The sequence below is a fragment of the Arthrobacter oryzae genome (assembly GCF_037911235.1).
Lineage (GTDB): Bacteria > Actinomycetota > Actinomycetes > Actinomycetales > Micrococcaceae > Arthrobacter > Arthrobacter oryzae_E.
This window is the reverse complement of the sequence record NZ_JBBLYW010000051.1, coordinates 1-55,122: the sequence shown is the minus strand read 5'-3', so window position 1 is coordinate 55,122 and position 55,122 is coordinate 1. Positions and strand designations below refer to the sequence as shown.

General features: G+C 66.1%; 57 protein-coding genes (1 of these 57 only partly in view). 24 read left to right on the top strand and 33 right to left on the bottom strand.

What is annotated here, in order from left to right; genetic code table 11:
* The 6 genes from WMN78_RS14080 to urtA all read right to left on the bottom strand — a co-directional run.
* Nucleotides 1–324 carry the 5' portion of a hypothetical protein gene (locus WMN78_RS14080; RefSeq protein WP_340534361.1) on the bottom strand. It extends 63 nt beyond the left edge of the window, so the window shows 324 of its 387 coding nt (coding positions 1–324); its start codon is at nt 322–324; its stop codon lies beyond the left edge, outside the window.
* 286 nt (nt 325–610) lie between these two features.
* Nucleotides 611–1,303, bottom strand: coding sequence for an urea ABC transporter ATP-binding subunit UrtE (gene urtE, locus WMN78_RS14075; RefSeq protein WP_340534360.1), 693 nt, complete (start codon nt 1,301–1,303; stop codon nt 611–613).
* Entirely contained in the window at nt 1,303–2,106 is an 804-nt protein-coding gene (urtD, locus tag WMN78_RS14070) for an urea ABC transporter ATP-binding protein UrtD (RefSeq protein WP_340534359.1), read from the bottom strand. Before urtD ends, urtE begins: the two co-directional genes overlap by 1 nt.
* The gene (urtC, locus tag WMN78_RS14065) at nt 2,103–3,227 is read right to left on the bottom strand and encodes an urea ABC transporter permease subunit UrtC (protein WP_340534358.1); all 1,125 of its coding nucleotides are present in this window, start codon (nt 3,225–3,227) and stop codon (nt 2,103–2,105) included. Before urtC ends, urtD begins: the two co-directional genes overlap by 4 nt.
* Nucleotides 3,224–4,108, bottom strand: a complete 885-nt coding sequence (urtB, locus tag WMN78_RS14060) for an urea ABC transporter permease subunit UrtB (RefSeq protein WP_340534357.1) — start codon at nt 4,106–4,108, stop codon at nt 3,224–3,226. Before urtB ends, urtC begins: the two co-directional genes overlap by 4 nt.
* A gap of 46 nt (nt 4,109–4,154) precedes the next feature.
* Nucleotides 4,155–5,420 (bottom strand): urea ABC transporter substrate-binding protein, encoded by a 1,266-nt coding sequence (urtA, locus tag WMN78_RS14055; RefSeq protein WP_340534356.1) that lies wholly within the window; start codon nt 5,418–5,420, stop codon nt 4,155–4,157.
* A 279-nt stretch (nt 5,421–5,699) separates the two neighbouring features.
* On the opposite strand from urtA, the gene WMN78_RS14050 reads away from it, so the two are divergent.
* Nucleotides 5,700–6,647, top strand: coding sequence for a ketopantoate reductase family protein (locus WMN78_RS14050; protein ID WP_340534355.1), 948 nt, complete (start codon nt 5,700–5,702; stop codon nt 6,645–6,647).
* Nucleotides 6,648–6,662: 15 nt separating this feature from the next.
* On the opposite strand, the gene WMN78_RS14045 is transcribed toward WMN78_RS14050, so the two are convergent.
* The 11 genes from WMN78_RS14045 to WMN78_RS13995 form a co-directional block, all read right to left on the bottom strand.
* The gene (locus WMN78_RS14045) at nt 6,663–7,496 is read right to left on the bottom strand and encodes an alpha/beta hydrolase (protein WP_340534354.1); all 834 of its coding nucleotides are present in this window, start codon (nt 7,494–7,496) and stop codon (nt 6,663–6,665) included.
* 118 nt (nt 7,497–7,614) lie between these two features.
* Complete coding sequence (locus WMN78_RS14040; RefSeq protein WP_340534352.1) at nt 7,615–8,037, bottom strand: heat shock protein transcriptional repressor HspR; 423 nt, start codon at nt 8,035–8,037, stop codon at nt 7,615–7,617.
* 49 nt (nt 8,038–8,086) lie between these two features.
* A complete protein-coding gene (locus WMN78_RS14035) occupies nt 8,087–9,070 on the bottom strand; it encodes a DnaJ C-terminal domain-containing protein (protein ID WP_340534351.1) in 984 nt (327 codons plus the stop codon).
* Between the two features lie 175 nt (nt 9,071–9,245).
* On the bottom strand, nt 9,246–9,938 hold the full coding sequence (locus tag WMN78_RS14030) for a nucleotide exchange factor GrpE (RefSeq protein ID WP_340534349.1): 693 nt from the start codon (nt 9,936–9,938) through the stop codon (nt 9,246–9,248).
* Between the two features lie 2 nt (nt 9,939–9,940).
* Nucleotides 9,941–11,809: a molecular chaperone DnaK gene (gene dnaK, locus WMN78_RS14025; protein WP_340534348.1), complete on the bottom strand. Its 1,869-nt coding sequence runs from the start codon at nt 11,807–11,809 to the stop codon at nt 9,941–9,943.
* Between the two features lie 300 nt (nt 11,810–12,109).
* Nucleotides 12,110–12,568, bottom strand: coding sequence for a hypothetical protein (locus tag WMN78_RS14020; RefSeq protein WP_340534347.1), 459 nt, complete (start codon nt 12,566–12,568; stop codon nt 12,110–12,112).
* An 84-nt stretch (nt 12,569–12,652) separates the two neighbouring features.
* Nucleotides 12,653–14,188, bottom strand: coding sequence for an alpha-N-arabinofuranosidase (locus WMN78_RS14015; protein WP_340534346.1), 1,536 nt, complete (start codon nt 14,186–14,188; stop codon nt 12,653–12,655).
* Nucleotides 14,189–14,254: 66 nt separating this feature from the next.
* Nucleotides 14,255–15,097, bottom strand: a complete 843-nt coding sequence (locus WMN78_RS14010; protein ID WP_425341155.1) for a carbohydrate ABC transporter permease — start codon at nt 15,095–15,097, stop codon at nt 14,255–14,257.
* 59 nt (nt 15,098–15,156) lie between these two features.
* Complete coding sequence (locus tag WMN78_RS14005) at nt 15,157–16,065, bottom strand: sugar ABC transporter permease (RefSeq protein ID WP_340534344.1); 909 nt, start codon at nt 16,063–16,065, stop codon at nt 15,157–15,159.
* A gap of 79 nt (nt 16,066–16,144) precedes the next feature.
* Nucleotides 16,145–17,476, bottom strand: a complete 1,332-nt coding sequence (locus WMN78_RS14000) for an extracellular solute-binding protein (RefSeq protein ID WP_425341153.1) — start codon at nt 17,474–17,476, stop codon at nt 16,145–16,147.
* A gap of 179 nt (nt 17,477–17,655) precedes the next feature.
* A complete protein-coding gene (locus WMN78_RS13995; RefSeq protein WP_340534343.1) occupies nt 17,656–18,396 on the bottom strand; it encodes a TetR/AcrR family transcriptional regulator in 741 nt (246 codons plus the stop codon).
* Between the two features lie 146 nt (nt 18,397–18,542).
* On the opposite strand from WMN78_RS13995, the gene WMN78_RS13990 reads away from it, so the two are divergent.
* Nucleotides 18,543–19,472, top strand: coding sequence for an NAD-dependent epimerase/dehydratase family protein (locus WMN78_RS13990; RefSeq protein WP_340534342.1), 930 nt, complete (start codon nt 18,543–18,545; stop codon nt 19,470–19,472).
* A 28-nt stretch (nt 19,473–19,500) separates the two neighbouring features.
* Here WMN78_RS13990 and WMN78_RS13985 read toward each other — a convergent pair whose 3' ends face one another.
* Nucleotides 19,501–21,729: an MMPL family transporter gene (locus tag WMN78_RS13985; protein WP_340534341.1), complete on the bottom strand. Its 2,229-nt coding sequence runs from the start codon at nt 21,727–21,729 to the stop codon at nt 19,501–19,503.
* A 216-nt stretch (nt 21,730–21,945) separates the two neighbouring features.
* On the opposite strand from WMN78_RS13985, the gene WMN78_RS13980 reads away from it, so the two are divergent.
* The 4 genes from WMN78_RS13980 (at nt 21,946) to WMN78_RS13965 (ending at nt 24,574) form a co-directional block, all read left to right on the top strand.
* Nucleotides 21,946–22,515: a MarR family winged helix-turn-helix transcriptional regulator gene (locus WMN78_RS13980; RefSeq protein WP_340534340.1), complete on the top strand. Its 570-nt coding sequence runs from the start codon at nt 21,946–21,948 to the stop codon at nt 22,513–22,515.
* 62 nt (nt 22,516–22,577) lie between these two features.
* On the top strand, nt 22,578–23,393 hold the full coding sequence (locus WMN78_RS13975) for a class I SAM-dependent methyltransferase (protein ID WP_340534338.1): 816 nt from the start codon (nt 22,578–22,580) through the stop codon (nt 23,391–23,393).
* 77 nt (nt 23,394–23,470) lie between these two features.
* Nucleotides 23,471–23,938, top strand: a complete 468-nt coding sequence (locus WMN78_RS13970; protein WP_340534337.1) for a hypothetical protein — start codon at nt 23,471–23,473, stop codon at nt 23,936–23,938.
* 84 nt (nt 23,939–24,022) lie between these two features.
* Nucleotides 24,023–24,574: a dihydrofolate reductase family protein gene (locus WMN78_RS13965; protein ID WP_340534336.1), complete on the top strand. Its 552-nt coding sequence runs from the start codon at nt 24,023–24,025 to the stop codon at nt 24,572–24,574.
* On the opposite strand, the gene WMN78_RS13960 is transcribed toward WMN78_RS13965, so the two are convergent.
* Nucleotides 24,571–24,867, bottom strand: coding sequence for a hypothetical protein (locus WMN78_RS13960; protein ID WP_340534335.1), 297 nt, complete (start codon nt 24,865–24,867; stop codon nt 24,571–24,573). The genes WMN78_RS13965 and WMN78_RS13960 overlap by 4 nt on opposite strands.
* A gap of 59 nt (nt 24,868–24,926) precedes the next feature.
* On the opposite strand from WMN78_RS13960, the gene WMN78_RS13955 reads away from it, so the two are divergent.
* Nucleotides 24,927–25,550 carry a LysE family transporter gene (locus WMN78_RS13955; RefSeq protein ID WP_340534334.1) on the top strand — a complete coding sequence of 208 codons (624 nt, stop codon included), beginning with the start codon at nt 24,927–24,929 and terminating at the stop codon, nt 25,548–25,550.
* A gap of 51 nt (nt 25,551–25,601) precedes the next feature.
* Here WMN78_RS13955 and WMN78_RS13950 read toward each other — a convergent pair whose 3' ends face one another.
* Nucleotides 25,602–26,531, bottom strand: coding sequence for a PaaX family transcriptional regulator (locus tag WMN78_RS13950; RefSeq protein WP_340534333.1), 930 nt, complete (start codon nt 26,529–26,531; stop codon nt 25,602–25,604).
* 182 nt (nt 26,532–26,713) lie between these two features.
* Here WMN78_RS13950 and WMN78_RS13945 point away from each other — a divergent pair, with 182 nt between their 5' ends.
* The 3 genes from WMN78_RS13945 to WMN78_RS13935 are packed head-to-tail and all read left to right on the top strand — an operon-like array spanning nt 26,714 to nt 30,317.
* Entirely contained in the window at nt 26,714–28,084 is a 1,371-nt protein-coding gene (locus tag WMN78_RS13945) for an MFS transporter (RefSeq protein ID WP_340534332.1), read from the top strand.
* Nucleotides 28,081–29,838: a CocE/NonD family hydrolase gene (locus WMN78_RS13940; RefSeq protein ID WP_340534330.1), complete on the top strand. Its 1,758-nt coding sequence runs from the start codon at nt 28,081–28,083 to the stop codon at nt 29,836–29,838. The genes WMN78_RS13945 and WMN78_RS13940 overlap by 4 nt, the downstream gene beginning before the upstream one ends.
* Nucleotides 29,835–30,317: a DUF3237 domain-containing protein gene (locus tag WMN78_RS13935; RefSeq protein WP_340534328.1), complete on the top strand. Its 483-nt coding sequence runs from the start codon at nt 29,835–29,837 to the stop codon at nt 30,315–30,317. Before WMN78_RS13940 ends, WMN78_RS13935 begins: the two co-directional genes overlap by 4 nt.
* A 95-nt stretch (nt 30,318–30,412) precedes the next feature.
* On the opposite strand, the gene WMN78_RS13930 is transcribed toward WMN78_RS13935, so the two are convergent.
* The 7 genes from WMN78_RS13930 to WMN78_RS13900 all read right to left on the bottom strand — a co-directional run bounded on the left by WMN78_RS13930 (nt 30,413) and on the right by WMN78_RS13900 (nt 40,015).
* Complete coding sequence (locus tag WMN78_RS13930; RefSeq protein WP_340534327.1) at nt 30,413–33,037, bottom strand: ATP-dependent Clp protease ATP-binding subunit; 2,625 nt, start codon at nt 33,035–33,037, stop codon at nt 30,413–30,415.
* A 162-nt stretch (nt 33,038–33,199) separates the two neighbouring features.
* Nucleotides 33,200–34,831, bottom strand: coding sequence for a long-chain fatty acid--CoA ligase (locus WMN78_RS13925; protein ID WP_340534326.1), 1,632 nt, complete (start codon nt 34,829–34,831; stop codon nt 33,200–33,202).
* Between the two features lie 42 nt (nt 34,832–34,873).
* Nucleotides 34,874–36,274, bottom strand: coding sequence for an MFS transporter (locus WMN78_RS13920; RefSeq protein WP_340534324.1), 1,401 nt, complete (start codon nt 36,272–36,274; stop codon nt 34,874–34,876).
* A 55-nt stretch (nt 36,275–36,329) separates the two neighbouring features.
* Nucleotides 36,330–36,785 (bottom strand): MaoC family dehydratase, encoded by a 456-nt coding sequence (locus tag WMN78_RS13915; RefSeq protein WP_028270914.1) that lies wholly within the window; start codon nt 36,783–36,785, stop codon nt 36,330–36,332.
* A 131-nt stretch (nt 36,786–36,916) separates the two neighbouring features.
* Nucleotides 36,917–38,155 carry an acyl-CoA dehydrogenase family protein gene (locus WMN78_RS13910; protein ID WP_340534323.1) on the bottom strand — a complete coding sequence of 413 codons (1,239 nt, stop codon included), beginning with the start codon at nt 38,153–38,155 and terminating at the stop codon, nt 36,917–36,919.
* 1 nt (nt 38,156) lies between these two features.
* Nucleotides 38,157–39,050, bottom strand: coding sequence for an amidohydrolase family protein (locus WMN78_RS13905; protein ID WP_340534322.1), 894 nt, complete (start codon nt 39,048–39,050; stop codon nt 38,157–38,159).
* Nucleotides 39,051–39,052: 2 nt separating this feature from the next.
* Nucleotides 39,053–40,015 (bottom strand): SDR family NAD(P)-dependent oxidoreductase, encoded by a 963-nt coding sequence (locus WMN78_RS13900; protein WP_340534321.1) that lies wholly within the window; start codon nt 40,013–40,015, stop codon nt 39,053–39,055.
* A gap of 125 nt (nt 40,016–40,140) precedes the next feature.
* Here WMN78_RS13900 and WMN78_RS13895 point away from each other — a divergent pair, with 125 nt between their 5' ends.
* A complete protein-coding gene (locus WMN78_RS13895) occupies nt 40,141–40,626 on the top strand; it encodes a MarR family winged helix-turn-helix transcriptional regulator (RefSeq protein ID WP_340534320.1) in 486 nt (161 codons plus the stop codon).
* Nucleotides 40,627–40,959: 333 nt separating this feature from the next.
* Here WMN78_RS13895 and WMN78_RS13890 read toward each other — a convergent pair whose 3' ends face one another.
* The 6 genes from WMN78_RS13890 to WMN78_RS13865 all read right to left on the bottom strand — a co-directional run bounded on the left by WMN78_RS13890 (nt 40,960) and on the right by WMN78_RS13865 (nt 45,508).
* On the bottom strand, nt 40,960–41,337 hold the full coding sequence (locus tag WMN78_RS13890) for a metalloregulator ArsR/SmtB family transcription factor (RefSeq protein WP_340534319.1): 378 nt from the start codon (nt 41,335–41,337) through the stop codon (nt 40,960–40,962).
* Nucleotides 41,297–42,580, bottom strand: a complete 1,284-nt coding sequence (locus tag WMN78_RS13885; protein ID WP_340534318.1) for an MFS transporter — start codon at nt 42,578–42,580, stop codon at nt 41,297–41,299. The genes WMN78_RS13890 and WMN78_RS13885 overlap by 41 nt, the downstream gene beginning before the upstream one ends.
* 72 nt (nt 42,581–42,652) lie before the next feature.
* A complete protein-coding gene (locus tag WMN78_RS13880; RefSeq protein WP_340534317.1) occupies nt 42,653–43,942 on the bottom strand; it encodes an MFS transporter in 1,290 nt (429 codons plus the stop codon).
* A 405-nt stretch (nt 43,943–44,347) separates the two neighbouring features.
* Complete coding sequence (locus WMN78_RS13875) at nt 44,348–44,620, bottom strand: hypothetical protein (protein ID WP_340534514.1); 273 nt, start codon at nt 44,618–44,620, stop codon at nt 44,348–44,350.
* Nucleotides 44,621–44,787: 167 nt separating this feature from the next.
* The gene (locus WMN78_RS13870; RefSeq protein ID WP_340534316.1) at nt 44,788–45,207 is read right to left on the bottom strand and encodes a DUF302 domain-containing protein; all 420 of its coding nucleotides are present in this window, start codon (nt 45,205–45,207) and stop codon (nt 44,788–44,790) included.
* 43 nt (nt 45,208–45,250) lie between these two features.
* Nucleotides 45,251–45,508: a metal-sensitive transcriptional regulator gene (locus WMN78_RS13865; RefSeq protein WP_340534315.1), complete on the bottom strand. Its 258-nt coding sequence runs from the start codon at nt 45,506–45,508 to the stop codon at nt 45,251–45,253.
* A gap of 131 nt (nt 45,509–45,639) precedes the next feature.
* Here WMN78_RS13865 and WMN78_RS13860 point away from each other — a divergent pair, with 131 nt between their 5' ends.
* From WMN78_RS13860 to WMN78_RS13800, 13 genes are all read left to right on the top strand, one after another.
* Nucleotides 45,640–46,299, top strand: a complete 660-nt coding sequence (locus WMN78_RS13860) for a rhodanese-like domain-containing protein (protein WP_340534314.1) — start codon at nt 45,640–45,642, stop codon at nt 46,297–46,299.
* The gene (locus WMN78_RS13855) at nt 46,296–47,213 is read left to right on the top strand and encodes a sulfite exporter TauE/SafE family protein (RefSeq protein WP_340534313.1); all 918 of its coding nucleotides are present in this window, start codon (nt 46,296–46,298) and stop codon (nt 47,211–47,213) included. Before WMN78_RS13860 ends, WMN78_RS13855 begins: the two co-directional genes overlap by 4 nt.
* 82 nt (nt 47,214–47,295) lie before the next feature.
* Complete coding sequence (locus WMN78_RS13850) at nt 47,296–47,637, top strand: rhodanese-like domain-containing protein (protein ID WP_340534312.1); 342 nt, start codon at nt 47,296–47,298, stop codon at nt 47,635–47,637.
* Nucleotides 47,638–47,671: 34 nt separating this feature from the next.
* A complete protein-coding gene (locus tag WMN78_RS13845; protein ID WP_340534311.1) occupies nt 47,672–47,968 on the top strand; it encodes a rhodanese-like domain-containing protein in 297 nt (98 codons plus the stop codon).
* A gap of 64 nt (nt 47,969–48,032) precedes the next feature.
* Entirely contained in the window at nt 48,033–48,395 is a 363-nt protein-coding gene (gene trxA, locus WMN78_RS13840; protein ID WP_340534310.1) for a thioredoxin, read from the top strand.
* Between the two features lie 11 nt (nt 48,396–48,406).
* Nucleotides 48,407–48,790 (top strand): rhodanese-like domain-containing protein, encoded by a 384-nt coding sequence (locus tag WMN78_RS13835; protein ID WP_340534309.1) that lies wholly within the window; start codon nt 48,407–48,409, stop codon nt 48,788–48,790.
* 117 nt (nt 48,791–48,907) lie between these two features.
* The gene (locus tag WMN78_RS13830) at nt 48,908–50,317 is read left to right on the top strand and encodes a rhodanese-like domain-containing protein (protein WP_340534308.1); all 1,410 of its coding nucleotides are present in this window, start codon (nt 48,908–48,910) and stop codon (nt 50,315–50,317) included.
* 109 nt (nt 50,318–50,426) lie between these two features.
* Entirely contained in the window at nt 50,427–51,023 is a 597-nt protein-coding gene (locus WMN78_RS13825; RefSeq protein ID WP_340534307.1) for a dihydrofolate reductase family protein, read from the top strand.
* 279 nt (nt 51,024–51,302) lie between these two features.
* Nucleotides 51,303–51,914 carry a sigma-70 family RNA polymerase sigma factor gene (locus WMN78_RS13820; protein ID WP_340534306.1) on the top strand — a complete coding sequence of 204 codons (612 nt, stop codon included), beginning with the start codon at nt 51,303–51,305 and terminating at the stop codon, nt 51,912–51,914.
* A complete protein-coding gene (locus WMN78_RS13815; protein ID WP_340534305.1) occupies nt 51,911–52,459 on the top strand; it encodes a hypothetical protein in 549 nt (182 codons plus the stop codon). The genes WMN78_RS13820 and WMN78_RS13815 overlap by 4 nt, the downstream gene beginning before the upstream one ends.
* A 135-nt stretch (nt 52,460–52,594) precedes the next feature.
* Nucleotides 52,595–53,026, top strand: coding sequence for a translesion error-prone DNA polymerase V autoproteolytic subunit (locus tag WMN78_RS13810; RefSeq protein ID WP_340534304.1), 432 nt, complete (start codon nt 52,595–52,597; stop codon nt 53,024–53,026).
* Nucleotides 53,019–54,326 (top strand): Y-family DNA polymerase, encoded by a 1,308-nt coding sequence (locus tag WMN78_RS13805; protein ID WP_340534303.1) that lies wholly within the window; start codon nt 53,019–53,021, stop codon nt 54,324–54,326. The genes WMN78_RS13810 and WMN78_RS13805 overlap by 8 nt, the downstream gene beginning before the upstream one ends.
* A 24-nt stretch (nt 54,327–54,350) precedes the next feature.
* Nucleotides 54,351–55,109: a prolipoprotein diacylglyceryl transferase gene (locus tag WMN78_RS13800; RefSeq protein WP_340534302.1), complete on the top strand. Its 759-nt coding sequence runs from the start codon at nt 54,351–54,353 to the stop codon at nt 55,107–55,109.
* Nucleotides 55,110–55,122 lie beyond the last annotated feature (13 nt).

Here is a 55,122-nt window from a genome sequence, read left to right as displayed (position 1 = left end):
TTTCTTGCCCTTGCCCTTCCACCAGTTGTCCTCCTCCTTGTCGTGGTGCAGACGGAAGATGATCATCACCATTACGAAGACGCCCATGGCCACGTCCAGCCAGGACGAGAAGACGGCGTCAACGAGGACACTGACGCCCATGACCACCACTGACGGGAGTGCGAGCGACCGGAAGACGGTGCTGGCAACGTAGCGCCGGTGGGACCTGGGCACGGACAGGGCACGGACCATGTCGAAACAAAGGCACGCCACCACCATCGCCTGCCCCAGGGACAGGATGACCAGGCCGGCCATCGAGCCGGCGAACAAGGCGACGGATTCCATTCCCGCGCTCATCGGACACTGCCCTCTATCGCAGCGGACAGAGCCGTCGCAGGGGACAGAGCCGTCGCAGGGCACGGGCAAGGCGCCGCAGGATTGCAGAACACACGCATAGGAAAACCCCCAGAGACCAGAGACCACAGCTGTGAGACCCAGCTGTGGTCCATTCAAGCCGCTGCCGCTCCGGTCCGTCACGAGTAGTGTGTACTCTATTTCTCCGGCCAGGGTCCCCGGGCGTGTTCCTGAGTACTCAGTCCCGGATGCACGGTCGGGGCCCTGCGGAACGGGGTCAGATCAGCATCGCTTCACGTACCTGCCCGGCGGATTCTGCTCCCCCGCTGCCCCGCGAACTGACCCGTCCGGCAGCCAGCACGTAGTAGCTGTCGGCGGCGTTTAGCGCAAAGCCGATGTGCTGTTCCACCAGCAGGACGCGCATGCCGCTGCGCTGGGACAGCTTGATGATGGTCTCCTGGATTTCGGCCACGACGTTGGGCTGGATCCCTTCGGTGGGCTCGTCCAGGATGAGCAGCGTGGGCTCGGTGATCAGTGCCCGGGCGATTGCCAGCTGCTGCCGTTGCCCGCCCGACAAGAGGCCCGCCCGGCGCGCCAGCAGCGGGTTGAGCGCGGGGAACATGCCCAGCGCGTCGGCCACGCGTTCCTTGGCGTTCCTGCGTCCGTCAGCCACGAGCTGGAGGTTCTCCAGCGCGGTCAGCTGCCCGAACGACTGCTGCCCCTGCGGAACGTAGGCCATGCCGCGCGCCACCCGCTGGTGCGGCCGGAGGGCGGAGATGTCCTCCCCGTCCAGCGTGATGGTGCCGCGGGTGGGCTTGAGAAGCCCGACGACGGCACGGAGCAGGGTGGTCTTTCCCGCACCGTTGTGGCCCAGAATGGAAACCAGCGAACCGTCAGGGACGGTGATATCCACTCCGGAGATGACCTGGGTGCGCCCGTAACCGGTCTGCAGGTCCGTGATTTCCAGCATCAGTGCCCTTCCATTCCGGCAGTGCCGAGGTAGACGTCCTGCACTTTCCTGTCCGCCTGGACCTGTGCCACGCTGCCCTCGCTCAGGACCTTGCCCGCCGCCAGGACGGTCACCGAGGTGGCGAACTCCCGGACGAAGTCCATGTCGTGTTCGATCACCAGGGTGATGCGGCTCGCGGCGATCCGGCGGAGCAGCTGCCCGGTTTCGTCACGCTCGTCCTGGCTCATCCCGGCGATGGGTTCGTCCAGGAGCAGCACATCCGAGTTCTGGACCAGCAGCATGCCGATCTCCAGCCATTGCTTCTGCCCGTGGGCGAGGGTCCCCGCCTGCTTGTCGGCGGCCTTATCCAGCCCGATGATCTCCAAGGCCTCCTGCACGGCAGGGTCCACCCCCTTCCGTCTCCTCAGCAGCTCCCGGGCCTTTCGTCCGGGGCCGGCGGCGATGTCCAGGTTCTGCAGCACGGAAAGGTTCTCGAAAACGCTCGCCGTCTGGAAAGTGCGGCCCACGCCAAGCCGGGCGATCTGATGCACCTTCCGGCCCAGGATCTCGGTGCCGGTGTGGTTCACGGACCCGGTGGCCGGAACAAGCCCTGTGATCGCATCGATGATGGTGGTCTTGCCGGCCCCGTTGGGGCCGATGAGGAACCGCAGGTCGCCCTGAATGACATCGAGGCTGACCTTATCCACGGCGACGAACCCGTCGAACGACACCGTGAGGTCGCGGATCTCCAGGTACTTGGGCCGGCCGTGCCGGAGCCCGCCGGCCTGTGGCTCGCCGTCGGGCAGCAGGGTGGGGGTGGTCATCGGCTTGCCCCTTCCGGGATGGTGGTTGATGTGGTGACGGGCGCCGGTGCCGTGCTGCGCCCTTCCGTCCGTCGCTGCTTCAGCCGGGAAACGAGGCGGGGCAGCAAGGCAAGGCCGCCGGGCATGAACCCGATGACCAGGACGAAGAGCAGGCCTTGGAAATACACCCAGAAGGACGGGAACGTGGAGGCCAGGCTGGTCTGGGCGATGGCCACGCTGAGGGCTCCCAGAACGGGGCCCAGCAGGGTTGCCCTGCCGCCGATGGCCACGCCGATCAGGAAGGCGATGGACGGAATCACGCCCACGTCGGCCGGCGAGATGATTCCCACAATGGGCACGAACAAGGCACCGGCAATCCCTGCCATGACGGCTGCGATCACGTAGGTCACGGTTTTGATGGTGGCCGGGTCATAGCCCAGGAAGCGGACCCGCTCCTCCTGGTCCCGGACGGCGACGAGAAGCTCACCGAACCGGCTGTGCATGAGCTGCCGGGCCGCTGCAAGGGCAAGCAGCAGCACCACGGCAGCGATCGAATACAGCATCAGCTTGTTGGCGGGGTCCTTCAGGTCGAACCCGAAGAACGACCGGAAGCCGCTGAGGCCGTTGGAACCGCCGGTGGTGGCCTGCTGGCCGATCAGGAAGACCGCGAAAGCGGCCGCCAGCGCCTGGCTGAGGATCGCGAAATAGGCGCCCTTGACGCGCCGCTTGAACACGGCGAGCCCCAGGAGGAGCGCCACCAGCCCCGGAACAAGGACGACGGCGATGAGGGTCACCACCGGGCTCCGGAACGGCTCCCACCAGCCCGGGACCTCGCCGCTGCCGTACAGCGACATGAAGTCCGGCACGCCGGACCCGCCGAAGAGGGAGGCGTCCGCCAGCTTGAGGTGCATGGCCATGATGTACGCCCCCAGCCCGAAGAACACCCCCTGGCCCAGGGTCAGCATGCCGCCGCGGCCCCATGCCAGGCCGATCCCCACCGCCACGATCGCGAAGCAGATGAATTTTCCCAGAAGGGCGAGGTTGAAGGCCGATAACGCTGCCGGAGCCGCCACCAGCAGCAACACGGCACCAACGGCGAAGCCGGCCAATACGCCCCACCGGGATTGCAGGAACGTACTCATGCCAGGCTCCTTGTCTTGAGGCTGAAGATGCCCTGCGGCCGCAGCTGCAGGAAGACCACGATCAGCACCAGGATCAGCACCTTGCCGATGCTCGCCGTCGTCGAAAATTCAAAAACTGACTGCAGCACACCCAAGGCGAAGGCGGCGATGACGGCGCCCTTGATCTGGCCGACTCCCCCGGCCACCACCACCAGGAAGGCGTCCACGATGTAGTTTGTGCCCAGGTAGGGCCCGGTGGAGCCGATCAGCGTGACGGCCACGCCCGCCACGCCGGCGAGGCCCGATCCGATGAAGAACGTCAGCTGGTCCGTGCGCCGGGTAGAGATGCCGCTGGTTTCGGCCAGGTCCCGGTTCAGGACCACTGCCCTGATCCGGCGTCCCAGCGGCGTCGCTTTGAGGACCAGCACGAGTCCCGCGAGGCAGACCAGCGACAGCAGCAGGATGAAGAGCCGGGTGAGCGGGATGGGAGCGCCCAGCAGTTCGATGTTTCCCTGCAGCCAGGCCGGCGCCCGGACGTCCACGCTGGGTGCGCCGAAGATGTCCCGCGCGGCCTGCTGCAGGATGAGGGCCACCCCGAACGTGACCAGCAGGGTATCGAGTGGCCGGTGGTACATCCGCCGCAGGAGCACGGCCTCGAGCACCAGCCCCAGCAGTCCCCCCACGAGGAAGCCCACCGGAATGGAAACGAGCAGCGAGACACCGGCGTCGGAGATGCTCCGCTGCACCACGAAGGCCGTGTACGCGCCGGCCATCATGAACTCGCCGTGGGCCATGTTGATGACCCCCATCTGGCCGAAAGTCAGCGAGAGCCCCAGCGCCGCCAGCAGCAGCACCGAGCCGAGACTGAGTCCGGCAAACATCTGTCCTATCAGCAGTTCCATTCCAGCGGGCCTTTCCTCCGGGTTTCTGCAGGGGTGGTGGAAGCGGCTACTTGGCCAGGTCCTTGGCCCAGGCGTAGCTGGTCAGGAACGGATCGGGTTCCACGGCCTTCGGCGAGGACCACACCGTATCGATCAGGCCCTCGGAGTTGATCTTTCCGATCCGGGGAGTCTTGGTGATGTGGTTGTTCTCGCCGTCCACCGTGACGGTGCCTTCGGGGGCCTCGAACGTCACTCCGCCGGCGGCCGCCTGGACCTTGTCCACCTCAAAGGATCCGGCTTTTTCCACCATGGCCTTCCACAGGTACAGCGAGGTGTACGCCGCTTCCATGGGGTCGCTGGTGACGCGTTCGGCGCCGAACTTCGCCTTGAACGCGGCCACAAACTTCTTGTTGGCCGGGGTATCGAGCGTCTGGTAGTAGTCCCAGGCGGTGAGCTGGCCTTCCACGTTTTCCAGGCCGACGCCGGGGACTTCCTCTTCGGCGATGGACACCGAGACCACGGGCATGGATTCGGCGGTCAGGCCAACGCTCTTGTACTGCCGGAAGAAGGCCACGTTGCTGTCGCCGTTGAGGGTGTTGAAGACGGCGTCGGCCTTGGAGTCGCGGACCTTGTTCACGATGGTGGAGAACTCGGTGGAGCCCAGCGGGGCGTACTCCTCGCCGAGGACCTCCATGCCGTGCTCGGCGGCGTAGGCCTGGATGATTTTGTTGGCGGTCCGGGGGAAGACGTAGTCGCTGCCCACCAGGAAGATCGATTTAGTGCCCTGCTCGGCCAGGTAGTCCAGGGCCGGAATGATCTGCTGGTTGGTGGTGGCGCCCGTGTAGAAGATGTTCTTGGACGATTCCAGGCCTTCGTACTGCACCGGGTAGAACAGCAGGGCGTCGTTGGCTTCGAAGACGGGGAGCATGGCCTTGCGGCTCGATGAGGTCCAGCCTCCGAAGACCGCGGCCGTGCAGTCCTGCTGGATCAGCTTCCCGGCGCGTTCGGCGAACTTCGTGGGTTCGCTGGCGCCGTCCTCGCTGACCACTTGAAGCTGCTTGCCCATGACGCCGCCGCCGGCGTTGATCTCTTCGGCTGCCAGGCTCAGGGAATCGAAGACGGTGTTTTCGCTGATGGCCATGGTGCCGGAGAGCGAATTGATGAATCCAACCTTGACGCTGCTGCCCGAGGTGTCGACGCAGGAGGTGCCTCCGCTTGCGGTGGAGTTGGCGGATGCCGGATCTGAAATCTGGCTGCCGCAGCCGGCCAGGGCAGTCACCATGGCTGCCGCGGCCAGGGGGATCAAAGCGCGCTTAGTTACTGAAACCCTCATGATTACCTGCTTCTCGCTCCGCGCTGCCTGGCGGCAGCGGCTGGTCTCCAGGATCCTGACGGGGACCCGTGAGGCTCAATCTAGGAGCGAATTGTTTCCGGAGGCATGGCGGTTCGTTTCCGCGCCATTTCCGGCCGGGCTTACTCCCCTGCGGCAACGCGCGGCGACACTAAGTTTGCTGGCAAAGTGGCGGAAACTGCGGGCGGCAAAGTTAACCTGAAGGAAACCTTCCGGCCGTCATCTTCGGACCGGTGGCGACACATACCTTTAGGGAGCAGCATGACCAGCCAGCAGAACGCCCAGCAGAACGTCCGAAGGATCCTTGTGGTCGGGGCCGGAGCCACCGGCGGATACTTTGGCGCGCGCCTGGCGCAGGCCGGCCGGGACGTGACTTTCCTGGTCCGGGAAGGGCGGGCAGCGGTCCTGCGCCAGCGCGGCTTGCGCATCACGGGCCTGGGCCGTGAAGACGTCATTGAACCGAAGCTGGTCACGGCGCCGGACCTCGACGGCCCGTTCGATCTGGTGCTGGTGACAGTCAAGGCCGCCGCCCTGCCCCGGGCGCTGGCAGACCTCGCGCCGGCGGTCGGGCCGGAAACCGGCGTCATCCCCTTCCTGAACGGCATGGCCCACCTGGACGCGCTCATAGCCGCCTTCGGCGCCGACCGGGTGCTCGGCGGGATTGTCAAGGTGGTCACCACCGTCACGGACGACGGCGACATCCTGCAAATGAATCCGCTGGCCACACTCACCGTCGGTGAACTATCCGGCCCGCCGAGCGAGCGCGTGCTTCGGGCCGTTGAGACTCTGACGGTGCCCGGGTTCAAGGCCTCGGCCACGGCCGATGCCTTGGCGTCGATGTGGCACAAATGGGTCTTCATCGTCGCGGCGGGCACCGTGACCTGCCTGCTGCGGGGACCCGTGGGCGCCATCGTGGGGGTGCCGGGCGGAACGGAGTTCGTGCACTCGGTGCTGGCGGAAGCCGGCACCGTTGCGGCCTCGGCCGGCTACCCGGTGCCGGACCACGAAAAACAACTGTCCGTGGACATACTGACGCAGCCCGGATCGACCTTCACGTCGTCCCTCTACCGCGACGTCGTTGCCGGCCTCCCCGGCGAAACCGAACACCTGCTGGGCGACTTCACCCGGCGGGCACGGCTCCTCGGAGCCGACACGCCACTGATCAACCTGGCCCTGATGCAGCTGAGGGTCAGCGCCGCAACCAGCTAGCCTGCCGCTCCTGAGCTACTTTTTCAGGAAGGCGAGGAGGGCCTGGTTGACTTCCTCCGCATGGGTCCAGCACATTCCGTGCGGGGCGCCTTCGATCTCCACATAGTCCGCCGCGGGAAGGGCCTCTTTGAAGCGGCGGCCGGTGACATCGATGGGCAGGATGTTGTCCGCGGTTCCGTGCACGATCAGCGCCGGAACGTCGATCTTGGGGATGTCCGCGCGGAAATCCGTCAGCCAGGTGGGCTGTGCAGCCACGGAGGCGTGCGCCGACGACTTGCTGGCAGTGGCCCAGTTGGCCCGCAACGCCTCCTCGCTGAGGCGGCTGCCCAGGGTGTCGTCAGTGTTGAAGAAGTTCTTGAAGAACTCGGTGAAGAAGGCATACCGGTCTTCCTTCGCGGCACTCAGCAGGCCGTCGAACACGTCCTGCGGGACGCCGTCGGGGTTGTCTTCAGTCTTCAGCACGAAGGGCTCCAGCGAGCCGAGGAACGCCGCCTTGGCAACCCTGCCCGAGCCGTAGGTGCTGATGTAGCGGGCCACTTCACCGGTGCCCATCGAGAAGCCCACCAGCACGGCGTCAGTGAGGTCAAGCTCGGTCAGAAGGCTGTTGAGGTCGGCGGCGAAGGTGTCGTAGTCGTAGCCCTCGGTGGGCTGGCTCGATTTGCCGAACCCGCGGCGGTCGTACGTGATGATCCGGTAGCCTGCCTCCAGCAGGGCGCTGGTCTGCCTTTCCCACGACGCGCCGTCCAGCGGGTAACCGTGAATGAGGACCACCGGCTGTCCCTGTCCGTGGTCCTCGTAGTAAAGCTCAACGGTGGTGGTGTTTTCTTTTCCGACAGAGACAAAGGCCATGAGGGCGTTCCTTCCGTGGCAGTGAAGAGGGGCCGTGAACAGGCTGACCATCCACTCTGTTCCGGCTGACCTGCCGTGTCAAGGAAACGGCGCCACTCGGCGTTTCACCCTGCGGTGCTCACTCCGTGGAGCGGGGCCGCCACACCACCACGGCCTGGGAGCGGGCCCGGGGCCGCTGGCCGCGGGCAAGGCTCACGACGTCCCCGGCCGCTCCGGCCGCGAAAATGCGCGAATCCAGCGGACTGCGCCGGCGGTCCAGTTCCTCGGTGAGTTCACTCACCCGGCGCTGCAGCGCTGCCACCTGGTTCTCCAGCTGCAGGATCCGTTTGATGCCCTCCAGCGACACCCCTTCGTGCGAGAGCCGCTGCACCTCCCGGAGCACGTTGACGTCCCGCTGGGAGTACCGCCGGGATTTTCCGGGCGCGCGGCTGGGCGAGACGATGCCCAGCCGGTCATACTGCCGCAGCGTCTGCGGGTGCATGTCAGCCAGCTCAGCCGCCACCGAGATAACGAAGATCGGCTGATCGAATTCAATGTCCATGGCCGGCTCCTCCCGCTAGTCCCAGTCCCAGTCCGCGCATGTGCGGTTCCTACAGGCGTGCCTTGGCTGTCAGCCCGGCCCGGACGTCTTCGCCGCCGGTGGCTGCGGCGAATGCCTTCACGGCTTCCTCTGCGTCCTTGGTCAGCTTTTGCGGAACCACGACGTCGATGGTCACCAGCAGGTCGCCGGTGGCCTTCGCGTGCTTGACGCCGCGGCCCTTGACCCGGAGTGTGCGTCCGGACGGGGTCCCGGCAGGAACACGGACCTTGACCTTCTCGCCGTCAATCGTCGGCACCTCGATGTCGGCACCCAGGGCAGCCTCCGGGAAGGTGACCGGCACATGGATGCGGAGGTTGTCGCCGTCGCGCGTGTAGAAGTCATGGCCCTTGACGTTGACGGTGACCATCAGGTCGCCGTTGCCGGCCGGCCCGTACTGGCCCTTGCCGCGGACGCGGACCTTCTGGCCGTCTTTGATTCCGGCCGGAACACGGACATCGATGACGTCTCCGTCCGGTTCACGCAGGCCGATGGTGGTGCCCCGGATGGAACCGGCGAAGGAAATGGTGGTGGTGGCCGTGCGGTCGGCGCCCTTCTGCGGGGCACGCTGGAAGCCCGCTCCGGAGCCGGGGCCGCCGAACTGTCCGCCAAAGAGATCGGCGAACTCCGGCGGAATGCCGCCCGAGGTGCTGTATCCCCCGGAGTGGCGCCCGCCGCCACCGGTGAAGAGGCCGCCGAAGAGGTCTTCGAAGCCGGCCCCGCCAGCCGCGCCCCCGCCGCCGGGAGCGAACCGCGCGCCGCCGCCCATGGCCCGGATGGCGTCATACTGCTGGCGTTCGTCCGGATCAGAGAGCACGGAGTAAGCCTCGGAGATGTCCTTGAACTTCTTCTCCGACGCGACATCCCCCGCATTGGTATCCGGGTGATGCTGCCGCGCAAGCTTCCGGTAAGCCTTCTTGATATCGGCGTCGGAAGCGTCCTTGGCGACTCCAAGGATCTTGTAGAAGTCCTTGTCGACCCAGTCCTGGCTAGCCAATGGCGTTTCCTTTCAAAAGTACAAAAAGCGTTAAGGCGACACTACCGCTGAGCCGTAGCGGGTGAGGGGGCCCGGGAGTGGCATCGGGCCTGCCGGAGCGTGGTGGCTTGATCCGACAGGACCAAGCCACCACGCGTAGGGGCGGGGCCCCCTCATCCGCGAAGGCGGAAGATAGTTACGCCGGAACTGCGACGATAACCTGTGCTGCCCGGAGGACCCGCTCGCCGGACTTGTAGCCGGAGCGCAGGACCTGGCTGACGGTGTCGATTTCGACATCCTGGCCGGGCTGCTGGATGAGGGCCTCGTGGATCGTGGGATCGAACTCCACTCCGGTCTCATCGATGCGCACCAGGCCGTACGTCTTCAGCGCGTTCTCCAGCTTGGCGGCGATCGCGGCGAACGGGCCGTCGGCCAGGTCGCCGTGCTGGCGGGCGGCGTCGACGTCGTCCAGCACCGGAAGCAGCGAGTTCAGGACGCCGATGACGGCCATCTCCCCTGCGACGGCGCGGTCGCGTTCCACGCGCTTGCGGTAGTTGACGTACTCGGCCTGCAGGCGGCGGAGATCGTTCCTGAGTTCCTCCGCCTCCTCCGCACCGACGCCCTGGGCCACAGATTCCTCGGCCGGAACCTCGACGCTGTTGAGGATGTCCTCGGCCTGGGACAGTGCGTCCCCGGAACCGGAGTCCCTTGCGGGGGCGTGTTCCTGGTCAGGGTGGCGGGCCTGGCCGGTCTTCGGATCAACCTTGCGGTTGTCGTGGATCACCGGCTTCTGCGGCTCGTTCTCCTGGCGCTCGTTTTCCCGGCTGTCGCGCGCATGTTGCTCGCCTGCGGAAGAGCTGTGCTCTTCTTCGTTACCGTGATGCGGCATGGTTACTTCTTCTCGTCTTCGTCAACGATCTCGGCGTCGACGATGTCTTCATCCGCCTTGGTGCCTTCCGACCCGGCGGCACCTTCGGCGCCTGCGGCACCCGTGGCACCGTCCGGCGAACCGGCCTGCGCGTAGATGGCTTCGCCGAGCTTGCCCTGGGAAGCCTGAAGCTTCTCAAAGGCGGTCTTCACCTCGGCGTCGTCGGTGCCTTCGAGCGCCTTCTTGAGGGCGTCGACGTCGGCCTTGACCTCGGTCTTGACCTCTTCAGGCAGCTTGTCCGCGTTGTCCGCGATCAGCTTGTCCACGGAGTAGGCGAGCTGCTCGGCAGTGTTGCGGGTGTCGGTTGCCTCGCGGCGGGCCTTGTCCTCCGCTGCATGCTCCTCAGCGTCCTTGACCATGCGGTCAATGTCTTCCTTGGAGAGCGCGGTGCCGCCGGTGATGGTCATGGACTGCTCCTTGCCGGTGCCCTTGTCCTTCGCCGAGACGTGCACGATGCCGTTGGCGTCGATGTCGAAGGTGACCTCGACCTGCGGGACGCCGCGCGGAGCCGGCGCGATGCCGGTCAGCTCGAACGTGCCCAGCGGCTTGTTGTCGCGGGTGAACTCGCGCTCGCCCTGGAAGACCTGGATGGCCACGGACGGCTGGTTGTCGTCCGCCGTGGTGAAGGTCTCGGACCGTTTGGTGGGGATGGCCGTGTTGCGCTCGATCAGGTGCGTCATGATGCCGCCCTTGGTTTCGATGCCGAGGGACAGCGGGGTGACGTCGATCAGGAGAACGTCCTTGCGCTCACCCTTCAGGACACCGGCCTGGAGAGCGGCGCCCACGGCGACGACCTCATCCGGGTTGACGCCCTTGTTGGGCTCCTTGCCGCCGGCGAGTTCCTTGACGAGCTCGTACACGGCGGGCATGCGGGTGGAACCGCCCACGAGGACGATGTGGTCGATCTCGGAGAGCTTGATGCCGGCTTCCTTGATGACGTCCTGGAACGGCTTCTTGGTGCGGTCCAGGAGGTCCTTGGTGAGGTCCTGGAACTTGGCGCGCGTGAGCTGCTCGTCCAGGTGCACCGGGCCGTCGGGGGTGACGGACAGGTACTGGAGGGAGACGTTGGTGCTGGTGGAGGAGGAGAGTTCCTTCTTGGCCTGCTCCGATGCCTCGCGCAGGCGCTGCAGGGCGATCTTGTCCTTGGAGAGGTCGATGCCCTTGACCTTGAGCTGGTTCAGCAGGTAGTCCACAACGCGCTGGTCCCAGTCGTCGCCGCCGAGGTGGTTGTCACCGGCGGTAGCGCGGACCTGGATGGTGGAGAAGTTGTCTTCGTCCTTGCCCACTTCCAGCAGCGAGACGTCGAACGTTCCGCCGCCGAGGTCGAAGACGAGGATGAGTTCGTCTTCCTTGCCCTTGTCCAGGCCGTAGGCCAAGGCCGCAGCGGTGGGCTCGTTGACAATGCGGAGGACGTTGAGGCCTGCGATTTCGCCGGCTTCCTTGGTGGCCTGGCGCTGGGCGTCGTTGAAGTACGCGGGAACGGTGACAACTGCGTCGGTGACCTTTTCGCCGAGGTAGGACTCGGCGTCGTTCTTCAGCTTCATCAGGATGCGCGCGGAGATTTCCTGCGCGGTGTACTTCTTGTCATCGATGGACACGTTCCAGTCAGTGCCCATGTGGCGCTTGACGGAGGCGATGGTCCGGTCGATGTTGTTGACGGCCTGGCGCTTGGCGATCTCGCCGACCAGGACTTCGCCGGACTTGGAGAACGCAACGACGGACGGCGTGGTGCGGCCACCCTCGGCGTTGGCAATAACGGTGGGCTCGCCACCTTCGAGAACGGAGACGACGGAGTTGGTGGTTCCGAGGTCGATACCTACTGCACGTGACATGTGTTGCTTCCTTCTTTCCTTGGAAACGACCCGGCGCCGGGTTCCCGGGCTGGCCGGTTCAGGCTGGTCGAAATTCAGGCACGCCCACTCATTGAGCGATCTACACTCAACTTTACCCAGGGCCGGATTTAAGTCAATCCAAGGTTGAGTCAACCACGCTCAACTTCGGATTTTCCTTGGGGAGCACGGGTGCCTGAGCCCACCAAAAAGGCCGCGAATCCGGGCCGGACACGGAGCGCCCGGCGGCGGTTTCGCTGTGCGTGAAACCGCCGCCGGGCAGGTTGGGAACCGGGCGGGCCGTCAGCGAGTGTCGCCGGACTCTTCGGCAGTATCCGCCGGGCGGGCAGTACCGGCGGTCGTACCGGCCGCGCCGTAGTCGCCGTCGGGGTATTCGGCTTCGTCAGGATTCACCACGCCCTCCCCCGCAGTGCCGGCCTTGCCGTCATCGCTGGCTCCGTATTCGCCTTCGCCGGCCCCGGCCGGTTTCCCTACTGCCCCGGCAGTTCCGTAATCACCTTCGGAATATTCGCCCTCGCCGGCCCCGGCCGGTTTCCCGACAGCCCCGGCAGTTCCGTAATCACCCTGGGAATATTCGCCTTCGCCGGCCCCGGCCGGTTTCTCGACTGCCCCGGCAGTTCCGTAATCACCTTCGGAATATTCGCCTTCGCCGGTGCCTTCGACTGCCGGCGCGGGCTCGGTGCTGCGCTGCTTTTCCGCTTCGAATTCGCTGTTCTCTGAAAATTCGCTGTTCTCTGACACTGACGGTTCCCTCCTGGAAGCATCGGACGCCCGGACGGGCGCAGGGGCAGTCTATCCATCCGCCCGGCGCTTCAACAGGGGGCTTCAGCTGCGCACGACCTCCAGTTCGATGGCCGTCCAGGACAGGGCCGGCAGGGTGGCCCGGACTTCGCCCCCGGCTGCCTTGACGCCTTCCAGCGGAGTCAGGCCGACGGCGCCGGGGTTGTCCTGGGTATTGGTGATGAACCGGTCTGCGCCGTCCGGGATGCGCAGCACGTCGGCCCGGACCACCTGCCGCGCATCGAAGCCGCGCAGGACCACCTCGATGTCCGCGGCCTCCTCCAGCCCCCGGTTGGCGAGGAACAGCGCAATGCGCCCCGTTTCCTCGTTCCAGGTGGCGCTGACGTCCACCAGGTCGGCGTCGCCGAATTTCGCGTTGCTGTATTTGTCCGAGTCGACGGCGAGCCGGAGGATCCGGCCGTGTGCCAGCTCGGCCATGCGGGCGAAGGGATGGAAGATGGTCTGCTTCCACGCCGGCCCGTTTTCCTCGCTGAGGATGGGCGCGATGACGTTGACCAGCTGCGCCTGGTTGGCGATCTTGACGCGGTCGCCGTGGCGGAGCAGGGAATTAAGGAAGGTGCCGACGACGACGGCGTCCGTCACGTTGTATTTGTCCTCGATCACGCGGGGGTGCTCGCGCCAGCCGTGCCTGCCCACTTCCGACGGGCTGTCGGCGTCCCCGGGCCGGGTGTACCAGACGTTCCACTCGTCGAAGGAGAGGTCGATGTGTTTCTTGTGCTTGCCCTTGGCCCGGACGGCGTCCGCCGTGGCGATCACGGATTCGATGAAGTAGTCCATGTCCACTGCGCTGGCGAGGAAGCTGCCGGCGTCGCCGTCGTGCTCCTGGTAGTAGGCGTGCAGCGAGACGTAGTCCACCTGCTCATAGGTGTGGGTCAGGACGGTCTGCTCCCAGGCGCCGAAGGTGGGCATGCCCGAGTTGGAGCTTCCGCAGGCCACCAGCTCAATGTCCGGATCGACGAACCGCATGGCCTTCGCGGCTTCCTGCGCCAGCCGGCCGTATTCCTCGGCCGTTTTGTGTCCGATCTGCCACGGACCGTCCATCTCGTTGCCGAGGCACCACAGCTTGATGTTGAACGGCTCCTCATGGCCGTTCTTGCGGCGCAGGTCGGACAGCCGGGTGCCGGACGGAATGTTGGCGTATTCCACCAGCTCGCGGGCGGCGTCGACTCCGCGGGTGCCGAGGTTGACTGCTTCCATGACCTCCACGCCGGCTTCGCGGGACCAGTCCACGAATTCGTGCAGGCCGAAGGCGTTGGTTTCGAGCGTGTGCCAGGCGCCGTCCAGCCTGCGGGGCCTGTCGGCCACCGGCCCGACGCCGTCCTCCCAGTTGTAGCCGGACACAAAGTTGCCGCCGGGATAGCGGACCACGGTGGCGCCGAGCTCCTTGACCAGGTCCATGACGTCGCGGCGGAAACCGCGCTCGTCAGCCGCGGGATGGCCGGGTTCGTAGATGCCGGTGTAGACGCAGCGGCCCATGTGCTCAACAAAGGATCCGAAAATCCGGCGGGGAACCTCAGCTACGGTGAAATCGCGGTCAATGGTGATGCGTGCGCGGGACATTTTTTTCTCCTGTCCTGTGGGGCGGGCTTGATTCGGGTGATGCGGCTGGTGTGCTGCGGGCTGCGGTCAGGTGCCGGCGAGGCCGGTGGTGGCCACGCCCCTGATGATCTGGCGCTGGAAGAACAGGAACACCACGATCAGCGGCAGTGCGGCCAGGAGCGCGGACGCCATGTTCTGGGCGTACTGGATGCCGTAGGCGCTCTTGATGGTCTGCAGGCCCACCGGCAGGGTAAGCAGTGAGCTTTCGTTGGTGGCAATGAACGGCCAGAGGAAGTTGTTCCAGGCGCCGATGAACACGAAGATCGCGACGGCGGCAAGGATGGGCCGGGACAGCGGCAGCACGATGGTGGTGAAGATCCGCAGCCTTCCGGCGCCGTCCATCAGCGCGGCCTCCTCGAGTTCCCGCGGGATCTGGTCGAAGAACTTCTTGAGCACGAACACCATGGGCGAGTGGATCACCTGCGGCAGGATCAGCGCCCAGTAGGTATCGATCAGGTTCAGGGACAGCATCTGCTGGAACAGGGGGATGATGAGGACCGGCGGCGGAACAATGATGGAGGCCACGATCACGCCCATCAGCATCCTCTTGCCGCGGAAATCGATCCGCGAAATGGCGTAGGCAACGGACGCGGAAATAACCAGCGTGATGGCGGTGATCGCCGCGGACGTGAACAGCGAGTTGAGCGTCCAGGTGGGGATGTTTCCGCTCTGCAGGACTTTGGCAAAGGCGTCAAGTGTGAAGCCCGACGCCGGTATCCAGCTGATGGGGGTGGAGGCAGCATCCGTTTCGCTCTTCAGGGCGGTGGCGGTGGCCCAGGCGAAGGGCACCAGCCAGGCCACGGCGAGGACGGCCACAATGACGGTGGCCAGCACGCGGGACAGCGGCGTCTTCGGGCGCCGGTTGGGCATGGTTTCAGCGGAACCTTTGGGCTGGAGTGCAGGCTTGGAAAGTGTGGTGGTAGCCATGGCTAGGCGCTCCTTTTCCGTGTGGCGAAGACCTGGGCCAGCGCGATGAGCAGGATCAGGCCGAAGAAGATGTAGGAAATGGCGGCGGAATATCCCAGCCGGTAGCCCGTGAAGCCGGCCTCGAAGATGTACTGCACGATGGAGCGGGTCGCTCCGCCCGGTCCGCCTTCAGTCATCTGGTAGATCTGGTCAAAGACCTTCAGGGACGCGAGGATCTGCAGGATCACGATCATCACCGTGGTAGGGCCCAGCTGGGGAAGGCTGATGGAGAAGAACTGGCGCCAGCCGCCGGCGCCGTCGAGCGAGGCTGCTTCGTAGTGCTGCTGCGGGATGTTCTGCAGCGCCGCGAGGTACAGCAGGAAGTTGAAGCCGATGGTCCACCAGACCGTCGCGATCACGACGGCCCACATCGCCACCGCGGGATCGTTGAGCCACGCCACGGGCGGAATGCCCACCTTGGCGAGCAGATCGTTGAACAGCCCGAGCTCCGGGTTGTACATCCAGGAAAAGAACAGCGAGACCACGGTGGAGGCCAGCAGGAACGGGGAGAAGAAGGAGAGCCTCCACAGCCACTGCGCCGGGAGGCCCATGTTGACGAGTGCTGCCAGCGCCAGTGCGATGATCACCAGCGGCACCGTGCTGATCAGCGTGAAGTAGAGGGTGTTCCCCAGCGAGCGCCACATGTCCGCGTCGGCGAACGCCTCGGTGTAGTTGGCCAGGCCGATGATCCCGCTGTTGGCGCCGGTAAGGGATTTCCCGGTGAGGCTCATGATGGCGCCGGAAATCATGGGCCAGACCAGGAACAGCAGGAAGAAGGCCAGGAACGGGGCAGAGAAGGCCCAGCCGTGGATGTTGTCACGCCGGGAGCGCAGCGATTTCGCGGCGGGCGCTGTGGTGCGGGCGGTGCTCATGAGGACTCCTTTGTCACGGACTTTGTCACGGGCGGGTCAATGCCCAAGCGGGTTTCGGCGGCTCTGCCGGGGCGGATGCTCATACCGGGTTCGGCATGGCGAGGACCGTGTTGATGCGCTTCATGAAGGCATCCCAGCCGTCCGCGGCCTTGTCCCGTCCGAGGAACACGTTCTGGACGTTCTCGGCGAAATAGCCCTGGAAGTCGGACCCGGAACCGGTGAACCATGCCACGGGGTCGTAGTTGATGATGTCCGCGGCGTGGGCATAGTCCGCCTGAGGCTTCAGTGCCGCGTACTCGCTGGAGTTCACCACCGGCTGGTAGGCAGGGATGTGGCCAGCTTCGGCCCAGCTCAGGGAGTTTTTGAGCATGGACGCGACGAACTGGTAAACGCCGCGGCGCCTGGATTCGTCCAGCGTTGCCTGGTGCGGCAGCACGAACGAATGCGAGTCGGCGAAGGCTGCCGGCGTTCCGAACAGAGTGGGGATGGTGCTGGCACCGAACGGGACACCCGCCGTCTTCATGGTGGGCAGCTCCCAGACACCGGTGAAAAGCAGCCCCGACCCCTGGCTGGCGAACTCGGCGATGGCCGTGCCGCCGTCGCCGCTTTTCGTGGAAATGGTGTTGTCCAGCAGCGAAGTGATGAACTCCAGGCAGTCGATGGCCACATCCCGGTCCACTTGGGCGGGCCTGCCGGGTTCCAGGATGAAGTCCGCGCCGTGCTGGCGGTAGAGGGTGTAGAACAGGCGCCACATCTGTGCGCCGTCGCCCAGGTACCCGTAGGAGAGCCCGTGCTTGCCGGTGACCCGCTGCAGTTCACGGCTCACTTCAAGGAACTGCGACGGGGAGGAGATCTCGGCCAGCCGCCCGTCGTTCCCCAGGACACCGGCCCTGCCCGCCACCTCCGTGTTGTAGAGCATCACGAACGGGTGCGAGTCCAGCGCCAGCGAAAATACCTGGCCGTTGAACTGGCTCTTCTCCCAGATTCTGGAGCCGAAGTCCTCCGGACGCACCCCGTACTCCGCCAGCAGGCCCAGGTCCCAGGGATCCAGCAGTCCGCCGGGGGCATAGCCGGGGACCCTGGCCGCGTGCATCACAGCCACCTCGGGCGGGCGCCCGCCTGCCGAGGCCATGGCCAGCTTGGTGTAATACGGCGCACCCCAGGCGAGCACAGTGGGCTTGATCCTGAACTCAGGATGGTCCGCGTTGGCTTTGTCGATCATGGCCATCATCTTGATGCCGTCTCCGCCCGAGAGCAGGTGCCAGAAGCGGATGTCGTTGCCGGCCGCCTGGGCCGCGCCACCGCATCCTGTCAGGCTTGCTCCCAGCGAAAGGCTGCCTGCGAGCGCACCTCCCCCGAGCAGCAGCTGCCTCCGGGTCATGTGCATCGGGCGTGAATCAACTTGCTTCACCGTCACTCCTTTGGACGTAGCCGTTGGAAAAATCCGCCTGCCGCCTGGCTTCTGCCGGTCATGTGGACTGGACCTGGCGGCTGTGGGCTGAGACACACTTTATATCGTTGTAAATGCAGTTACAAGGAAAATTTGTTAGCGCTCACAAATTGAGAGCAGACTCCCCGGCACTGCCGCCCTTATTCGAGTCCGGCCATGCCCGCCAGCACCCGGAGGTGGTGCTCGAAAAGCTCATCCCTGGCCGCGAAGGTGCCTTCTCCGTACTGGCCGAACACTTCGAAGCTGACGGCTCCGAAAAGCGAGGTCCAGACCAATGCGCCGCGCGCCAGGAAGTCGTCCGGGACGGCGAGGCCCAGCTCCTCGCGGATCGCCTTCAGGTCCCGCGCCAACGGTGCGGGCATCACAGGCGCCACTGCTGCCGGCGCCGCGGCTTCGGCGCGCAGCACGCCTGCCCGCCACGCACCGTCGAAGATGGCCATGAGAGCGTGGATGACCCGGGTTCCCGGCCCCGTGGTCCGCTCCGCGGGCGCCCGGTACCCGGGCACGGGGCTGCCGAAGAGCAGGGCATAGCGGGCAGGCTCGCGGATGGCCCAACCGCGGACTGCCCGCCCCAGCGCCTGGAAGCGCCCGGCGAAGTCCGCTTCCACCACGCGGCCGACGGCGGCATCCACCTCGTCGCCCAGCTCGCCGTACGCATCAATCAGCAGGAGGGTCAGCAGTTCGTCCCGGTTCTGCACGTACCTGTACACGGCCGAGGACACCACCCCGAGGTCCCTGGCGACAGCCCGGAGGGACAGTGCTGCGGCCCCGTGGACGGCCAGGTGCTCCCTGCCCAGCCGGACGATATCGGCAACGGTTTGCGCCCTGGCCCGCTCGCGAGGCGTGCGGGGCGTCGGGCTGGGGGAAGGTGCGGCTGGCATCCCCCCAGCATTCCACGATTCAGAGCACTGTCAACAATTGAGAGCAGTGCTCTTGACTTTGTCTCCGCTGCGGCGCATTCTTGGTTTCGAGAGCACTGCTCTCTTGTGACAGGCGCAAACTCAAGAACCCGAGGAAAGAGAACCCGATGTCCGAACTGTATGTAGTCACCGGCGCAGGCCCTGTCGGCTGGAACGTGGCGGAGCAGCTTGCCGGCCAGGGAAAGCGGGTGCGGGTCCTGACCCGTTCGGGCAGCGGCCCGGAGCACCCCCTCGTCGACAGGATGTCCGTGGACGTCTCCAATGCCGCACTGCTCGGCGAGGCATTCGCCGGGGCCTCGGCTGTCTTCCACTGCATCCACGGCTCGGCCTACACCGCCGAAGCATGGCAGCGGGAACTGCCGCGGGCCGAAGAAGCGGTGCTGGCCGCAGCCGGCGAGGCGGGCGCCGTCGTCGTTTTTCCCGAAAGCCTGTACTCCTACAGCCGGCCGGATGCCGTGATGGCGGAAGACAGCCCGCGGGATGCCCGGGGCGGAAAGCGCGGCGTGCGCACGGCCCTGCTGAAGGCGCGTGCTGCCTCCCCGACGAACACCGTGAGCGTTGTGGCGGGCGACTTCTTCGGCCCCCGGGTGCTGGCGTCCCACGCCGGCGAGCGCATGGTCCCGGCGGTCCTGGCCGGAAAGAGGGTGCTCGTGGTTGGCAGCGCGGACCAGCCGCACTCCTTCACGTATGTTCCGGACCTTGCCGCGGCCATGATCCGGGCCGCGGAAACACCCTCCGCCTGGAACCGGGTGTGGCACGCGCCCACGGGCCCTGCGCTCACACAGCGCCAGCTCGCGTCGGCCTTCACGGAAGCCGGCGGAGTGCCTGTACCGAAACTCGGCGCGGTGCCGGGCTGGTTCCTCCGGGCCATGGGACTCTTCTCCTCCGGAACCCGGGAGCTGGCCGAGATGCTCTACCAGTTCGAACGGCCGTTTGTGATGGATTCGCAGGCGAGCGAGGCCGGTCTGCGCCTGCACCCGACCCCGCTGCCGGAAGCCGCGGCGGCCACGGTGGCCTGGTGGCGGGCACGGGGCTGAGGCTTTAGACGTCACCCACGGGCCACGCCTACCTGCGCGCAGCGCCTTCCAGGTCGGTTTCCAGGCTGGCCTCGTCGCCGCGCGATCCGGCGAGCGCCCGCTCGTCGTCGGCCAGCCGCCCCAGCCTGCTGGGCCACCAGATCCGCCGGCCCAGGTCATAGGAGAGCGCCGGGACCAGCAGCGAGCGGACCAGTACCGTATCCAGCAGCACCCCGAAGGCGACGATGAATGCGAGCTGGACCAGGAACATGATGGGGATGACGCCCAGCGCCGCAAACGTTGCTGCGAGGACCACACCCGCGGACGTGATGACGCCGCCCGTGACACCCAGGCCGCGCAGGATTCCCGGCCTGGTGCCGTGCTTGAGGGATTCCTCCCGGACCCGGCTCATCAGGAAGATGTTGTAGTCCACGCCCAGCGCCACCAGGAACACGAAGCCGAACAGCGGCACGGTGGCATCGGCACCCGGGAACCCGAAGATGTGGTTGAACACCAGGGCTGAAACGCCCATGGCGGCGGCGTAGGAAAGAACCACCGAGGCCACCAGCAGGACCGGGGCCAGCACGGAGCGCAGCAGCAGCATGAGGATCACCAGGATGACGGCGAGCACCACCGGGATGATGACCACCAGGTCCCGCTGGGCCGTGGTGTTGGTGTCCAGAGCGGTCGCGGTCACGCCGCCCACCAGCGCGCCGTCGTCGATCTTCTTGAGTTCCTCGCGGAGCTTCACCACAACGTTCTCGGCGTCATTGGAGTCCGCCGCATAGTTCAGGGTTGCGTTGATGAGCACTTTCCCCTCGCGGACATCGGGCGCGCCCGGGGTGCCCGGGGCCGCAGGCCCGCCGGAAATGATGGGGACGCTCCCTTCAGCGAGCAGGTAGGCATCGCCGACGCCGGCAGTCGCCTTGGTTTTGTCCAGCACCTCTTGCGCCTTCGCCTCGTCGGCGACGATCACCGCGGGACTGCCGGATCCAGCGTCGAAATGGCGCGCCAGGGCGTCCTGGCCGTCCACCGCATTGGAGGCGGTGAGGATGACATCCGTCTGCGGCACGCCGTTGGCCTTGAGCTGCAGGATGCCCGCGGAAGCCGCGAGGAGCAGGAGAACGGAGGCAACCCAGACAGTCCGGGGACGGCGGGCAACGAGCGACCCGGTTGCCCGCCACAGCCCCTTCTGGCCTTCGAGGCCGGTGACGAACCGGGGTTCCCGTTCGGCGTCGGGGACCAGCTTGGGGCGGAACGGCCAGAAGGCCGTGCGGCCCAGCAGCGCCATCAGCGCCGGGAGCAGCGTGAGTGCCGCAAAGAGCGAACAGAGGATGCCGGCTGCAGCCACCGGGCCCAGCGCTTTGTTGGAATTCAGGTCGGAAAACAGCAGGCACAGCAGGGCGATGATCACCGTGGCCCCGGAGGCCAGGATGGGCTCGAAGGAGGCCTTCCACGCGGTGAGGACGGCCGCGGTGCGGTTGGTGGTGTGGGTTAGCGCTTCACGGAACCTGGCCACATACAGCAGTGCGTAGTCCGTGGCTGCGCCGATCACCAGGATGGAGAGGATGCCCTGGCTTTGGCCGCTGAGCTGGATCCAGCCGAGCTTGGCCATGCCGAACACCAGCAGGATGGCGGCACAGAGGGCGAATACCGAGGTGAAAAGCACGGCGATGGGCAGGAGCAATGACCGGTAGACAATCAGCAGGATGATGAACACGGCGGCGAGGGCCACGAGCAGCAGGATGCCGTCAATGCCCGCGAAGGCGCTCACCAGGTCCGCCGTCAGTCCCGCCGGACCGGTAACGAACGTCTGCATTCCCGCGGGCGCCGAAGCCTGGACCTCCTCGCGGAGCTCCTGGACGATTTCCTTGACCTCCCCCGAGGAGGGAATGGGCACCACGAACTGGATGGCCTCTCCGTCCTCCGACGGGATGGGTCCGATGACGGTGCTGCCCGCCTGCAGTTCCTCGAGCTTGGCCTTCAGGGCAGCCGCCTCCCCCAGCTGCGCGGGAGTGAAGGCGGATTCGCTTTCGACGACGATCACGGCCGGGATCTCGTCCGAGTCCCTGAACTTGGCCTGCCAGTCCTGGGCCGCCGTAGCCTCCGCGCCGGCAGGCAGGAACGAGGCCTGGTCATTGGAGGACACTTCGTCCAGGCGGCCGAAGGTGGGGCCGCCCACTCCGGCGACGGCGAGCCAGGTAAGCACGAGCAATACGGGAACCAGCCAGCGGAGCCAGAACGGGACGCGCGCAGTGCCGGAATGTCTCTGTTTCATGTGTCCTTCTCGTGGTTCCTCGGGGGCGTAGAATTTACTCTATCGTAGACTATCTCCATTATGGAGATAAGTACCCGGAAGTAAATAGTCGCTTAGCATTCCGTCGGTGAGAGAATCTTGGCGGAGCCAACAGATTTCCGCAGGCGATGCGCGTGCGGAACCAATACATTTCCGCAGGCGATCCGCCTGAGGGACCACGCAGCAAGGAGGGACGCCATGCCGGAAGAGCCTGCGGAGCGCCCCGGACCGGCCGCGCCCCAGGGCCTTGTCCGGCTCCTCCAGGAGTTCACCCTCGAAGCCAACCGCTATGTGGACGCGGCCGGCGGGCGCAACGACATGCACCGGACGGACCTCAATGCGCTCGCGGTGATCATGCGGCACGCCGCGAAAGACCAGATCGTCACCCCCGGCGTGCTGCGCAAGGAACTTAACCTCAGCTCCCCCGCCACGACGGCCCTCATCGACCGGCTGTACAGCTCCGGGCACGTGGTGCGCGAACGCCAGGGAGCGGACCGCAGGCAGGTCCAGCTTCGCATGACCCCCAAGGCCTACCGCGACGGCGGCGCCATGTTCCTCCCGCTTGCCCGCCACATGGGCGCGGCCATGGCGGAGTTCACGCCCGCGGAGCTGGAGGTGGCGGCACGCTTCATGGAGTCCATGACCCAGGCCACCATCCGCGCAGCACTGGAAGCGGCCGGGCCGGAACCGGCAGGGCCGGCGGGACCCGGGCCGTCTGTGGCGGCAGGACCGGCGGGACCCGGGCCGGCTGTGGCGGCACCGGAATAACTGGCCTGTTTTGATCTCTCCGATTGCGGCGAATTTTCTTGCCGGAGCGGTAGCGTTTCCTTATGAGTGCGCAGCAGCCTGAAGATGTGTATACGCATGGACACCACGAGTCAGTGGTCCGCGCCCATGCCTCACGGACGGCCGAGAATTCCGCCGCGTTCGTGATCCCGTACCTCGCCCCGGGCACGTCCGTGCTGGACGTGGGCTGCGGGCCGGGCAGCATCACCTGCGACTTCGCAACCCTGGTGGCGCCGGGGCACGTGACCGGTCTGGACCGCTCCCCGGATGTGATCGCCCACGCCACTGAACTTGCCGCCGAACGTGGGGTGGATAACGTCGAGTTCGTGGCCGGGAACATCTACGATCTGGACTTCGACGACGAAACGTTCGACGTCGTCCACGCCCACCAGGTGCTCCAGCACCTGACTGACCCGGTAGAGGCACTGCGCGAAATGCGCCGGGTAGCCAAGCCCGGCGGCATCGTGGCAGTGCGCGACGCCGATTTCCACGGCATGAGCTGGTACCCCGCCATCCCGGAACTGGACGAATGGATGGAGCTGTACCAGCGCATCGCCCGCCGTAACGGCGCCGAACCCGACGCCGGACGCCGTCTGGTCTCCTGGGCGCAGGCCGCAGGATTCACAGACGTCGCCCCCACCAGTAGCAACTGGCTGTACGCCACAGGACAGCAGCGCCGGTGGCAGGCCAGGGTCTGGGGTGAGCGCGTGCTGCATTCGGCCTTCGCGGACCAGGCGCTGGAGTACGGCTTCGCCAACGCCGCTGACCTTGCCCGGATTTCCGCAGGCTGGCACCGCTGGGGCTCCACGGACGACGGCTGGTTCCTGATCCCTAATGGCGAGGTCATCGCGCGGGCCTGAGCACTCGGTGAGTGCCGATTTCCACATAAGGCAACAACCCTGTGGGTCGCGCCCACAGCCGGGAATAGCCTCAAGAAATGATCATTCAAGCAGGCTTTGACCTTCAGATCCTGGCCCGGCCATTTATAGTCCAGGCAGGAAAGATCCTCCCCAGACTTGTGGTGATCCGGCTTGACTCCGAGATGCAGCTGGACGGTGTTGACGTTGTGAGTGACGAATTCACCGGATCGCTGAAGCCCCGTCACAACGCAATTCTGGATGGGCTCGATCCCGAGTGGACCAAGTATTTCGCAATCGCCCATGCCGGGATCTGGACGGAGCATTGCCTTCCTTGGAACATCCCGATCCTCGTGGAGGCAGAGGAACTGGAAACGGTGGCAGCCCGTCGCGGATTCCAGATGATCGGACATTTTGGCCAGGACGAAACCGGATACATGTCTGCCCGAGCGCATTCATACTTTGATCAATACCCGAGCCATGATGAGCTCCCTTGCACCATGACGCACTGGGTGAATTCGAAGGCCAGAACCTGTTGGCACTGCTGAGTCCAACCAATATCCCGACAGCCCATTCCCTGACCACCGGCCTGCCCCTAGGATGCGAAGGGAAACCACCAGCGAGGAGACCCCATGCGCAAACTGACGGCCGGCCTGTTTTACTCCGTGGACGGCGTGGTTGAATCCCCCAACCTGTGGCAGTTCGACAGCTTTGACGATGAACTCGGCGCCGGGATGGAACAGATGATGGCCAGGGTTGAAACCGGGCTCCTGGGCCGGATCGGCTATGAGCAGTGGGCCGGTTACTGGCCCGGCGCGGCCGCTGACGCCGACTTCGGCGCGTTCATCAATCCGCTGCAGAAGTTCGTGGCCTCCAGGACCCTTTCGGGCGAGCTCGAGTGGCAGAATTCCCGGCTGATGGACGCGCCGCTGGAGGAGTTCGTGGCCACGCTCAAGAACGGCAACGGCGGCGAGATTGCCGTGTTCGCCAGCATCTCGCTGACCCGGCAACTCCTGTTCGCCGACCTTCTCGACTCGCTGATGCTCATGGTGCACCCGGTCATCGCCGGAAGCGGACGGCGGCTGTTCGAGGACGGCGATCCGGTGACACGGCTGGAGTTGCAGGATTCGCAGCGGACCAGCAAGGGGAACATGATCCTCAGCTACGGCCGTAAGGGCGCCTAGGGCAGATGCTGGCCGTGCTTGCTCTGCCGACGGGCCGAAATTCGAACCAGCTGGTATACGCAGACGGCGGCCAGAAATCCAGCGGCTATGACCCATGGCAGTGACCCGTCCGCGGCGATCAACGGATAAGACGTACATTCACCCGGGCGATCAACGTAGTCAACGCAGACGCCCACGGTGGTTGTCAGCAGCGGAAGGCTGACGAACCCCACCACGGCCAGGATGACCGCCCAGGGCCAGCGCTGCGACCATAGCCATCCGCCTCCGGACCGGCGCGCTTTTTCCCCGGCCATGGCCTGACGATACTCCGGAACAAAACTTCGGTACAGCACAAACACCCTAAACTGGATGGGTGCAACCCTCCCTTTGGCTGGCCTTGGCCGGCGCCGGCGTCCTGATCAGCTTCACCCCCGGAGCGGGTGCCATCAACACCATGAGCAACTCGCTGAATTCAGGCTTCAGGCGAGCAATCTGGGGAATCCTGGGCCAGCAGGCTGCACTGGTGGTCCACGTGCTGATCGTGGCCTTGGGCGTAGGAGTCCTTGTGGCCAGCTCGCCCGTGGCGTTCAACGTAATCCGTTACGCCGGCGCAGCTTATCTGGTCTATCTGGGCATCCGCCAGTTCCTGCACAAGCCGGACCTGGACCAGGAAAAAGCGGCCGAGCTACGCAATGAACCGGCCGGGTCCATGTTCCGCCGGGGTCTCTGGGTGAACCTGCTGAACCCCAAGGCCGTCGTCTTCTTCCTGGCCTTTATGCCGCAGTTCATCAAGCCGGAGCAGCCGCTGCTGCCCCAGTACCTGGTGCTTACCGCCACAGTGGTGGTCATCGACATTGTGGTGATGTGGTTCTTTTTCGCGGCCGCAGCCAAGTCCTTCCAGCGTTTCACGCACAACGCCCACGGTCAGAAGATCCTGAACCGGACGTTCGGGGTGCTCTTCGTGGCCGTGGGCGTCATGCTGGCGTTGATCCATTAGCGGCTAGCCCGCAGGCGCGTCAACCGCAGGGCCACAACTGTCCGTTCGCGCTCAGTAACTGCCGGAGCGCACCGACACGGCCCGGGCCGAACCTGCCAGCTCCGGGGCTTCCCTGGCCACGGTCTCTTCAACATAGGCGAGGGCGGCCGGCGCCAGTCCGTCGTACAGGCGGACCAGGAGCTCACGCGCTTCGGTCCGCGGCCAGGCCTCGGGCAGCAGCCGGGCGGGAAGGTCGGGGTCGCTCCACGGGAATGCCCGCCAGGCATCCATCAGCTCGGTCCTGACCCGCAAGGCATCCGCCGGACTCACGGCCCCGGCGTCGAGCCTCTCCAGCCATGGCCTGAACCTGTCAATGAACGGCTGGTACTGCTCCCTGAATTCCTGCGGCGACCACGCGTCAATGAGCCGCTTGCCGCGGAGGGTGGAATCGGCGGTCCGGAAAATGACGTAGTCGTCCACGCCGAAGGCCTCGCAGGTGGTTTCGAGCTCGGCGGAGTGGTCCCTCGGCGAGACCCAGACGGCCCCGAACAGCGGCGCGAACCCGCGCCACCGCAAGCGTGACCGGAACAGCTCGCGGACGTCCCGTGACGTCTCGGGGATGGAGAAGGCGATAACCGTCCAGCTGCCGTCCCAATGCTGGGACTGTTCCCCGAACGCCGAAACCTGCTCCAGGCCGCCGCGCAGGCGTTTCCGCGCACCTTCGGTAATCCGGTAGCGGGAGGTCCGCCCCGCGCTGGACTGTTCCAACACGCCCCGGGAGGCCAAGCGGCTCAGTGCCGTGGCTGATGCGGAGGGGGTGATGCCAAGGTCCGCGGCCAGGGCTGCGATGAGCCGGGACGGCAGCCAGGCGTCGCTGGTGAACCAGTAGTCCACCAGCAGGGTCACCAGCTGGTGCTGACTGGAGGGACCCTTCAGCGGCCGGGGAAAATCAATGGCCATGTCCGGATCCATGCCGGGTACTGAAGCCGCGGGCTTGCTCATCACGCCTCCATCATGCCAGCAGGGACAGCCAATTAAAGTCTGCACTTTTATTGACGGGCGCTGAGCTAAGTGCATACTATTTACCCAGAGCGTGACGGAGGCCACAGCCGACCCCGTCGCTCAGCTCAGCATGCGAGCCCCCCCCCAGAGCTTTCCTCCCCTGTCCTCTTAGGAGATCCGCAATGACCGCTGGTCCCATCGTTCCGCCGACGCCGTTGACGCCGTCCCCGGAACAGGCCCGCCCTGATTCCCACCAGGGAACAAAACATGCCCGCCGTGCCGCCACCGCCAGTTTCATCGGCAGCACCCTGGAGTATTACGACTTCTTCATCTACGGGTCAGCCTCAGCGCTGATTTTCAATAAGATCTTCTTCCCCGGGATCGACCCCGCCCTCGGAACCATCCTGTCCATGGCCACCATCGGCATCGGCTACGTCGTCCGTCCGCTGGCCGCGAGCGTGATCGGGCACTACGGCGACCGCATCGGACGCCGCCAGATGCTGGTGCTGACACTCGTGGTGATGGGCGTTGCCACCTTCCTCATCGGCTGCCTTCCGCCGACCGCTGCCATCGGCGCGGCAGCCCCCATCCTCCTGGTTGTCCTCCGGGCCCTCCAGGGAGCATCCGCCGCGGGCGAATCGGTGGGAGCCGTCACCATGACCATGGAACACGCCCCCAGCAACAAGCGTGCCTTCTACAGCAGCTGGGTCAACACGGGCGCGGCTGCCGGCATCATGCTGGCATCCCTGGCCTTCCTGGCCGTTTCGATGCTGCCCCAGGATGACCTGCTCAGCTGGGGCTGGCGCCTGCCGTTCCTGGCCAGCATCCTGGTGGTCGGCGTCGGCCTCTACATCCGCGTCCGGCTGCCCGAATCCGAGGTGTTCGAAGCGGCAAAAGAAGCGGAAACCGAGAAGGAACTGCCTATCAAAGTGGTCCTCCGCGATCATTGGCGAACCATCATCAAGGTCATCTTCTTCGGGCTCTGGAGTGTGGTTTCCTCCGTATTCGCCGCATTCGGCCTCGCCTACGCCACCAGCAAGTTCGGCGTCCCGGCGCCGGCAATGCTGGGTGTCACCATCCTCACGGCGGGGCTGGCCCTGGTCGCCCAGCCTTCCGCGGGCATCCTCGCCGACAGGATCGGCCGCAAGCCGGTCTTCATCGCAGGCAACCTCATCTGCGCCGTCGCCGCCTTCGTCTTCTTCTGGTCCATCAGCACCGCGTCGGTGCCGCTCATCTACGCCAGCGGCATCCTTTTCATGACCGTGGGCTACGGAATGGTCAACCCGCTCGGCCCGGCCATGACCGCTGAAATGTTCCCCACGAAGATCCGCTACTCCGGTGCCGCCACCGCCTCGCAACTGGGCCTCGTTGTCACCGGCTTCGCACCGGCCATCGCAGCGGCCATCGTCCAGCCCGGCCCCACCGGATGGATTCCCGTGGCCGCCTTCACCGCGGCCTGCTGCCTTGCCTCGGCGGCCGTCACCGCCATCTGGGTCAAGGAAACCTACAACGTCCCCACTGAGGCGCTCGGAACCGTGAGGAACCGTCCATGACACTGCGCACCGCGCTAAAACCAGTACTCATTGAACACGACGTCGAAACCCGGATGCCGGACGGCACCATCCTGCGATCCACGATGTACCGGCCCGCAGGCGGGGAACCCTGCCCGGTACTGCTGACCAGGACGCCCTACGGACGCGACCTCTCCGTCAATTCCGCCTACTTCAACCCCGTAACGGTCGCTGCCGCAGGCTACGTCGTCATCATGCAGGACTGCCGCGGACGCTTCGGTTCCGACGGCGGCTTCGACCCGTCCGTGAATGAAGCGTCCGACGGCGCCGCAACAGTGGAGTGGGCAGCAGAGCTGCCGTACTCCAACGGCTCCGTGGGGATGTGGGGCCGGTCCTACTTCGCAGAGACGCAGTGGCGGGCAGCGTCCCTGGCTCCGAACGGGCTCGCTGCACTGGCCCCCGGCATCTCGGCCGGCGCCAACGCGAACAACGGATCGCTTTACCGCGGCGGAGCCTACGAGCTCGGCAGCCGGTTCAGCTGGGGCCATGCCTCCATCTCAGCCAATGAGCTGCTCCGCGAATTCGCCGAAGACCCCGAACGGCAGGGCAAGGAATTCCAGACGTGGCTGGACCTGGACCGCTCATTTTCCGACGGCAGTGCCTTTGGGACGCTGCCCCTGCGGGACCTCTCCGCACAGCTTGGGACGTTCATGAACCGCCATGTCCTCCCCTCGGCCGGAGAGGCCCCGGGCAGCAGCTTCACGCGCCTGTGGGACGACGCATCCGCCACACCGGTGCCGCTGCCCACGCTGCACATCGGCGGCTGGTTCGACATCTTTTCCCCCGGCACGCTCTCCCAGTACACGATGCAGCTGGAGTACAGCCGGACCGGGGCCGCACCTGCACCGCGGCTCATCATGGGGCCGTGGACCCACACGAATTTCTCCGGCGGCTACCCCGACGTGAGCTTCGGACTGAACGCGGCCGGAGGCGTGATGAACGGCCTCGGTGACCTCTCCGGACTGCAGACGGCCTGGTTCGACGCCGTGCTCAAGGACGATCCCGGGCGCCTCAGCAGCATTCCGGCGGTGCTGCTCTATTTCATGGGCGAGAACCAGTGGCGCGGATTTGATGAGCTTCCCGCGCCCCGCGGCCACCGCTCCTGGTTCCTCGGTGCGGACGGGTCACTGCGGGACGCACCCGGGACCGGCGGCTCCGCGGAATACAGCTACGACCCCTTGGACCCGGTCCCCGCCACCGGCAGCGCAACCATGATCCACGGGGTGTTTCCCGCGGGGCCGGCCAACCAGCACGCCGTGGAGTCCCGCGCCGACGTCCTCACCTTTACGACAGAGGCGTTCGAGGAACCCGTCACGCTGTTCGGCGAAGTCAGCGCCACCTTCTTTGCCGCCTCCACCGCCGTCGACACTGATTTTGTGGTGCGGCTCTGCCGCGTGGCTCCGGACGGAACGTCGCTGGGCATTGCCGACGGAATCATCCGCGCGTCCTGGCGGGACAGCCATGCCCGGACCGGCCTGTTCCAGCCAGGCCACGCGCCGTCGCCGATCGAACCGGGCGTGCCTTACGAGTACACCGTGAGCCTGTGGCAGACGGCCTACACGTTTGCCCCGGGCGACCGGCTCCGCGTCCAGGTCACCTCGAGCTGCCATCCGCGCTGGGACCGGAACCTCAACACCGGCAAGCTGGCCTATGACTCCGCCGAATCGGTGGTGGCCACGCAGACCATCCTTTTCGGTCCGGGCTACCCCAGCCGGCTGACGGCGGGGGTCCTGTGAACGCACCAGCCCCGGCTGCTCCTGAGCCTCCGGGGCTGACCTTCCTGGCGGAACTTTCGGTCACCGTCGGTGAGCCGATCGACGTCGGGCAAACCCCAGAGGGCCACCGCAGGGTCATCCCCATCACCGGCGGAACGGTCAGCGGGCCGGCCCTGAACGGACGGGTCGTCCCCGGCGGCGCGGATTACCAGATCGCCCGGTACGATACCCTCACGGAGCTGGACGCCCGCTACGTGCTGGAGACACCGGACGGCCACCGCATCTACGTGCACAATTCAGCGCTGCGCCACGGAAATGCCGAGGATATTGCCCGGCTCAACCGCGGGGAACCAGTCGACGCCGCCAGCATCTATTTCCGCTGCTGGCCCCGGCTCACAACGGCCGCCCCCGAATGGGAATGGCTGAACGCACGTCTGGCGGTGGGGACCGGCGTCAGGCACCCGGACCATGTGCTGATCCGGATCTTCCTCATTGACTGATTCCGGATGTCATCGACTGAGGCAGCACGCGGCCCGGCCTGCAACGCATCATGCGTCACCGGCCGGGCCGCAACTGTCCGTTCGCGCCGCTCCCCTTATGCGGCCAGCGGCACCTCCGGGCGGCCGGCAGCCACCACCAGCTCCGGCCCGTCCGCGGAAACGGTGACCTGACCCCCGGCTGCCAGGTCTGAGCCCACCAGCAGATCGGCGATCCGGTCGTCGAGTTCGCGCTGGATCACGCGGCGCATCGGCCGCGCACCGTACTCGGGTTCATAGCCCCGCTCGGCGATCCAGTCCACCGCGTCCTCGCCGACCACCAGTCCGATGCCCTGCGAGCGCAGGCGGGCTTCGGTGTCGTTCAGCATCAGGCGGACGATCTGGCGCAACTGGGCCTGATCAAGCTTGCGGAACAGGACGATCTCGTCGATGCGGTTGAGGAACTCCGGCCGCATCGATGCACGCAGCCGCGCCAGCACACGGTCGCGCAGGGCCTTCTCCGAGCCAAACGCGCTTCCTTCCCCGGCCGCAGTGAATCCGGTGGGCCCCGCCTTGCTGGCCAGGAACTCCGAGCCGAGGTTCGAGGTCATGATGACCACCGTGTTGCGGAAGTCCACAGTCCGTCCGTGCCCGTCCGTCAGCCGCCCGTCGTCGAGCACCTGCAGCAGGAGGTTGAACACATCCGGGTGCGCCTTTTCGATCTCGTCGAGCAGCACGATTGAGTACGGATTGCGCCGCACCCGCTCGGTCAGCTGCCCGGCCTCGTCGTAACCCACATACCCCGGAGGGGCGCCGACCAGGCGGCTCACGGTATGCCGCTCCCCGAACTCGCTCATGTCGAAGCGGATCATGGAATCTTCGCTGCCGAAGAGCGAGCCCGCCAGCGCCTTGGCGAGTTCGGTCTTGCCCACGCCGGTGGGGCCCAGGAACAGGAAGCTCCCGATCGGCCTGCCCGCGGCGCCCATGCCCGTGCGGTTGCGGCGGACGGACTTCGCAATCAGGCTCACGGCATCCTCCTGGCCGACCACCCGCTGGTGCAGGTCTTCTTCCAGCCTGGCAAGCCGCTCCCGGTCACCCTCGGTGATCCGGCTCGCCGGTATGCCCGTTGCGCGCGAGATGATCTCGGCGATCTCCGCTTCACCCACGACGGCGGACTCGGCGCCGGGGGCTTCCCGGCCCGCCGCGCCGGCGCCGGGGGCTTCCTGGCCGGCCGCGCCGGCGCCGGTCGCGCCGCCGTCGAGCTTCTCCTTCAGAGCATTCGCTTCGTCCCGCAGCCGGGAGGCTTCCTCGAAGTCCTCCGCAGCTATCGCCGCGTTCTTCGATTCCTCGAGCGCCGCCAGCCGTTCGCGCAGGGCGGCCACGTCCTGCCGGGAACCGAGCTTGAGGCTCAGCCGGGCGCCGGCCTGGTCAATAAGGTCGATCGCCTTGTCGGGAAGGAAGCGGTCCGTCACGTAACGGGCGGACAGTTCGACGGCGGCCCTGATCGCCTCGTCGGTGTAGCGGACGCCGTGGTGTTCCTCGTACCGCCCGCGCAATCCGGAAAGGATCTGCACGGCGTCGTCAATGGCGGGCTCCCCTACCTGGACGGGCTGGAAGCGGCGCTCAAACGCGGGATCCTTCTCCACCTTGCGGTACTCGTTCAGCGTGGTGGCACCCACAACGTGGAGTTCGCCGCGGGCCAGCCGCGGCTTCAGGATGTTGCCTGCATCCATGCCGCCCTCGCCGGCGCCGCCGGCCCCGAGGACCATATGCAGCTCGTCGATGAACAGGATGAGCCGGCCGGCGTTGGCAGTGACTTCGTCCATCGCCTTGGTGAGGCGCTCTTCGAAGTCCCCGCGGTAGCGGGTCCCTGCGAGCATGGCGGGAAGGTCCAGCGAAATGACCCGCTTGTTGCGGAGCTGTTCCGGCACGGTGTCGGCGGCAATGGCCTGTGCCAGGCCTTCGACGATGGCCGTCTTGCCCACGCCGGCTTCGCCGATCAGCACCGGGTTGTTCTTGGTGCGCCGGGCCAGGATTTCGATGGTCTGGGCCGTCTCGTCGGCCCGCCCGATGACCGGGTCCAGGCCGCCTGAACGCGCCAGGGCGGTGAGGTCCGTCCCGTAGGTGTCCAGCGTAGGAGTCTCCGAAGCGGCGCCCGGACCGTGTGCGGATTCCGCAGCGTCCGGGGTGCCCGCTCCGGATGGCTCGGTGCCGGCAGACTCGCGCGCCCCGGCCTGGAAGGATTCGGGCGTGACGCCGGCCGCCACGAGCACCTGGCCGGCAGAGGCATCCTGGTTCAGCACCAGGGCGAAGAACAGGTGCTCCGGGTCGATGTACGTGGATCCGAACGCCCGGGCAACCTGGTAGGCGTCCAGCAGGGCGCGCTGGGCGGACGGCGTCAGCGCCGGAGCTGCTGCCACGGGCCGGCCGGACTTCTCCGGCAGGCGTTCTTCCGCGGCCTTGGCCACGGCCGCCGGCTTGGCCCCCGCGCGGCGCACGTAACCGATGGCCGGTTCCACCCCGGCCATCGTCCGCAGGATGTGAAGCGCATCCACATCACCGTGCCCAAGGTCCATGGCGAACTGCCCGGCGAGTGAGAGCACCTCGTGGGTGCGGCGGCTCAGCAGCCTGGTGATATCTGTGGGGCGCCCGGACCGGGCCGCGCGCTGGCCCTGCAGGTAGCGCGCAAGGAACTCGTCAAACGAACCGCTGCCGGTACCGGCAGGTCCAAAAAACGTTGGCATGTACCCTCCGTAGGTAAAGTTGAGTGTCATTGACTCAAGTCTCTAGCTATGAGGATTATTCCCGGTCCGGGGGCGGGGCCGCAACCGTCCGTTCGCGCCCCGCCCCAGGGCCGCAACTGTCCGTTCGCGCCCGCCCCCGGGGCCGCAACTGTCCGTTCGCGCTTACTGCAGCTGGCCGTTCGCGGGGGTCAGCTTCCGCAGGTCCGCCTTCCGGATCTTGCCGCTGGCCGTCCTGGGCATCTCCTCCACGAACACCACCGACTTGGGAATCTTGTACCGGGCAAGCCGGCCGTCCAGGTGGGCCCGCAGCTGCTCTTCGCTCAGCTGCGCCCCTTCCCGCAGGAGCACCACGGCCCGCAGCTGCTCTTCGCTCAGCTGCGCCCCTTCCCGCAGGAGCACCACGGCCCGCGGCACCTCGCCCCACTTCTCGTCCGGCACGCCGATTACGGCCACACTCCCCACGGCGTCCAGCTCGGTGATCGCCTGCTCCACTTCGGCCGGATAGATGTTCTCGCCGCCGGAGATGATCATGTCCTTGAGCCGGTCCGAGATGAACACAAAGCCGTCGTCATCCTTGTAGCCCATGTCGCCGGACTTGAACCAGCCGTCGCCGGTGTAGGAGTCGGCCGTGGCGTCGGGCCGGTTCCAGTACTGGTGGATGACGTTGGGGCCCTTGATCTGGATCTCCCCCACCGTGCCCGGGGCCGCGGCGCCCGCACCGGGATCGGCGAGGTCCGCTACCCGGACCTCTGTGAAGAAGTGCGGCAGGCCGGACGATCCGGCCTTGTCCCGGGACCGCGCCGCCGGCAGCGTGGTGGCGCCCGGGGCCGTCTCGGTCATGCCGTAGCCGTTTGAAAAGCGCAGCCCGCGCTTCTCATAGGCATCCAGCACGCGCAGCGGCACCGCGGATCCGCCGCAGGTCAGCTTGTTCAGGGAGCTCAGGTCCGTGGCCTCCCAGGCGGGGTGTTCGCACAGCATCTGGTAGGTGGTGGGCACCCCGCTGACGGTGGTGGCCCGGTGCCGTTCGATGAGCTGCAGGGTGCGGAGGGGGTCGAACCTGGGCTCCAGGACCACGGTCCCGCCCTTCAGCAGCGTGGGCAGGACTCCCATGTCCAGGGAGGCCACGTGGAACATCGGGGAGATCATCAGGGCTACATCCGTGGAGGCGAAGTCGAAGTCGACAATGACGTTGATGCAGTTCCAGGTGATGTTCCCGTGGGTCAGCAGGGCGCCCTTGGGATGTCCGGTTGTTCCGGACGTGTAGAGAATCATGGCTCCGTCGTCCAGGCCCACGGGCTCGTCCGGGGCGGTGGTCGCGCCTGACGCGACGACGTCCTCATAGTCCTCGGCCGCCGTCGTGCGTTCCGTTTCACTTTCCGCCGGGGCGGCACCGGGGGAACTGTCGACGGCGATCCGCCGGACCACCGCTGTCTCCTCGCCGCCGCGGACCGCCAGGTCCGAAAGGCTCGCAGCGTGCACCAGCAGCACGGCGCCGCAGTCCGTGAGCTGGAACTGGATTTCAGGCGGGGCCAGCCGCGTGTTCAGCGGGACGAAGACGGCTCCGGCAAGGCCGCAGGCGAAAAGCGTCTCCAGGAAGGACGGATCGTTCTCCCCCAGGTAGGCCACCCGGTCCCCGCGCGCCACGCCACGGTCACGGAAGGCGTTGGCGAGCCGGACGGAACGTTCCGCCAGCTGCTCGTAGCTGACCTCCCGGTCTCCGGCGATGATTGCTGCCTTGTTGCCCGACTTCGGGCGGCGCCGTTGCAGCCACGAGCCGATGCCAAAATTTTCCACGGCAAGTCCTTTCTAATAAAACGGTAGTCCCTGGCGGCCGGATCAGAGCCGGACGGTCTGAAGATCGTTGTTCTTGGGTTCCCTGGTCAGCAGGATGAAGACGATCGATACCACGGACATAATGGCCAGGTACCAGACCACGGCTCCGGTGTTCTGGCCGGAATCCTTGAAGATCTGCGCCACGATCCCGGGGGTGAAGCCGGCCCCGAGCAGCGTTGCCAGCTGGTAGCCCAGCGAGGCGCCCGTGTACCGGGACGTGGTGCCGAACTGCTCGGAGACGAAGGCCGCGAGCGGGCCGAACAGCATGGAGTGGATCATCAGGCCCACAGCGAACGCCACGAAGATCAGCACGATGTTGTTGGAGGACAGCAGCTGGAACATCGGCACAAGGTAGGCGATGAACACCACGAGCCCGCCCACCATCACGGGGCGCCGGCCCAGCTTGTCCGAGAGCCTTCCACCCAGGACTACAAAGACGATGGAGATCAGGGAGGCCGCGGCGTAGGCGTAGAGCACGCCCTGGCGGTCGGCACCCTTGGAGACGGCGAAGGTCACCGCGAACGTTGCCAGCACCACCTGCAAGGCGAAGCCTGCGGCCCCGGCCAGCATGGTGAAGACCAGGGTCTTGGGCTTGCGGAGCACCTGGAGGAGGGGAATTTCACGGCGGGCCGGGGCGGAGCTGCCGGTCGGCCGCGCGCCGTGTGACTTGGAACCTTCGCCGTGTGCCTGCAAACCTGCAGCTTGTTCGCGCTTCTCTTGCTCGAGCGCGGCTTTGAAGATGGGGCTCTCGGAAACCTTGAGCCGGACGAACATGCCCACGCCCAGCAGCACGAAGGACAGCAGGAACGGTACGCGCCAGCCCCAGGCGAGGAACTGCTCGTTCGGCAGTGACGAGAACGCTCCCATGATGAACGTGCCCAGCACGGCGCCCGTGGGGGCTCCGGCGTTCACGAACGACGCCGCAAAGCCACGCCGTCCTGACTCCGAGTGTTCCAGCGCCATCAGGGCGGCGCCGCCCCATTCGCCGCCGACGGCGATGCCCTGGAACACGCGCAGGATCACCAGCATCACAGCGCCCCAGGGGCCGGCCACGGAGGCGTCCGGGACAAGTCCGATCAGGGTGGACGCGACGCCCATGACCAGCATGGAAACGATGAGCATTCCCTTGCGGCCCAGCTTGTCGCCGAAGTGGCCGAAGATGACCCCGCCGAGCGGGCGTGCCAGGTAGCCGGCAGCGAAGGTGCCGTAGGCGGCCACCACACCCACCCAGTCGTCCATCCCGGAGAAGAACACCTTGGGGAAGACGACGGCGGCGGCCGTGGCGTAGAGGAGGAAGTCGTAGTACTCGATGGTGCTGCCCAGATAACTGGAGGCAATGACCGTGCGCGCTTCCTTGCGGCGTTCGGCCGTACCCATGGCGTGAAGCTGAGTGAGTCCAGACATGGCTGTTCCTTTAGGACAGAGGGACAAGAAGGGGGTTGGTTACAGGGAATGCGGCTTACTTGTAGAAGCGGGCCAGGAATTCGGCCACGACGGCGGGGCGCTCCTGGCCCTCGATTTCGATGGTGTTGGACACCTTGATCTGGGCGCCGCCCTTGACCTCGGTGACCTCGGCGATGGTGGCCTGCATGCGGATCCGCGACCCCACCTTCACCGGTGAGGTGAAGCGGACCTTGTCCAGGCCGTAGTTCACTTTGGTGGTGACACCGTCGACGTCAAACAGCTCGCCCCAGAACGGGATGATGAGCGAGAGCGTCAGGAAGCCGTGGGCGATCGGGGCGCCGAACGGGCCGTCCTTGGCACGCTCCGGATCCACGTGGATCCACTGGTCATCGCCGGTGGCGTCGGCGAATTTGTTGATTTGTTCCTGCGTGATTTCGCGGTATTCGGTCACGCCGAGGTCGGTTCCGGCGAGCGTGAGCAGTTTGTCGAAGTCGACGACGAGATTGGGCATCTTTGCCTCCTGGGGCGGTTTTTGGAGTTGCGGAAGTACGACGGCGGCGCGGTGCTTCCGCCGTCGGATTTTCAGTTGCTGTTCGGGTCCGGTGAGTGCAGTTCAGTTAGTGCTGTCCGGTTAGTTCCGCGTCAGCGCGTGAAGGCGCTTTCGCCGGTGAGGGCGCGGCCCACGATGAGCGCGTTGATGTCGTGTGTGCCTTCGTAGGAGTACACGGCTTCGGCGTCGGCGTGGAACCTGGCCACGTCGGTTTCGAGCGTGATGCCGTTGCCGCCCACCACTTCGCGGGCCAGGGCCACGGTTTCGCGCATCAGCAGGGATGTCTGCATCTTGGCCAGGGCGGAGTCCTGGTCGCGGTAGATGCCCTTGGCCTGCTGTTCGGTCAGCCGGACCACCAGGGACAGCGAGGACGTGACGTTGCCGAGCATCCGCGCCAGTTTCTCCTGGACCAGCTGGAAGGATCCCAGCTGGCGGCCGAACTGCCGGCGTTCCGTCACGTAGCGCAGGGCGGCTTCGAAAGCGCCGGCCTGCAGGCCGGCGGCAATCCAGGCAACGTCCGAACGCATGGCCCGGAGCATCGCGGCCACATCCTTGAACGAGTTCACGTTGTGCAGCCGCATGGATTCCGGCACGCGGACGCCGTCGAGGGTGATGTGGGCGTTCTGCATCATCCGCAGCGCGGTCTTGCCGTGGATCTTCTCCAGCGTCACGCCGTCAGATTCTCGGTCCACCAGGAAGGCTTTCACCTGGCCGTCTGCCTGGTCCCGGGCGAACACCGCCAGGACGTCGGCGCTGACAGCGCCGCCGATCCAGCGCTTGGCACCGTCCAGGATCCACGAATCCCCCTCCCTGCGGGCGGTGGTGGACAGGCCGCCGGCGATGTCCGAACCGGAGTCGGGTTCGGTGAGGGAAAAGACGCCCTTGAGCGAGAAGTCGATAACCTTCGGCATCCACTCGGCCTGCTGCTCCGCCGAGGCACCCACCCGGATGGCAGTGCGGAAGAGTCCGGCCTGGGACGTGTACCAGGTGGCCAGCGAGGCGTCAGTGCGGGCCAGTTCGAAGATCCGGAAACCCTGGTAGATGCCGCGGGCGGGCCCGCTTTTTGCGCCCAAGGCGCCCGTGAGTTCCGCCGGTTCCATCAGGTCCAGGTCGATCAGGGGCTGTGCCAGTTGGGTGGGGAACTCGCCCCGTTCCCAGTAGTCGGCCAGCAGTGGCTGCGCTTCCCGGTCCAGGAAGCTGCGAAGCCTGCCCAGGACACGGCGCTCGTCCTCCGTGAGGAGGGATTCGGCGTCGTAGTAGTCGCAGACGCTGTAAAGGCGGGTCGCCGCTTCGACAGCAGGCACGGCCTCCGCGCTGGTATCGAGGCTCATCTCAGCCGTCCAGTCCAAGCAGGCGCACGGCGTTGTGCTTGAGGATCTTGGGCCGGACCTCGTCCTTGAGCGGCAGGTCGGCGAACGCGGCCAGCCACTTCTGCGGTGTGATGAGCGGGAAGTCCGTGCCGAACAGGACCTTGTCCTGCAGCACCGAGTTGGACATCCGGACGAGCGACTCCGGGAAGTACTTGGGCGACCAGCCGGAGAGGTCGATGAACACGTTGGCCTTGTGCGTGGCGATGGAGTTTGCCTCGTCCTGCCACGGCACCGAGGGGTGCGCCATGATGATCTGCAGTTCCGGGAAGTCCGCGGCCACGGCGTCCAGCAGAAGGGGGTTGGAGTAGGCCAGCTTGATGCCGTAGCCGCCGGGAAGCCCGGCGCCCATGCCGTTCTGCCCGGTGTGGAAGATGGCCGGCAGGCCCAGTTCCTGGAGGGTCTCCCAGAGCGGGTAGAACTGTTCGCTGGAGGGGTCGAAGCCCTGCAGGCTGGGGTGGAACTTGAAGCCGCGGGCGCCCAGGTCAATGGCCTGGCGCTTGGCGCCCTGGACGGCGTCGGCACCGGTGCGCGGATCCACGCTGCCGAACGGGATGAGCACGTCATTGTTCCTGGCCGCGCCCGCGATCAGGTCCTCGATGCTGTTCGGTTCGTGCTTGAGCTGGGTGCGGGCGTCCACAGTGAACACGACGGCGGCCATGTTCAGTTCCCGGTACACCTCGGCGATGCGGTCCAGTGACGGCGTACGATCCTCGGATTTGAAGTATTTTGCCGAGGCTTCGGTGAGTGCCGGCGGGAGTGATTCGTGGCCGTGGCCGTCCACTTCGAGGTGGACGTGCATGTCGATCGCGTCCAGCCCGGCGGCATCGATGCCGAGTTCGTAGCGGGTGGCAGCCATGGCTAGCCCACCTTCACGGGAGCTGCGGCAGGCTGGGCAGGCCGGGCATCGGGCTGCAGGTCCTCGGGCAGCGGCAGGAATTCCTCGCCCACGCTCTGCAGCTTGCCGCCGAAGAGCGGGCCGAAGTTCTCCACGAGGTCCTCGTAGCGCCAGCCGCCCTCACGGTATTCGGTGGCCGCGGCCTCGGGGTGGGTCCAGAGCTGAAGCCGGTCGCCGCCGGCGCCGATGGCCTGGCCGGTGATGCCGGCCGCCTCATCGGAGGCGAGGAACGCGACCAGCCCGGAGACGTCGTCGGCCGTTCCGAAACCGAGTTCGTGGCGGAAGAAGACCGGCATGGCCTCGCCGCGCTCGTCTGCCTCGACTGCCTTCTGGAAGTACGGGACGGTCTTGGTCATGGCGGTGGCCGCCACGGGGATGACGGCGTTGGCGGTCACGCCCGCCTTCTTCATTTCCAGGGCCCAGGTGCGGACCATGCCCACGATGCCGGCCTTGGCTGCGGCGTAGTTGGTCTGGCCGAAGTTTCCGCGCTGGCCGGTGGGCGAACCGATGGTGATGATCCGGCCGGCAATGCCGTTCTCCTTGAAGTAGGCGAACGCTTCCCGGACGCAGGTGAAGGTGCCGCGGAGGTGGACGTTGATGACGGCGTCGAAGTCCTCGTCGGTCATCTTCAGCAGGCTCTTGTCCCGCAGGATCCCGGCGTTGGTGACCAGGATGTCCAGGCGGCCGAACTCCGTGACTGCTGCCTGCACCAGCTGCCTGGCAACTTCAGTGCTTCCGACCGGAGCGACGACGGCGGCGGCCTTCCCGCCGTCTGCCTCGATGGTCCGGACTGCTTCGGCAGCCACCTCGGCGTCGACGTCGTTGATGACGACGGCGGCACCCTGCCGGGCGAGCTCCCGGGCGTAGGCCAGGCCGAGGCCCCTGCCGCTTCCGGTGACGACTGCTACTTTTCCTGACAGGCTCATGGCTGCTCCTTTGCTAGCTGACCTTGTGCATCCCGGCTCTGGACGTGGGATGCTGTTCTGTATCCATGAAATTATGGATAGTTGAAAATGTCAACGATTTATTTTGAGAATTATTGGAGCAGGCCATGACGATCGAGACACAGGGCGATCAGCGGACCGAACAGGTCCACAAACTTGTTGCCGCGTCCATCAGCCAGGACCTGGGCTTCCTGCTGGCCAAGCTGCACGCCACGGGGTCCGTGATGAACAACAGGGCGCTGGCCGAGTTCGACCTCAAGGAGCGCTCGTACTCGGTGCTGATCCTCGCGAACAGCGGGCTGGAACCGACCCAGCGCGAAATGGCGGACTTCCTGAGCCTGGATCCAAGCCAGATTGTGGCCCTGGTGGATGAGCTGGAGAAACGGGGGCTCGTGGTGCGGGCGCCGGGGAAGCAGGACCGCCGGGCGAAGACCGTCACGGCCACCGCCAAGGGGGGAAAGCTGCTGCAGCAGGCCGGCGAGGCCGCGCAACAGGCAGAAGCGGAGGTGCTCGGAGGCCTGGCCGCGGAAGAATCGGCCCAGCTCAAGGCACTCCTCCGCAAAGCGCTGTGGGGTTCCGGACTAGCGGACTGAGGGCAGGGCGGGTCAGCGCGTGCGGCCCTCCGGGCGGCAGCGCCTCTCAGGGTCCTCACCGTTCCGCCGGGCCAGCTCTGCCATGACAACCGGCCCCACCAGGCCGGCCTGGTTCGGCCCCGGGGCGTTCCCGCTTCTCCTCAGGAAACCGGCCAGGACTTCGAGCTCGCCGGTGGGAACGGCCGACAATGAGGAGTAGGACTTGAAGACACGCCGTTGGGCGATGCCGGCGAGGCGGCCTATGACGGCGTTTAATTTGGGGCCTATGGGACCTCCTCAGGGAAGGATCCGGGGGCTGCCTGCATAACCCGGTGTCAGAATACCAACGGCACGTCAGCCGTGGAAAGGTTCGCCCGTAGTCCGGTGGTCCGCGTGGTTGATGGTCTCCCGGATCAGCCGCACGAGGTGGCCGTCGTGCAGGGAGTAGATGACATGCCGGCCGTCCTTCCTCGCATCCACCATCCCGCTGAGCCGCAGCTTGGCCAGGTGCTGGCTGACCACAGTCCGCGGAACGGCCGCCGCCTCCGTGAGTTCCGTGACGCTCCTTGGACCTTGGGCAAGCTGCCACAACAGATGCAGGCGGGTGGGTTCGGCCAGCATCCGAAGCGTGGCGGCGGCAGTGTCAAGCAGCTCCGCGCCAGGTGTGACGGGGTGGACGAGCGAGGGTTCCTCAGCGTCGGCGTTGACCGGACTGCTCGGCTGGCTGCTCAACGGTCTGCTCCTCAATCACGGGGCCTGCTCCTGAATCGGCGGTCCGGGGCCAGGACAGGAACGCTCCTGCACTGCCAAGTATCGCAAGGATTGTCAGCGAAACGGCAGCCCAGCCCAGGCCCGCGGCGGCACCGACCCAGCCCGCCACCGGGTAACTGAGGAGGTAGCAGGCATGGGAGAGCGAGAACTGGGCCGTGAACACGTAGGGAAGGGTCCCCTCCGAGGAGGCCGCGCGGAGCAGCCGGGAGGACGGGGTGATGATGGCGGACGTGGCGGCTCCGAGCACGAACCACAGCCCCAGCAGGGGCCACCATCCGGCGTCCGTAGACGCCAGGAACATCACTGCGGCGGCGCCAGCAAGGGCCGGCGGGATCAGCGCAGCGCCGGTCAGCATGACGGCGCGGTCCCCGAAGCGGCCGAGAACCCCGGGGGCCACGAAGGCGACGGCCATGGAACCGGCGCCGAAGCAGGCGAGGGCGATGGCAAGATCGGATCCGGGACGGAGTAGCACGTCCCGGACGTAGACCACGGTATTGACCAGCACGAGGGCAGTCGGCGCGGACACCGCCAGGTTCAGGGCCAGCAGCGACCTCAGCCGCCGGTTGCGCCAAAAGATCCTGGTTCCCAGCGTGGTCCGGTGCCACACGGAGGACTGCGGCCCTTCGGACGCGCCGGGCCGGGGAACCGCCGTCAAAGCCACCATGGCCGCCGAGATCAGGAAGCCTGCAACCGTGCCGATGAACAGATTGTTGTAGCTCATCAACGTCAGCAGCAGTGCCGCGGCGGCCGGGCTGGCGAGGGCTTCCATGTCATAGGCGAGCCGGGACAACGAGAGGGCGTACGTATAATCCCGCGGATCCTTCAGGATGAGCGGGATCAGCGACTGGAACGCCGGGGTAAACGTGGCGGACGCGGACTGGAGCAGGAAAACCACCACGTAGATCTGCCACGTTTCCGTGATGAACGGCAGGCACAGGGCCATGGCCGCCCGGATCAGGTCCGCCGTGATCAGCACGGGCTTCTTCGGCAAGCGTGCCACCAGGGCGGTGATCACCGGGGCCAGTCCCACGTAGGCCAGCATCTTGATGGTCAGCGCCGTGCCCAGCACAGCCCCGGCATGACCGGCCGCCAGATCGTAGGCGAGCAGTCCCAGTGCGATGGTCAGCAGCCCCGTCCCCGCCAGCGCCACGACCTGGGCACAGAACAGCCGGGCATAGACTCCGTTGCGAAGGACGGACAGCATAAGACTCCTCAAGTGCATATGTGCACTGACGTGCACTTAAAGAGTAGCCCAGTGACCCGGAAAACAACCCGCCTAGCGCGTCACGGGCTTATGGTCGGCGCCCCGCATCCGCACGGCCACCACCAGGCCGGAAGCCCCGGTCAGCACGGCCACGACGGCGACTGCCGCCGGAATGCCGTAGGCGTCGGCGATGATTCCGGACAGCAACGCACCGACCGCAAAGCCGCCGTCGCGCCACAGCCGGTAGATGCCTACCGACCTCGCCCGCCATTCGGGGTGGGCAACGTCCCCGATGGCCGCCAGCAGCGTGGGGTAAACCATGGCAGTGCCCGCTCCGAGCAGCACCGCCGCGGCCAGCCAGGCTTCGAAGCCGGATCCAAAGGCAACCATGCCCAGCGCCACCGCCTGCACCAGCATGCCGCCCACGATCAGGGGCTTGCGCCCGATCCGGTCCGAGAGTGCGCCCGTCACCAGCTGGCCGGCACCCCAGACTGCCGGGTACACGGCCGCGAGGATGCCGATGCGTTCAATCGTCAACCCGGCAGCCGCAAAGAGAACGGGGAACAGGCCCCAGGCCAGGCCGTCGTTCAGGTTGTTCACCATGCCCGCCTGGCTTACGGAAGACAGCGACTTGTCGCGGAAGCTGGTCAGGGTGAACACCTCGCGGTTGCTGAGCTGCGCGTGTGCCCCCTCATGCACCGCAACATGGTTGGCGGCCTCGGCCCTGGCATGGTGGTGCGTTTCCCGCACCGTCAGCACAGAGAGCCCCAGCCCGACGGCGATGAAGGCCGCTCCGAGCAAGAAAGGGCCCGGGCGCAATCCGTAGGTGGAGGCAATGTAGCCGGTGGCCAGCGCAGTACCGGCGACGCCCAGGTAGCCGGCCGCCTCGTTCAGGCCCATGGCCAGGCCCCTGCGGGACGGACCCACAAGGTCCATCTTCATCATCACCGTAGTGGACCAGGTCAGACCCTGGCTGATGCCGAGAATGACGTTGGCGGCGACGATCCACCCCCACGACGGCCCAAAGATCAGCATCAGCGGGACGGGCAGGGCGATCAGCCAGCCCGCCACCAGGACCGGCTTGCGGCCGTAACGGTCCGACAGGGTTCCGGCGAAATAGTTGGTGGCCGCCTTGGCCACGCCGAAGGCCAGGATGTACGTCAGGGCGCTGGTGTAGAGGTCCAGCCTGAAGACCTCGTCGGCCAGGAGCGGCAGCACGGTCCTCTCCTGGCCCAGCGTTCCTCCCACCAGGGCATTGACTGCCACCAGGATCATGAACTGGGCAAGGTTCTGCCGCAGGCCCAGGGTAATGGCGTCCCGGGCGTGGCTTGGATGCTTCGGGGAGGTGCTTCCGGAGGTCATGGCAAGGTTCCTTGGTTTAAGCGGGGGGCGCTGGTTTCCTCGGCGAGCGCGTGGACGACGTCGGACAAAAGCGCGCGGTGTACGTTGGCCAGCTGGCAACGAGGTGAATTATTCCCAGGGCAGCCTGCTCAAATAAAGCCTGCCTGAATGACCCGGGAGGAACTCCTGGAAAAGGGAGGGCACGGGAACGGCCACCATCCTCGGCGGACTGCCCGTGGACACCGGGCGCGCAGCGTGATGGCCGGGCGTCCCGTCCTGCAGGGGAAGTGCGCCGTTCAGAAGGGCCGACGGCGACTGGGGACAGCCCGGGTCTCAGCGGGCTTTTCGCCGCCGGCCCCAAAACAATTTTAGGAGATTGCGCCCCGCTGCGTGCGAGTGGACGCTACCCGTTTTCCTTGGTTTCCTTTAGGCGGACTTGGTTCCGGCCACGCGGCCGGCCGCGCGGGCCGAACGGTTCCGCCACCAGCGGCGGACGAGGTCAACCATGGCCAGCAGCCCCGCGAGGGGCGAAAGAACGGCTGCGGCGTAGACGAAGAGCAGCCACGTGAGTGTTGCAATGGGCGGCTGGTTGGTGCTCAGAAGGGACAGGCCGCCGAAGAAAGCGACGGTCCAAAAAAGCACGACCCCAAAGAGGACCGCCGCAGCAGGGAAATACTCGTTCGTCACAACGTTCATCACAGTGTTCAAAGCTCTTCCTCCTGACTGGTTTGGCGCCGGACATCACCGCGTCAATCTCAGTATGGGGGCAGCCAAACACGGATTCCGGCAGGACGCAGAAACCGTGATGAAAATAACCTCAGCCCATGCACCGGCCTGGTCGGTCTGAGCCCTCCTGGGCTGCCGTCCTAGACTGCCGCTTGCGCATCCAGGTCGGCCAGCGCGGCGCGCAGGCGGGCATCGGCGTCGTTTGCCACTTCCTGCACTTCAGGACTGCTGCTGAGCTGGACCATGGTTTGCGGATCAATGGCCTGGATAGTGGTCATCTCCGCGCCCTTGCCGCGGCGCACCACGACGTTGCAGGGCAGCAGAGCGCCCATGTCAGGTTCGGCGGCAAGCGCCCGGCTGGCCAGCCCCGGGTTGCAGGCACCCAGGATGATGTAGTCGCCCACCGCTTCGGCAGCGTCGGCGCCGAGCTTGGCCTCGAAGGTCGCACGGACATCGATTTCGGAAAGAATGCCGAATCCCTGCCCGGCGAGCGCTTCACGTGTCCGCTCGACGGCGTCGCTCCAGGACAGCGGGACGGTCACGGTGTGGGTGTAAGTCATGGGGTCTCCTAGTTGCGTTGGGGGTTGGCGGCTTGAATGCGGCTCAGGCAAGGGACAGGAAGAGCTTTTCCAGGTCTTTCGTGTCCATGCTCGCATCCTTGCGGACAATGCATTGCTCAAGCCCGCTGGCAATGATGGCGAAGCCCGCGCGGTCCAGTGCCTTCGACACGGCGGCCAGCTGGGTGACGATGTCCTTGCAGTCACGGCCCTCTTCCAGCATTCGGGTCACTGCCGACAGCTGCCCCTGTGCTCGCTTGAGCCGGTTGATGACCGGGGTGAGGTCGGTCGGATCGAGTTCCATGATGCCTCCGGATAAAGGGATTGTGTGGTTCCACCATATACCCCCAGGGGTGTTTTTGACTACCCCGGGGGGTATCTGTAATACTCGGTGGGGTATTCAACTTCCGCATGATCCGTCTTGAAAGGACATCCATGACACGCCCCTCCCCGTCGGCTTCCACTTCTTCCACGTCCGCTTCGCCTGCTGCCCCCGCAGTCACCGCACTGGATCCGGAAACGCTGCAGAGCTGGCTCAAGGAACACAAGGACCTCGTCGTGATTGATGTGCGCTCTGCCGCAGAATTCGAGTCCCTTCACATCCGCGGTTCTTACAACGTTCCACTCCCGCTGCTTTCCGAGCACACCGACGAACTGGCCGCCCGGCTGGGGAGCCGCGTAGTGCTCGTCTGCCAGTCGGGCGCACGGGCCGAGCAGGCGCGGCAGCGCCTCGGCGGAGCCGGCATCGGCACCGCCCATGTCCTGACCGGCGGCGTGCCTGGCTTCGCGGCTGCCGGCGGCGACGTTGTCCGCGGCAAGGCCCGCTGGGACCTGGAGCGCCAGGTCCGCCTTGCAGCCGGTTCCCTCGTAGTACTGGGCCTGGCGGGCGGAAAATTTGTCTCGCCCAAGATCCGCCTGCTCGCGGGCGCCATCGGCACGGGCCTGACCTTCTCGGCCGCGACCAACACCTGTGCCATGGGCCAGGCGATTTCGGCCATGCCGTGGAACAAAGCGGCGAAGGAGCCCACCCGCGAATCCGCCATCCTGCAGTTCCCCGCCGGCGGCAACGGAACCCGGGAGGCCAAGGCCTCATGACCGTCACCCTCATCCTCGTTCTTGCGCTCTCCGTGGTCATCGGGCTCTCGCTCGGTGTCCTCGGTGGCGGCGGATCGATCCTGACCGTCCCGATCCTGGTGTATGTGGCCGGGTTCGAGGCCAAGGAGGCAATCGCCGCTTCCCTGTTCGTCGTCGGCGTCACCTCCGCTGTCAGCGTGGTTAGCCACGCCCGCGGCGGACGTGTGATGTGGCGGACGGGGCTGCTCTTCGGCGCAGCGGGCATGGCCGGCGCCTTCGTTGGCGGGCTGCTCGGCGGCCACATCCCCGGCGAGATCCTCCTGATCGCGTTCGCACTGATGATGGTGGCCACCTCCGTGGCCATGCTCCGCGGCCGAAAGAAGAGCTCGACGCCGGATCCCTCGTCCGGCTCCACCCGCCACGCCGAACTTCCCTTGGGGCGGGTGCTGCTGGACGGCGCCGTGGTCGGCCTCGTCACCGGTCTGGTCGGCGCCGGAGGAGGATTCCTGGTGGTCCCCGCACTGGCCCTCCTTGGCGGACTGCCGATGTCCGTTGCGGTGGGCACATCACTGGTGGTCATCGCCATGAAGTCCTTCGCCGGACTTGCCGGATATCTCACCACGGTCCACCTCGACTGGGGAGTGACGCTCGCCGTCACGGCCGCCGCCATCGTGGGAACCCTGATCGGCGCCAAGATCGCAGGCAAGATCCCCGAAGCGGCGCTGCGGAAAGCATTCGGCTGGTTCGTACTGGCCATGGGCGCCTTCGTATTGATCCAGCAGGCCCCTGCGGACCTGCGCTGGATCATTGCGGCCGCCGTCGCCGTCCTCGCCGCAGCCGCTGCCGGAGTCTGCTGGCTCCTGGTCAGCTCCTGCCCGCTCCGCCGGGCGAAGTCCGGTGGACGGCAACGCGATGCCGAGCCGTCGCCGGTCTAGCACCCTTGCCGGGACCCCACAAGCCGTGCCGGACCACACAACCCTGACACCCGCCGCTCCCGCCCGACAAAAGGAGAATCGCATGGGCCTGATCGACTCGCTGAAGAAGGCTTTCAGCAAACCCTACAAAACCGTCTCAGTGGCCGAAGCCAAGGAGCTCCTCGCATCCCGGGCGGTGCTGATTGATGTCCGTTCCGCCCAGGAATGGCGCAGCGGCCACGCACTCCAGGCCAAGCACCTGCCCCTGGACAGGCTGCAGAGCGGCGCATCCGGCCTGCCGAAGGGCCGGCCAGTCGTCGCGATGTGCCAGTCGGGAGTCCGCTCGGCGTCGGCCGCACGGCTGCTGGCCAGCCAGGGCTACGAGGCGTATTCGCTCCGCGGCGGCATCAGCGCCTGGCGCCAAGCCGGCGAACCAGTCCGCTAAGCACCCAACCAAAACTCCGGAAAGGAACCCAGTCATGGCAGAAATCACCGTCACCGAAACCGAGCAGCGGCGCGCCAGCGTTCAAGTCCTGGATGTCCGCGAAGACTTCGAAGTCGCCGAGGGCATGATCCCCGGCGCCCTGCACATCCCGATGGGGCAGCTGCAGGCCCGCCTTGCCGAGCTGGACCCGCGCGTTCACGTCATCGTGGTCTGCCGCAGCGGCAACCGCAGCGCCCGCGTGGCCGACGCCCTCAACGCCGCAGGATTCAGCGCCGACACCATGACCGGCGGCATGATCGCGTGGAGCCGCGCAGGACTCCCCGCCGCTTAACCGTCCCGCACCTCATCTCAGCTCCCACCCCCTCGCCCGCCCCAGCCACGTAAGGAATTCAGCCATGGCAACCATCGACATCACGGAAGAATCGCTTGCCCGGACGCTTGAGGACAACGACATTGTCCTTATCGACTTCTGGGCCGGCTGGTGCGGCCCCTGCCGCATGTTCGCCCCCACCTACGACGCAGCGTCCCAGAAACACCCGGACGTCACCTTTGCCAAGGTGGACACGGAAGCCCAGCAGGCCCTGGCGGCCGCTGCAGGCATCACGTCCATCCCCACGCTGATGGCTTTCCGGGACAAGACTCTGGTCTTCTCCCAGCCCGGCGCCCTCAACGCTGCAGGGCTGGACCAGGTCATCCAAGGCGTCAAGAACCTGGATATGGCCGCAGTCCGTGCGCAGGCAGCGCAGCAGCAGTCCTGACACGCAGAGCAATGCGGACCATTTCGCCCTGCGAGCTCGCGGCAATCTGGCCCCGCGCCATAGTGGTGGACGTGCGGGGCCGGGAGGAATACGCCGTCGCCCACGTCCCAGGCAGCCTGAACATCCCGCTCGATGAACTGCCGCTACGGCAGCAGGACCTGCCGAACAGCACGCTCTACCTCCTGTGCGGTTCAGGCAAGCGCAGCAGTCAGGCCACTGCCCTCCTTTCGGACCGGGGATACGACGCGGTCAACGTCGCCGGAGGCATCACGGAGTGGTACCGGGAGGGCCATCCGGTGAGCTATGCACCCGCAGTCCCGGACAGGCCCCGGTCCGGACGATGGAAATCGATAGTGAAAAAACTAGCGAACTGGCGCGCCCGCAACACCCGCTAACGGTGACCTAACCACGGCGGCAAGCCATTTGCGATATACCCCCCGGGGTATTATGATTTTGAGTAGACCAACGGGAACCAGCCAGGAACCCCACAGACATTCACGAAGGAGAACCCCATGCTTCTCGAGCGCATCTACGACGAAGACCTCGCCCAGGCCAGCTACCTCATCGGCTGCCAGCGGAAGGGGGAGGCAGTTGTTGTCGACGCCCGCCGTGACATCGACACCTACCGCTCCCTCGCCGCGGCCAACGGCATGAAGATTGTGGCCGTTACCGAGACCCACATCCACGCCGACTACCTTTCAGGCACCCGTGAACTGGCCGCCGCCACCGGCGCCAAAATCTACGTCTCGGGCGAAGGAGGCCCGGACTGGCAGTACGGGTTCGACGGCGAGCGCCTGTTCGACGGCAGCAGGATCACCATCGGCAACATCACCGTCCAGGCGCTCCACACCCCGGGGCACACACCGGAACACCTGTCCTTCCTGATCACCGACGGTGCGTTCAGCTCCGAACCCGGCTACTTGCTTTCCGGCGACTTCGTCTTCTCCGGTGACTTGGGCCGCCCCGATCTCCTGGACGAGGCTGCCGGCGGCGTGGACACCCGTTTCCTGGGTGCCAAGCAGCTGTTTTCCAGCCTGCGTGACAAGTTCCTTACGCTGCCCGACTTCGTCCAGGTCTACCCGGGACACGGTGCCGGCAGCGCCTGCGGCAAGGCCCTCGGCGCCATCCCGTCATCGACGGTCGGCTACGAGCGGCTCTACGCCTGGTGGGGCCCTTACCTGGCCGCCAACGACGAGCAGGGCTTCATCGACGAACTGCTCGACGGACAGCCTGACGCCCACGCCTACTTCGGCCGCATGAAGCGCCAGAACCGTCAGGGCCCGGCCGTCATGGGCGAACGCGCCCCGCTCGCGGAACTGGACACTGCCACCGTCGTCCGTGACCTGGCGGCAAACAAGGTGACGTTCGTGGACACCCGCCCCAACACCGAAGTGCACCAGGGCACCGTGGCAGGGGCCTTGAACATCCCCGCCGGAAAGTCCGTCGCTAGCTTCGGCGCGTGGGCCGTTGACCCGGAACGGGACAGCCGTCCGCTGGTCCTGCTGGCTTCGGGACAGGAGCAGGCCCAGGAGATGTGGGACCACCTGGTCCGCGTCGGCATCGATAACGTGGGCGGCTACGTGACCAGCATCGAGGGACTGCCCGCAGCGACTCCTCGCATGGTACAGCCCGAGGAACTCGAAGGCTTCGACGCCGCGGTTGTCCTGGACGTCCGCAACCGCACCGAGCACACGGCCGGGCACATCCCCGGATCCAAGCAGCTGAGCGGTGGCCGGGTGCTCTGGAACCTGGACCAGCTCCCCACCGGCGGCACCATCGTGACCTACTGCCAGAGCGGCGTCCGCAGCTCGGTGGCGGCCAGCACCCTGCGCCACGCCGGTTACGACGTTGTGGAACTCGACGGCAGCTACGCCGCCTGGGCCGCCAGGGAAGCATCGCTGCAGTCGGCTTCGGCCCGCTAACCACGAGCTGACTTCCACCGCAGAGGCCCCCGACCGGAATTTCTCCGGTCGGGGGCCTTTTGCCGGGGGCACCATCGCGCCTGCCGGCGGACCCCCGTAGCATGGGCGCATGAGCCGAGTCACGTGCGATCTGACCATCTCCCTCGACGGATTCCTCGCCGGCCCGAACCAAAGCCTGGCAGAACCGCTGGGCGAGGGCGGGGAGCTCCTGCACAGGTGGCAGTTCGAAGAAGCCGAGTCCAACGCAGCGGCGCGCGAAGGGATCCTCGCGGCAGGCGCCTTCATCATGGGGCGGAACATGTTCGCAGGGCCCGGGCCCGGGGCATGGGCTGAGGACTGGCGGGGATGGTGGGGTGAGGAGCCGCCCTATCACGCACCGGTATTCGTACTCACCCACCATCCCCGGGATCCGCTGGTGATGGAGGGCGGCACCACGTTCAACTTCGTGACCGACGGGATCGAATCGGCGCTGGAGCAGGCGCGGAAGGCCGCCGGCAGCAAGGACGTGGCCATTGCCGGCGGAGCGCAGACCGCCCGCCAGTACCTTTCAGCGGGGCTGATCGACGAGCTGCGCCTCCACATCGCACCCATGGTCCTGGGAGCAGGCGAGCGGCTGCTGGACGGCGTCGCGAACCTCAAGCTGGAGCCGACGGAAGTGAGCGGTACCAGCCTCGTCACCCACGTGCGCTATCAGGTAACCCGCTGAAGCGCTGACTCTACGGCCGGACGTCTCCGGACTGCGCCTTCGGTTCCGCTATCTGTCCAGGCACGACGTCGCGAATCACCGAGGTGTTCCAGCCCGATTGCGTCACGGTCCGCGAAAAGAGGAACTTGGGCATGTCGCACCAGATACCGGCCATCAACTCATAGGTGGCCCGCCCGTACATGCAGGCCCCCATCCCCGGAACTGCTCGTTCAAGTAGCGGAGAGTTAGTTATCCTCATTCCTGATGGAACCGCCCGGGCGTTGCCGGACACTTATGGGTATGGGGAACCACGGGAAGGCGCAAACGGACAGAGAGCTGTGGTCGCGGGTCCTGGATGGCGACGGTTCCGCCTTCGCTGAACTCTTTGTTCTCCACCGGGACCGGGTCTTCGGTCACAGCCTGCGCCTGGTAAGAACTCCCAGTGAGGCAGAAGACATCACGGCGATGGTATTCCTCGAAGCCTGGCGCTGCAGATCAAAGGTCAGACTGGTCAACGACTCCGTGATCGGCTGGCTGCTGGTCACCACCACCAACGTGGCCAGGAACCGCATCAGGTCCAACCTCCGGTATGAGCAACTCATCCGGAAACTACCGCGTGCAGAAACGGCACCGGATCATGGCGACTCCGTGGCCGACGCCGTCGACCAGGACCAGCGCTCTCAGCTCCTGCACCGAGCCTACCGCTCACTGGGGCGACGGGATCAGGAAATCCTCGCCCTTTGCGTTATCGAGGAGATGAGCACCGCCGAAGTGAGCCAGCTGCTACGCATACCGCCTGGCACCGTAAAGTCGCGGCTCTCGCGCGCTAAACAAAAACTCGCCCAGCTGCTGAACCCACAAGCCGGACTGCTGCCGGCCAAACCACTCACCCCTGAAGAGGGCACACCATGAACGACACCAACCGTCCACAGCACTTCAACGAGGACCGCAGCAAAGCCATCGAACAGCTCCTCACCAATGTCGCTCGGGAGGGAACCCCGGAAAACCGCCACTTCCAAGACACGAAGGGCAAGCGGATCCTGCTATCCGGCGTCGCGGTGGCCTTGGCCGTAAGCGGAGCGGCTGCAGTGCTGCAAATGCCAGTCACGGATAAGAGTTCAATCGCATGCTTCGCACGGGCCGAGCTCAGCGGCAACCAATTCCCCGGCACCACTGCTGTCTTGGGGGAAGGCACCAGGGTCGGTGAACCATCAACGCAACGCAACCCGATTCCTATCGAGGACGCGTTGGCTCTCTGCCGAGATCTATGGGCCCAACATGCGTTCGACCCCGCCAGCCCGAACGGCATGGCACATCCCAGCCTCTATGACCGCAGCTTCTCCTACCCGGTCCCGAACCAACTGACCGTATGTGTTCTCAACGACGGCCGCGCCGCAGTAATCCCTGGCGATGAAGACGTTTGCGCTTCGCTTGGCCTTGCTTTGAAAGCTGACTAGGCCGCGTGATCGATGAGTTCTCATCTCATCCAACGACCGAATCTTCTGCGTCAGAGTCGCGGGCCGGGAATATCCGATGTCGGGGCCAGGGTCTACACTGAACTTATCGAACATATATTCGAATAGGGGTGTGTTGTGGGCATAGTTATCGGTCCCCGCGTGATAGAGGCGGGCGCGTCCCTGCTGTCGGTGCTGATCTCCCCGGTGCCGGTCGCGGCGGGCTATCCCTCGCCGGCGCAGGACTACTTTGACGGCAGGATCGACCTCAACGAACACCTCATCAAGGACATCACCAGCACGTACATCGTGCGGGTCTCCGGGGACTCAATGGAAGGCGCCGGCATCAGTGACGGCGACGAACTGATAGTCAACCGCGCCCTGGACCCCAAGGACGGATCGGTGGTCATTGCGGTCCTGGACGGCGAGCTGACCATCAAGCGGCTTCGGATCACGGCGTCCGGAGTGGTGCTGCAGGCGGACAATCCCCGGTATCCGGACATCAGGGTTCCGGCGTTGTCAGACCTGGTCATCTGGGGCGTGGCAACGCGGTGCTTGCACCATGTCTGAAACACGGGATACGCGGGCGCCGGATACGATCCGGCGGATAGCCCTGGTGGACGTTAACTGCTTCTACGCCTCGGCGGAGCGGGCTTTCGACCCCTCGTTGGAAGGCCGGCCCCTGGTAGTCCTCTCCAACAATGACGGCTGCGCGGTCACCCGGTCCCCTGAAGCCAAGGCCCTTGGAATCGGCGTCGGAGAGCCCTGGTTCAAGATCGCTCCCCGGGCGAAGGAATGGGGTCTGGTGGCAAAGTCCAGCAACTATGAGCTGTACGGGGATATCAGCGCCCGCGTGATGGAGCTACTGGGCCGCTACTCGGCCTGGCTGGAGGTCTACAGCATCGACGAAGCCTTCCTCGGGGTCAAAGGCACCCCGGACGAGCTGTTGCGGCTCGGCCAGACCATTAAGGCCGTTGTCCGGCGCAACGTGGGGGTCCCCGTCTGCGTGGGCATCGCCGGTACCAAGACCCTCGCGAAGCTGGCCAACAAGTGGGCCAAGAACAACCCGGGCCTGAACGGCGTCTGCCACTGGGACGCCATGCCTCCGCCCGCCCGCGAAGCCCTGATGGGCCGGGTATCCGTCATTGAACTCTGGGGCGTGGCTTCCCGGCTCACCAAGCGGTTGAACAGCCAAGGCATCTTTTCGATCCTTGACCTCGCCCGCGCCGATCCGGTGCGGATCCGGGACCGCTTCTCCGTTGTGCTGATGCGGACGGTGCTGGAACTGCAGGGCACTCCGTGCATCCCGTTGGAGGAGGAACGCATCGGCCGTGATCAACTCATCTTCAGCCGGTCCTTTGCAACACCCATCACCACCGCGGCGGACCTGAGGCAGGTCGTGAGTGTTTACGGACAGCAAGCCAGTGCACGCCTGGCCAAGCACAATCTGCAGGCCAAGGTCCTCACGGCGTTCGCGGGCACGTCGCACTACAACCCGCTGGACACGTCCTACCCGTCGGTCTGCGTCACTTTGCCCGCCCCCACTGCCGACCCTGTGCTGTTGACCAAGGCTTCGCACGCCCTGCTGCCCCGGATCCAGGAAGGCACCAAGTACGTCCGTGCCGGCATCATGGTCACCGACCTGCGGCCCACGGGACTGCAGTCACCGCTGGAGGTGTTTGCGAACCCGCACGAGGAACGCGGCATCGGACCGCTGCTGGAAGACATCAGCCGCCGGTACGGCCGGGGGTCCGTGGGGCTGGGACACGCAGGCATCCGCGGAGGCCCGGACTGGTCCATGCAGCGCACCATGCTCTCGCCCAGGTACACGACTCACTGGGATGAGCTACCCGTGGTCAAAGCTGCCTGAAGTGGCGCCTGTTACACTCTGCTCATGATCGGGCTTCCCTTCGCGGGAGATGGGCTTGTGCACGGCATCCTGACGGGGCTGGGCATTGTCGCGGCCCTGTTTTTTTACGCCCATGAAAAGCGCCGCCGCGGCCTCACCGATCCCAGGCTATGGCCCATCGCAGGCTTCGCTGTAGCGTTCGGGGCCATCGGATCCCGCGTCCTCACCTGGGATGTTTCCACGCAGGTTTCCCTGGCGGACTGGTGGGGCAATGGCGACCGCAGCATCCTCGCAGGCCTGGTGGGCGCCTGGTTCGGAGTCCATCTTGGCAAGCGGCTGACCGGCTACCGTGAGTCCACCGGCGACCTGCTGGCTCCCGCCGTTGCACTGGCGATGGTTCTCGGGCGGGTCGGTTGCCTCCTCACCGAACTGCCGGGCACTCCGACCGGCGGTGCCTGGGGAATCGTGCTCACCCCGGCGCAGGCCGCACTGATCGGCGGACCCTCCGGGGCCGGGCTCCATCCGTCCTTTGCCTACGAAATCGTCTTCCATGCGGTGGCGTTCGCCGTCATGTGGCGCTTTCGAGATCGCCTCGCACACCCCGGCGACCTCTTCATCTGCTACGTGACCGCTTACGCGCTCTTCAGGTTCGGCGTGGAGTTTGTCCGCGGCAACGAGGTGCTCTGGCTGGGAATGAGCCGCCCGCAATGGTTCCTGCTGGCGGTCCTCCCCCTGTTGATCTGGCGCATGCGGCGGGTGTTCGGGAAACCGGTCCGTCCTGAGTTGAAAGGAAGAGTGGCATGAGCGAGGACAACCC

Excerpts from the sequence above, each read along its gene's own strand:
- WMN78_RS13910 (WP_340534323.1), bottom strand. The coding sequence starts at position 38,155 with ATGAGCCTCGATACCAGCGCGGAGGCCGTGCCTGCTGTCGAAGCGGCG.
- WMN78_RS13815 (WP_340534305.1), top strand. The coding sequence starts at position 51,911 with ATGAACGACACCAACCGTCCACAGCACTTCAACGAGGACCGCAGCAAA.
- WMN78_RS13850 (WP_340534312.1), top strand. The coding sequence starts at position 47,296 with ATGGGCCTGATCGACTCGCTGAAGAAGGCTTTCAGCAAACCCTACAAA.
- WMN78_RS13865 (WP_340534315.1), bottom strand. The coding sequence starts at position 45,508 with ATGGAACTCGATCCGACCGACCTCACCCCGGTCATCAACCGGCTCAAG.
- WMN78_RS13905 (WP_340534322.1), bottom strand. The coding sequence starts at position 39,050 with ATGGCTGCCACCCGCTACGAACTCGGCATCGATGCCGCCGGGCTGGAC.
- WMN78_RS14050 (WP_340534355.1), top strand. The coding sequence starts at position 5,700 with ATGACCAGCCAGCAGAACGCCCAGCAGAACGTCCGAAGGATCCTTGTG.
- WMN78_RS13845 (WP_340534311.1), top strand. The coding sequence starts at position 47,672 with ATGGCAGAAATCACCGTCACCGAAACCGAGCAGCGGCGCGCCAGCGTT.
- WMN78_RS13830 (WP_340534308.1), top strand. The coding sequence starts at position 48,908 with ATGCTTCTCGAGCGCATCTACGACGAAGACCTCGCCCAGGCCAGCTAC.
- WMN78_RS13880 (WP_340534317.1), bottom strand. The coding sequence starts at position 43,942 with ATGACCTCCGGAAGCACCTCCCCGAAGCATCCAAGCCACGCCCGGGAC.
- WMN78_RS13950 (WP_340534333.1), bottom strand. The coding sequence starts at position 26,531 with ATGAGCAAGCCCGCGGCTTCAGTACCCGGCATGGATCCGGACATGGCC.
- WMN78_RS13870 (WP_340534316.1), bottom strand. The coding sequence starts at position 45,207 with ATGACTTACACCCACACCGTGACCGTCCCGCTGTCCTGGAGCGACGCC.
- WMN78_RS13805 (WP_340534303.1), top strand. The coding sequence starts at position 53,019 with ATGTCTGAAACACGGGATACGCGGGCGCCGGATACGATCCGGCGGATA.
- WMN78_RS14015 (WP_340534346.1), bottom strand. The coding sequence starts at position 14,188 with ATGTCCCGCGCACGCATCACCATTGACCGCGATTTCACCGTAGCTGAG.
- urtE (WP_340534360.1), bottom strand. The coding sequence starts at position 1,303 with ATGCTGGAAATCACGGACCTGCAGACCGGTTACGGGCGCACCCAGGTC.
- WMN78_RS13920 (WP_340534324.1), bottom strand. The coding sequence starts at position 36,274 with ATGTCTGGACTCACTCAGCTTCACGCCATGGGTACGGCCGAACGCCGC.
- WMN78_RS13825 (WP_340534307.1), top strand. The coding sequence starts at position 50,427 with ATGAGCCGAGTCACGTGCGATCTGACCATCTCCCTCGACGGATTCCTC.
- WMN78_RS13980 (WP_340534340.1), top strand. The coding sequence starts at position 21,946 with ATGCCGGAAGAGCCTGCGGAGCGCCCCGGACCGGCCGCGCCCCAGGGC.
- WMN78_RS13990 (WP_340534342.1), top strand. The coding sequence starts at position 18,543 with ATGTCCGAACTGTATGTAGTCACCGGCGCAGGCCCTGTCGGCTGGAAC.
- WMN78_RS14030 (WP_340534349.1), bottom strand. The coding sequence starts at position 9,938 with ATGCCGCATCACGGTAACGAAGAAGAGCACAGCTCTTCCGCAGGCGAG.
- WMN78_RS13835 (WP_340534309.1), top strand. The coding sequence starts at position 48,407 with ATGCGGACCATTTCGCCCTGCGAGCTCGCGGCAATCTGGCCCCGCGCC.
- WMN78_RS13975 (WP_340534338.1), top strand. The coding sequence starts at position 22,578 with ATGAGTGCGCAGCAGCCTGAAGATGTGTATACGCATGGACACCACGAG.
- dnaK (WP_340534348.1), bottom strand. The coding sequence starts at position 11,809 with ATGTCACGTGCAGTAGGTATCGACCTCGGAACCACCAACTCCGTCGTC.
- WMN78_RS13900 (WP_340534321.1), bottom strand. The coding sequence starts at position 40,015 with ATGAGCCTGTCAGGAAAAGTAGCAGTCGTCACCGGAAGCGGCAGGGGC.
- WMN78_RS13915 (WP_028270914.1), bottom strand. The coding sequence starts at position 36,785 with ATGCCCAATCTCGTCGTCGACTTCGACAAACTGCTCACGCTCGCCGGA.
- WMN78_RS13995 (WP_340534343.1), bottom strand. The coding sequence starts at position 18,396 with ATGCCAGCCGCACCTTCCCCCAGCCCGACGCCCCGCACGCCTCGCGAG.
- WMN78_RS13985 (WP_340534341.1), bottom strand. The coding sequence starts at position 21,729 with ATGAAACAGAGACATTCCGGCACTGCGCGCGTCCCGTTCTGGCTCCGC.
- WMN78_RS14010 (WP_425341155.1), bottom strand. The coding sequence starts at position 15,097 with ATGCCCAACCGGCGCCCGAAGACGCCGCTGTCCCGCGTGCTGGCCACC.
- urtC (WP_340534358.1), bottom strand. The coding sequence starts at position 3,227 with ATGAGTACGTTCCTGCAATCCCGGTGGGGCGTATTGGCCGGCTTCGCC.
- WMN78_RS14005 (WP_340534344.1), bottom strand. The coding sequence starts at position 16,065 with ATGAGCACCGCCCGCACCACAGCGCCCGCCGCGAAATCGCTGCGCTCC.
- WMN78_RS13970 (WP_340534337.1), top strand. The coding sequence starts at position 23,471 with ATGATCATTCAAGCAGGCTTTGACCTTCAGATCCTGGCCCGGCCATTT.
- WMN78_RS13895 (WP_340534320.1), top strand. The coding sequence starts at position 40,141 with ATGACGATCGAGACACAGGGCGATCAGCGGACCGAACAGGTCCACAAA.
- urtA (WP_340534356.1), bottom strand. The coding sequence starts at position 5,420 with ATGAGGGTTTCAGTAACTAAGCGCGCTTTGATCCCCCTGGCCGCGGCA.
- WMN78_RS13855 (WP_340534313.1), top strand. The coding sequence starts at position 46,296 with ATGACCGTCACCCTCATCCTCGTTCTTGCGCTCTCCGTGGTCATCGGG.
- urtD (WP_340534359.1), bottom strand. The coding sequence starts at position 2,106 with ATGACCACCCCCACCCTGCTGCCCGACGGCGAGCCACAGGCCGGCGGG.
- WMN78_RS13965 (WP_340534336.1), top strand. The coding sequence starts at position 24,023 with ATGCGCAAACTGACGGCCGGCCTGTTTTACTCCGTGGACGGCGTGGTT.
- WMN78_RS13930 (WP_340534327.1), bottom strand. The coding sequence starts at position 33,037 with ATGCCAACGTTTTTTGGACCTGCCGGTACCGGCAGCGGTTCGTTTGAC.
- WMN78_RS13800 (WP_340534302.1), top strand. The coding sequence starts at position 54,351 with ATGATCGGGCTTCCCTTCGCGGGAGATGGGCTTGTGCACGGCATCCTG.
- WMN78_RS14040 (WP_340534352.1), bottom strand. The coding sequence starts at position 8,037 with ATGGACATTGAATTCGATCAGCCGATCTTCGTTATCTCGGTGGCGGCT.
- WMN78_RS14045 (WP_340534354.1), bottom strand. The coding sequence starts at position 7,496 with ATGGCCTTTGTCTCTGTCGGAAAAGAAAACACCACCACCGTTGAGCTT.
- WMN78_RS13820 (WP_340534306.1), top strand. The coding sequence starts at position 51,303 with ATGGGGAACCACGGGAAGGCGCAAACGGACAGAGAGCTGTGGTCGCGG.
- WMN78_RS13885 (WP_340534318.1), bottom strand. The coding sequence starts at position 42,580 with ATGCTGTCCGTCCTTCGCAACGGAGTCTATGCCCGGCTGTTCTGTGCC.
- trxA (WP_340534310.1), top strand. The coding sequence starts at position 48,033 with ATGGCAACCATCGACATCACGGAAGAATCGCTTGCCCGGACGCTTGAG.
- WMN78_RS13940 (WP_340534330.1), top strand. The coding sequence starts at position 28,081 with ATGACACTGCGCACCGCGCTAAAACCAGTACTCATTGAACACGACGTC.
- WMN78_RS13860 (WP_340534314.1), top strand. The coding sequence starts at position 45,640 with ATGACACGCCCCTCCCCGTCGGCTTCCACTTCTTCCACGTCCGCTTCG.
- WMN78_RS13960 (WP_340534335.1), bottom strand. The coding sequence starts at position 24,867 with ATGGCCGGGGAAAAAGCGCGCCGGTCCGGAGGCGGATGGCTATGGTCG.
- WMN78_RS13945 (WP_340534332.1), top strand. The coding sequence starts at position 26,714 with ATGACCGCTGGTCCCATCGTTCCGCCGACGCCGTTGACGCCGTCCCCG.
- urtB (WP_340534357.1), bottom strand. The coding sequence starts at position 4,108 with ATGGAACTGCTGATAGGACAGATGTTTGCCGGACTCAGTCTCGGCTCG.